The following is a 57,671-nucleotide window of genomic DNA, read 5'->3' on the forward strand; positions in this document are numbered from 1 at the left end:
TGCAATGCCGGTCGCAACGGAAATCGAACGCCGCAACAAGGCGCTGTTTGCCTGCCTGATGATCACCGGAGCGCGAGACGGAGCGCTGGCCTCACTGCGCCTCAAGCATGTGGATCTTGTCGAAGGCGCGATCTTTCAGGATGCGCGGGAGGTCAGAACCAAGGGGTCAAAGACCTTCACCACCTATTTTTTGCCGGTCGATCCCGTTTATCTCCCTCATTTCGAGGCATGGGTGCGCGAATTGCGCGAAGTAAGGCTGATGGGGCACGACGACCCGCTTTTTCCTCCACCGCTTATGGGCGTCGGCGACGAAGGCTTTGAGGTGGTTGGCCTGAAAAGGGAATGTTACGCGGGAGCCGGGGCGCTGCGTGAGGTCATCAAGTCGGCCTTCGCGAACGCCCATATGCAGGCTTTCGGCCCCCACAGCTTCCGCAAGACTTTGGTGCGCTGGGCGAGTGGGCACTACGCGACCGTAGAAGCGTTCAAGGCGTTTTCGCTGAATATCGGCCACGACAGCGTTGTCACCACCGTCAGCGCCTATTGCCACGTCACGCAGGAACGGCAGGCGGAGCTGATCCGGGCCGGAACAACCTGAGTTGCAGCCTTGACGCGGCAGCGCCATAGTGTGGCGAAAATCAGTATTCCGGGCAGTCATGTACGAAAACGCATTCAACAAGATCGAAAAAGACCTCCGTGCCGAAGAGGGTGTCTCCAATGAACTCGACTACGTGTAGCAAACTTCTTGGGTGCTGTTTCTGAAATACCTGCACGATCTGGAAATCGAGCGTCAGGATCGCGCGGAACTTGAGGGACGGGAGCATTCCCCGATCATCACCGGGAAATACCGCTGGAATGCTTGGGCGGCTCCGAAGAAGAACGGCGCGTTCGACCATGACGCGGCGCTTACCGGCACCGATCTGACGGATTTCGTGGACAAGGAGCTGTTTCCCTACCTCGCCTCCTTTCGGCAGTCCGCAGAGAACCCGCAAACCATCGAATACAAGATCGGTGAGGTCTTTACAGAACTCCGCAACAAGTTCCGGTCCGGCTACATCCTGCGCGACGTGCTGGAGCAGGTCGATAGCCTCGCCTTCAACACGCAGGAACAGCGGCACGAGCTGTCCGAACTATACGAGACTCGCATCCGCCGCATGGGCAACGCAGGGCGCAACGGGGGCGAATACTATACGCCCCGCCCGCTGATCCGCGCGATGATCCAAGTCACCGACCCCAAGATCGGCGAGACGATTTATGACGGTGCCTGTGGCTCTGCGGGCTTTCTGTGCGAGGCCTTCGAATACCTGACCATCAATCCTGACGGCACCCGCAAGGACATTGGCGGCGGCTGGAACACGCTTCAGACCCGCACCTTCTACGGGCAAGAGAAGAAGGGACTCGCTTATATCATCGGGATCATGAACATGGTCCTGCACGGGATTGAGGCCCCGAATCTTGTCCACTCCAACACACTCAATGAAAACGTGATGGATATTCAGGAAAAGGACCGCCACGACATCATCCTCGCCAATCCCCCCTTCGGCGGCGGCGAACGGCGCGAGGTGCAGCAGAACTTCCCGATCCGCACGGGCGAGACCGCCTATCTGTTCCTGCAGCACTTCATCCGCAAGCTGCGGGCCGGGGGCCGCGCGGCAGTCGTGATTAAGAACACCTTCCTCAGCAACACCGACAACGCCAGCGTTGCCCTGCGCAAGGAACTGCTGGAGGCGGCGGAACTGCACACCATCCTCGATTGCCCGCAGGGCACGTTTCAGGGGGCAGGCGTCAAGACTGTCGTGCTGTTCTTTGAAAAGGGCGCGCCGACGCGCGACATCTGGTTTTATCAGCTCGATCCGGGGCGCAGCATGGGCAAGACCAACCCGCTGAACGACGCCGATCTGGCGGAGTTTGTGGAGCTTCAACGCACCCGCCCGAACGGGCGGAAAAGCTGGATCGTAAACCGTGCCGATCTGGATGAAGACACGTTTGATCTGTCGGTCAAGAACCCCAACGCCCCCGAGGCCGAGGCGCTGCGCAGCCCCGAAACGATCATCGCCGACATGCTGGCGCGGGATGTCGAGACGGCAAACATTCTGGAGAATATCCGGGGGATGCTGTGAAGGCGGGTTGGAAAGCAGGGCAGATTGGCGATGTCTGTACAGTGATTGCAGGACAATCACCAAAGGGATCGGCATACAACGACGATGGCGTCGGACTGCCTTTCTATCAAGGAAAGAAAGAGTTTCGCGACCGTCATATCGGTCCGCCGACTACATGGACTTCAGTGGTAACCAAAGAAGGTGAATCCGGCGACATTCTGATGTCTGTCCGTGCTCCCGTTGGGCCGATCAACGAGGCTACGCAGCGAATTTGTATCGGTCGAGGCCTAGCAGCGATCCGGGCTAAAGATGGACTGGATCGCGATTTCCTTTGGTATGCCCTCTTGTGGTTGCAGCCGACGATCAAAGGAAGCGCTGGGGCGGTTTTTGACTCCATAAACAAGGCTGGCATCGAGAGCCTTCCCATCCCTCTCCCGCCGCTCGAAGAACAACAGCGGATTGTTGCGGTTCTGGACGAGGCCTTCGAGGGTCTGGCCCGCGCCCGCGCCCACGCCGAAGCCAACCTCCAAAACGCACGAGAGTTGTTTGATAACTTCGCCACGGGAATATTTTCCCAGACCCTTGAAGAACATGGGCAAACAACTTTGAAGGATGTTTGCGAATTTATTACAGATGGAACGCACCAGACTCCAACGTACTTTGATTCTGGATTTCTATTTTTGTCGGCGAAAAACATCAAGGATGGCCAATTAGATTGGAAGGATGTGAAGTACATTGACGAGGTGCAACACATCGCAATGCAAAAGCGCCTTGCTCCTCGATTGGGTGATCTCCTCATTAGAAAGAACGGGGCTGGGTATGGAGCGGCCGCTCTTGTGGATCGTGACGTAATTTTTGACGTTTACGTCAGCTTAGCAGTCCTAAGGCCCAAGAATTTTATATTGCCTGAGTACATGCTCCAGTTTGCGAACTCCTCATTCGCTCAATCACAGTTTAAGGATCGAATCAAAGGCCAAGGCGTTCCGAACCTTCACCTTCAAGAGATAAGACAAGTGAAGCTACCTGTTCCTAATGACATAAGGGTTCAAAAAGATATTGCGGATAAAATCCAGACGGCATTTGAAGCTATTCGGGTTGTTGAATCGACTTATCAAAAGAAGCTCCAAGACCTCGATGACCTCCGCCGATCTCTTTTGCAGAAAGCCTTCGCGGGCGAATTAACATGATGTAACGAGTAGACCTGATGAGCATTCACATTGAGACCGAAGCCGATACCCGCGCCGAGCGCATAGACCCCGTCCTTGCGGCTGCGGGCTGGGGGCAGAACGGCTCCAAGGTACGGCGTGAGGTCATCTGTCCGGGGCGTATTCAGTCGGGCGGCAAGCGTGGCAAGGGATTGTCCGCTGACTACGTCCTGATCCACAAAGGCCACAAGCTCGCCGTTCTGGAAGCCAAGCGCGCTGGCGTGAGCCACCGTAACGGCGTTGGACAGGCCAAGGACTATGCAACGCGTCTGGGGTCTCGCTTTGCCTATGCCTCGAACGGTTTGAAGTGGTACGGGATCGACATGACCACCGGGGCCGAAGGTGACATGGCCTTGCCTTTCCCCACGCTGGATGAATTGTGGGACCGCACCTTTGCCAGCCAGAACCTATGGCGTGACCTGTTCGGGGCCGTAGACTTCGAGACAGACGGCGGAACGTGGGAGTTGCGCTACTACCAGCACAACGCGATCACGGCGGCGTTGGACGCGCTGAGCAAAGGCGACAGGCGCATCCTGCTGACGCTCGCCACCGGCACCGGCAAAACGTCAATCGCGTTTCAGATCGCGTGGAAGCTGTTTCAGGCCAAGTGGAACCTGTCTGGCGCTCCGACGCGACGCCCGCGCATCCTGTTCCTCGCCGACCGCAACATCCTTGCGGATCAGGCCTACAATGCCTTCTCTGCGTTTCCGAATAATGCCGTCACCCGCATCGACCCCGGCACAATCCGCAAGAACAAGGGCGTGCCCAAAAACGCGAGCCTGTTCTTCACCATCTTCCAGACCTTCATGACAGGCGAGGGAGAGCCGGTTTACAAGGATTACCCGCCCGACTTCTTCGATTTCATCGTGATTGACGAATGCCACCGAGGCGGGGCCAAAGACGAAAGTGAGTGGAGGCGATTACTTGAGTATTTCGAACCCGCCGCGCAGCTTGGCTTGACCGCGACACCCAAACGCAAACACAACGCCGACACTTACGCTTATTTCGGCGAGCCAGCCTACACCTACGCACTGCGCGACGGGATCGAAGACGGCTTTCTGACCCCGTTCAAGGTGCGCCAGATGGCCAGCACGATTGACGAATACATCTGGGACGGCTCCGACGAGTTGCTCGAAGGTGAGGTGGAAGAGGGGGAGCAATTCACCGAAAACGACTTCAATACCCGAGTGGTCATCGAAGAACGTGAATTGAGTCGGGTCCAAGAGTTCATGAGCCAGATCAATCAGCGGGAAAAGACGCTAGTGTTTTGCGCAACGCAGGATCATGCGGCTTTGGTGCGTGACCTGATCAATAAGGTGAAGGTGAGCAACCACCCGGATTATTGCCACCGGGTCACGGCAGAGGATGGCGCAATCGGCGAGGCGTGGTTGCGGACATTTCAGGACAACGAAAAGACCATTCCCACGATCCTGACCACGTCTCAAAAGCTTTCCACCGGGGTCGATGCGCGCAACATTCGCAACATTGTTTTGATGCGCCCGGTAAAATCGATGATTGAGTTCAAGCAGATCATCGGGCGAGGAACGCGGACCTATGAGGGGAAGGATTACTTCACCATCTGGGACTTCGTGAAAGCGCATTTGAACTTTCAAGATCCTGAGTGGGATGGTGAGCCTGACGATCCAGAACCGCCAACCCCGCGCCCGCCATCCGGGCCAAGCGATATCGATGATCCATCGCCGAAGCCTGAAGACACGCCGGAAGATGTCGAGCGGCCCGCGAAAGTTAGGATCAGTCTTTCAGATGGGTCGGTGCGCGACATTCGATATCTGGCGACCACGACATATTGGAGCGCAGACGGTCGGCCCATGACGGCGCAGCAGTTTCTTGAGCAACTCTTCGGCGACCTGACCGGCCTGATCAAGGACGAGGACGAATTGCGCAAGAAGTGGAGCAATCCGACGACGCGCATTGCCTTGGTGGAGCAGCTTTCGGATCGGGGTTACGACGCTGAGAAGTTGCAAGAGATCAGGCGGATGGTCAGCGCGGAGAATAGCGACCTCTTCGATGTTTTGGCTTACATTCTGTATCAAGCGAAACAGAAGACCCGTGAAGAGCGTGTAGAAGCGGCCAAGCCTGACGTTGCTGGCCAAGAGAACCGCGATCTGAGGGAGCTACTCGCAAGCGTTCTGTCAGCCTACGAAGAACGGGGTTTCGAGGATCTCCAGATGGATAAGCTTGGAGAGTACCTGACGGCGCGGTTCGGCGGGGTATCTGAAGCCAAGAGCAAAGTCGGTGACTTGGGGGTCATCCGCGCAGCGTTCCTGAGGGTCCAAGAAGCGCTCTATCGCCACTAGACGAGCGAATTTGGGGGTAGATTTGGGGGTAAGCAAAAATTCGCTTTCAAAATATTCATATTTTAACAAAAGGTTGACGTCTTGATGTGTGTCCTATCACCGCACCACTTTTCCCTTTTTGAATGAAACGGTTGCATCCGGTCGTCTCTGGGCGTCGGGCGCATTTATTCTGTGTTTTGGCCGCCAGAATGCAGACGCGCGATTGGGCCCGTCATCTGTTCTGTGGGCGTCCGGCTGGCGGCTTGTGGGTGCGCGCCTGTCAGCATCCATGCAACCCCATAGAGCGGGTCAGGAATCAAACCAAACCAGCGTCCTGGCCCGACGGATTGAACATTTTTTCTGGGTGAACGTAGGGCTGCCTTCCGGGGCGAAAATGGTCGAAAACCTGCCCATCGCTGTGAAAAAATCCAGCGATTTGAGGTCGAAATTCCACATTTGCCGATGAGTCGGCAAATTCCGTGCAGGTTGACATCGACCAGCCTGCCCCTTGTGGTAGCGATAACGGAAAGAAAATATTACCAATTTCGAATACACGCCCTAAAGTGTCTCCAGGGCAACCCGAGGTTTGAACCACGGGAATCCCTGAAGTCACGGGAGGACTGACATGACAAACAAGATCACGACGCGGCGCGCCGCGCTGCGTACTTTGGCAGGTGCCGGGGCGGCGACCCTTGCGGCTCCGCACATCGCCGGAGCGGCGAGCCACACCAAGACCTGGAAGATCCAGACCAGCTGGCCCGGCGGCGCCGGTTTGCAGATTTTCAAGGACTGGTGCGCGACGATTGAGGAAAAGACCGGCGGCGAACTGGCGTTTCAGCCGTTTGGTGCCAATGACGTCGTGGGCGACTTTCAGTTGTTCGACGCGGTCAAGAACGGCGTTCTGGACGCGGTGAACCCCTTCACCATCTATGCACAAGGCATCATTCCCGCGGCAACGTTCCTGACCTCTATCCCGCTGGGCCTGCGCAATCCGCATGAATTCGACGTCTTCTACTACGGTCTCGGCGGCATCGACATCGCGCGTGAGCTGTACGCGGCCCAAGGCATGCATTTCGTCGGCCCGGTCCACCATGGCCCGAACATCATCCACTCCAAGGTGCCGATCCGCTCGATCGACGATTTCGCGGGCCGCAAGATGCGCCTGCCCGGCGGTATGGTCGCGGAAATCTTTACCCAGATTGGCGCTGAAACCACGGTTCTGCCCGGCTCGGAAATCTTCCCCGCTTTGGAAAAGGGCACCATCGACGTGGCCGACTATGTGGGTCCGGCGGTGAACTACGCGCTCGGGTTCAGCCAGGTGACAGACTACATCGTCATGGGCCCTCCGGGTTTCATGTCGCTGTACCAGCCGGTCGACATCATGGACATCACCGTGGGCAAGGCCGCGTGGGACGCGCTGTCGCCGCAGATGAAGCAGTTCGTCGAGATGGAAACCCACGTTTATTCCGACATGCACCACGCCGCGATTCAGGCCGCCGACCAAGAGGCCTGGGGCAAGTTCGAGGCCGACGGCACCGAGGTCACGCGCCTGACGCAGGACGATGTGGAACTGATGACAGAGGTCGCCGTTCCGATCTGGTTCGACTACGCCAATCGCGACCCGCAGGCCGCGCGCGTGTTCAAGATCCAGCTGGATTACATGATGTCCGGCTCCTTGGGCTATGTCGATCCGGCCCTGACGCAGGGGCTAGAGCTCAAGCTCTGACCGGTTTCTCAGAACCACTTCTTTCGCCCGGCGCCATGTGCGCCGGGCGCTTTCATACGACTCCAATCTGCAAGGACCGCAAATGCCGAGTCTCAGCTTCACGCTGCCGCATTGGCTCTACTGGGTGGGTCTGATCGTCTTTCCCATCGTCGCGATGGTTCTGTCACGACGCCCCCAGAAAGCCGAGAAACGCTATACCCTGCCACTGGCCTACATGATCGCCGTCACCGGCGGGATCATCGGGCTGCACCGTTTTTACCTCAAGAACATGCTTGGGCTGGTCTATATCCCGATCTTCCTGTTTGTGCTCTACGCCAACGGACAGACACAGGATGCGCGCACGATCCTGTCGAACCATGAAAACCAGTTGCGCGTGGCGCAGCGGGTGATCGACCGGGAAGAGGGCCGGGTCACCGATGCCCGCGCCGGACTGGCCGACATGCAGGCCGCCATTGACGCCGCCGAAGAGGGCAGTTTTGCCAGACGCAGCGCCGAAAAGCGGCTGGAGCGCGCGCAGGATACCGTCTCCAAGGGCGAAGAGCGCCTGACAGAGGCGCGCGCCACGCTGATCGAGGCGCAACCGTTGCGCGATCAGGCCGCCGCCGCCCGCGCCAATTGGGACAATGCAGCAGGCTATGCGCTGTATGCCATCATCGCGCTGCTGCTGATCGACTTTGTCCTGCTGCCGGGCATGGTGCGTCGTGCCAACGATAGCCTGCCCGCGCATGAGGAACTGACGGAGGCCGAAAAGGCCCTGCGCGCCGCCGAGGCCGAAGAGGGGCCAAAGCATGACCGCGACTATGCGGAAAACTGGATCGACCGGCTGTCGCTGTTTTGCGGCGAATTCGTCGCCTACTGGGCGGTGATCGCGGTCTTTGTCTACTACTACGAAGTCATCGCGCGCTATGTCTTCGGCTCGCCGACCAACTGGGCGCATGAGGCGATGTACCTGATGTTCGGGATGCAATACCTGATCGCCGGGGCCTACGCGATGATGACCGAAAGCCACGTGCGCGTGGACATCTTCTATGCCCCGCTGAGCAAGCCGAAAAAGGCATGGGTCGATCTGCTGACGTCGATCTTTTTCTTCATCTTCGCGGGCACCTTGCTGGTCACGTCGTGGATCTTTGCCATGGACGCCGTCGCGGTGCCGTCGGGCAATTCCATCGTGTCCGACTGGGCGCGCGGGCAAATTAGTCTGGGTGAGATGTTTGCAGGTTTCGGAACCAGCCAGTGGACAGACCCGAACATTCGCTGGGGCGAGATCAGCTTTAACGAGTGGGAGGTGCCGTTGTGGCCGATGAAATGGGTCATGGTGATAGGTGGACTTTTGCTGGTGCTGCAAGGCGTCTCGAAGGTCTCAAAAGACATCCGTGAAATCGCGCGGGGGAACTGAGGCATGGGAATAGAAATCGGAATTGAGTGGCTGACGCTCATCATGTTCGGCAGCCTTCTGGCGCTGCTCATGGCGGGCCTGCCACTGGCCTTTGTCACCGGGGGGCTGGCCTGTGTGTTCCTGTTTGTGCTGGGCGATGCCCGCGCGCTGAACATCGTGCCAAGCCGCATCTTCCCGCTGATGACCAACTATCAGCTCTCGGCGATCCCGCTGTTCATCTTCATGGCGGCGATGCTCGAAAGGGCGGGGATCATCAACGACATGTTCGATGTGATCTACAAGGTCCTCGGCGGGGTGAAGGGGGGGCTGGCCTCGGCCACCATCATCGCCTCGACGATCCTTGCGGCGATGGTGGGGGTGATCGGCGCTGCGGTTGTGACCATGGGCATCATTGCCCTGCCGGCCATGCTGAAACGCCATTACGATCCCAAGATCGCGATGGGATCAATCATGGCGGGCGGCACGCTGGGCATCCTGATCCCGCCGTCGATCCTGGCCATCATTTACGCGGTCGTGGCCGAACAATCGGTGGGCGAACTGTTCATCGGCGCGGTCATTCCCGGACTGATGCTGTCGGGCATGTACATCGCCTATGTCACCCTGCGCTGCTACATCAACCCGGTTCTTGGCCCGGCTATCCCGGTCGAGGAACGCATCTCGAACGCCGAAAAGGTAAAACTTGTCGGCAAGATGGCCGCCCCGATCACGCTGGTCGTGGTGGTTCTGGGCATCATCTTTTCCGGTGTGGCCACCCCGGTTGAGGCGGCGGGCATCGGCACCTTCGGGGCCTTCATCGTGGCCGCCATTCACCGCAAGCTGGACTGGCCCACGGTGCGTGAGGCCTGTACCACCACGCTCAAGGCCAGCGCGATGGTCATCTGGATCATGTTCGGCGCGACGATCTTTGTCGGGCTTTACGTGCTGGAGGGCGGTCAGCAATTCGTGCAGGACGCGCTGGCGGCCACGGGGCTTGGCCCATGGGGTATCCTGATCCTCATGCAAATCCTGCTGGTGGTGCTGGGGATGTTTCTGGACTGGGTCGGCATCCTGCTTTTGTGCGTGCCGATTTTTGTGCCGATCATCAAGGCGCTGGGGGCTGCGGCCTTTGGGTTGAACAACCCCGAGGATCTGGTCCTGTGGTTCGGTGTTCTTTATCTGGTGAACATGCAGATGTCGTTCCTGTCGCCGCCTTTTGGCTATGCGCTGTTTTACCTGCGCGGCGTGGCCCCGGATCACATCCCGATGACCGATATCTTCAAGTCGGCGCTGCCGTTCCTGGCCTTGCAGGTGTTGGGGTTGGTCCTGTGCATGGTCTTTCCAGAGATCATCACATGGTTGCCGCAACTGGTCTATGGCTGACGCCAAACCCTCTGGGGCAGGCCCTGTCAAATTGACAGGGCCTGTCTTGTATTACCGGGGCTGGCCCCGGTTTTCTGTTGATGTGGCTGCGCAGTTGCTCCGGTCACGGCAGAGCACCGTCCTGACCCGAGCGCTTTTTGTGGCCGCCCGAGGTCATGTCGTCATCCGTTGCGGAAATTTCTTCGAAATAATCGCATACTTGTCGTGTTCAGGTGGCAGGTGGCAGGTGTCTGTTTCTGGCCTTGGGTGAGAATTGTCCGGGCGTGGTGTCGGGCCGGGGGGACGATCGTGGGGATATCTGCGGCGTGGCCCGGTATGCCCAACGCCATTGATGCGCCGGATGCACGGTGCGGCCTGCTCAATCCGCTCAGGCCGGGCCACCGGGACGACAAGGGCGGTGCGACGGGTCTCCGGTCATGCGGCCTCGGCAGTCATGCAGATTTTTCCGAACTGTCGACTGGCCAGACCCAGAGGGGGGCCAACGGCTTCGACACCCAAGTCCAATGCGGCACCGACAAAAGCCGGGGCGCGGCCAGCGAAGGCAAATCGCGTCAAGGGACGGCCCAGCGCCTGATATGCGCGGTCGGCCAGAAGGGTGGCCTGTAACGGGCCATGCACCACAAGCGCGGGATAGCTTTCCGCGTCGCGGGCATAGGACTGGTCATAGTGGATGCGGTGCGAATTGAAGGTCAGCGCGGAATAGCGGAACAGCAGAGTCTCGGTCGGCCACAGGCGGCGCACGCCCGCTGAAAGCGGCGCGGGATCTTCGGCGGGCAGCGGATCGGGCGCATCGCCGTTTGCGGCGTCGCGATAGACGATATGCTGTTCTTCGTCGATTGCGGGGCGATCATCGGCCAGGATGGTGTGGCGCACCGTGACAAAACACAGGTTTCCGCTCTTGCCCTGTTTCGGCGTGACCGCGGTGATCCGCGATTGCCGGGTCAGGGTCTGGTTCCGGCGCAGCGGCGACAGCACCGTCATTTGTCCCGACGCCCACATGCGGCGCGGAAAGGGCACCGGTGGCAGGAAACCGCCCTTGGGCGGATGTCCGTCCGAACCAAGGGCCGATGTCGCCGGACTGTCGAGCCCGACGCACCAATGGATGCCGAGGGGCAGATGCCCCGAGTTGTTGTCCGCGATCTCCAGCGTAGCGCAGAACCGGTCCACCAACTCCTCTGTCAAAATGCCTTGGGACTGCTGCGCGCGCCCCACCCAGTCGTCGAAAGTGTCCAAACCGTCCGCCATTGCCATGATATCGTTTGTCCGACACATCTGGCCGGGATCGCTGTATTGCGAGCCGACCATGCAGGAAGGCCGGGTGTTATGCCAATCGACGGCACCTTTGGCAGATGGAGCTGCGCCCTATGGGCGGTCAGTGGGCGGTTCGATCGGATGCACCATGGCCGACAGGCTGTAGCGCTGGATCATTTCGGCAATGACAGAGATGATCGTGGCCTGCACCGCCTGATCGCTGACCGTCAGAGGCCGAGACCACTTGCGCACCAGATATGCGGTGCGCTGAAGCTTGGCATCCTTGATCGGGACCAGCGCCAGAGAGCCGCGTTCCACCTGACGCAACACCGCCGCCTGCGATAACAGCGAATAGGCGCTGGCGCGTTCGACCATTTCGATGATGTGGGGCAAGGCGTCGATTTCCGAGACCACGTTGAGCCGACCACCGGCGGAGGCGACGCAGCGTTCGACGATGGTCCGGGCACCATGCGAATTATGCGGCAGGACCAAAGGCAGCTTTTGCAACTCTTCCAGCGTCACCGGGTTAAGCGCGATTCCGTTGGGGCCGATCTCACCGGGCCAGTTGTCCGGGGCGGTGATGACGAAAAGTTCTTCGGTCAGCAGGGGCTGGGACACGAAACGCGACGCGTTGGCGATGTCGTAGACACAGCCGATCTGAGCGGTTTCGTTCTCGACCTGATCAAGGATGTGGCGCGACATGCCCTCGGTGATGTGCAGGCGCACTTTCGGCAGCTCGGTCAGGACCGTCTCGGCCAGAGGGACGCTGATGATCAACCCGATGGTCGGCGGCAACGCCACCGTCAGCTCTCCAGCAGCCACGCCGCCGGTCTGCTTGACTTCGTTCGCCAGCGCCTCTGCCCGGTCGAGCAGGTCCTTGCCGCGCATCGCCAGAGTGCGACCCGCCTCGGTCATTTCAACGCCGCGCGGACTGCGGACCGCCAGACGGGTGTCCAGATGGCGTTCCAGCTTTAGCACCGCCTCTGAAAGTGATGGTTGGGTCAGTCCCAGAGCGTCTGCCGCCGCCGACATGGATTTGTATTCGGCCACAGCCAGAAAATAGCTGATGTGGCGTAGGTTGAAGGCTGGAGTCATCGACCGATCCCCTTGCGACAGGTTTCGACCCGGCGTGCACAGGAGAGTCCCATGTCGGGTCAAGGCTCACTTTATGACAGGGCACATTGCAAGGCAATAAAATTATGCATTATGCACAAATCTGGCATTTCGGGAACCAGACCCGATGTCATCCCCACAAGAAACCCCAGCGCGCCACATCTGGAAATCCAGTCAGGGAACTGCAACGCCGCGACCCGCAAGGACCGCAGACACAGACCGGGACCGACCGGTTCGACAGGCGATCCCGAGTGAGGGTTGTGCTACTATTGCGGCAATGACACGGACGCGGGCAATGCGTCGGCTATGCACCGTGTGATCAGTCCCGGCCGGTTGCAGATTCTGCCTGATCCTCAGCCCAGACGCCCTGTCTTTCGAGATACTTGACCAGAATCTCGCCACCTTCGGTCAGGTGTTCGGTCATCAACTGGCGGGCTTTTTCCGCGTCACGTTCCAGGATCGCATGATAAATCAGCGCGTGATAATCGACGGCCCCGTGAACCTGCTCTTCGACCAGACCGTAGAACTGGTTTGGCAACTGCTTGGTCATCTTGCCCAGCAGAACCGCGAGACGGGTAGAGCCGGACCCCAGATTGATGGTCCGGTGGAACTGGTGGGCGAGCCGGGTGTGCAGCGCCTCGTCACCCTTCTCGGTGGCGTCCCTGTGGTCGCGCAGCAACTGCCCAAGTGCCTCACGCTGCGACTCGTCAAGGCTCAGCGCGGCGCGCGCGGCCAACTCTCCGGCGAGAACACCCTGCGTCCAGAAGATATCGCGGACATCCTGCTTGCTGAACCCGACCACCATGAAACCACGCCGCGGCACAAGTTTCACAAAGCCCTCGTTCTGCAAAAGCAGCAGCCCCTCGCGCACCGGGGTCGAGCTGGTCTGCATGGCCTTGGCGATGGCCTCGATGCGCAGGAACTGCTCTTTCCGAACCTTGCCGGAGATGATCAGTTCCCGAACGTAGCTTGCAACGTCCTGCGAAAGCTGGCGGCGCGGCGCAACATGATTATCGGGCAGGTTCACACGACAGATCCAACATTATCCATGATGTCGAGACTCTTGCAGCCGGGCGTGAAAATCAAGGACCACTTTGGGCCGCTGACTTGCGCTGTTGGCCCGACAAGGCGCCGATGTCAAAACAGGCTGCAATCTCGTCGTCAGACAGGCCCCAGTCCGCCAGCACCTCCGCTGTATGGTCACCGGCCTCCGCCGGAGGGCGCACCAGGGCACCGGGGGTGCGGGAAAACCGCGGGGCCGGGCTGGGATGGCGGACCCCGCCAAGCGGTTGGGTCACATTGCGAAAGCGGTTGTGCGGATGTTCCGCCGCCTCTGTCAGGTCAAGAATCGGGCTGACGCAGGCGTCGCAGCCGTCAAAGACTTTTTCCCATTCGGTCCGTGTCTTGTCGAGGAAGCGCCGCGCAAGCACCGCGCGCAGACGTGGCCACATCTCGGGGTTGTCGCGATCCGGCAGGGTGGCCCGGTCGAGGCCAAGTTTCTCTATCAGGACGCGGTAAAAGCGGCTCTCGATAGCGCCGACGGCAACATGCCGTCCGTCGGCGGTCTGATAGGTCGTGTAATAGGGCGCGCCGCCGTCCAGCACGTTTGTCCCGCGGTCCGGGTTCAACTGCCCGGCGGCCTGAAAGCCGTGAAACACCGTCAGCAGGCTGGAAACTCCGTCGATCATTGCGGCATCCACGACCTGTCCCCGGCCCGAGCGTCCTGCCTCGAAAACCGCCGCCATGACCCCGAAGGCGAGAAACAGCGCGCCCCCGCCATAGTCACCCACCAGATTCAGCGGCGGCACCGGCGCGCCCCCGGCGGAGCCGATCATGTGCAAGGCACCGGTCAGGGCAATGTAATTTATGTCATGGCCCGCCGTCATCGCCAGCGGCCCCTCCTGTCCCCAGCCGGTCGCCTTGCCGTAGACCAGTGCGGGCCGCGCGGCGAGACATTGGTCGGGGCCGATGCCCAGACGTTCGGACACGCCGGGGCGGAACCCTTCGAGAACCACGTCAGCCTGTGCCGCCAGCGTCAAGAAGACCCGTTTACCCGCGCTGGATTTCAGATCTATGGCCACCGAGCGTTTGTTCCGGCCGCGCAACTCGAAACGGGCGGGCTTGTCGATGCCCATCTCCGCTTGTGTTGTGCGGTCGATGCGGATCACATCGGCCCCAAGGTCGGCCAGAAGCATGCCGCAGAACGGCACCGGCCCCATCGCCGCGACCTCGATCACCTTCAACCCTTCAAGCGGTCCCATTTTCGACTCCTCTTGTGCCCCGGTCCCGGCGGTCATCCGCTAGGCCGCAACGATGCTTTGATCGACAAGCTTGCCGATCTCGGCCTGGCTCAACCCCAGTTCTGTCGCCAAAACCTCTTCGGTGTCCTGACCCAGCCGCGCGGCCGGGAGGGCGGCGGCGCGCGGCATGCCCTCGAAGCGGGCCAAGGCACCGGGCACCGGATAGGTGTGGCCCGACGGCTGGCGCAGGGTCTGGAAAAGGTCGTTGTTCGAGACAAGCCTTGGATCTTCTGTAACCGCCGCCTGAAGGCTCTGGTAGGGTTCCCAGCAGACGACCGCCGCATCCAGTCGCCTGCCGATCTCGGCAAGGTCGAACCGCGCGACGGCGGCGGCGACGATGGGACAGATCCGGTCACGATTGGCAAAACGAAGTCCCTCGTCCCGGTTGAAACTTACGCCGAGGTCGGTTTCAAGCGCGGCGATCTCATCGGTGATTTCCAAGGCCGCGATCAGACCCGTCCACTGCCTGCGGGTGATTGCGACGATCATAATGCGGTGATTGTCGGCGGTCAGGAAGTCGCGCCCGAAGGCACCGTATAGCGCATTGCCCGTCCTGCTGCGATCGCCGTCCGTCATCACCTCGGCGATCTGGCCAAGATGGCCCAACGAACCGATGGCGATGTCGCTGAGCGCCAGCCGAATCTCACGCCCGGCACCCGTCATGCGGCGCTGACGCTCGGCCGCCAGCAGCGCGAAGGCCCCGTAGGCCCCGGCCAGCAGGTCCCATGCGGGCAGGGCGTTGTTCACGGGCCGGTCGCCGTTGTCGTCGGGATCGCCGGTCATGTGTGGCACGCCGACGGCGGCGTTGACGGTGTAGTCAACCCCGTTGCGCCCGTCGGGCCAGCCCATCACGCGAAGGGTGATCAGGTCAGCGCGCCGCCGCACCAGCCGGTCGTGGCTGAGAAACCCGTCCTTTGGGTAGTTGGTGACGAAAAGCCCGCGATTGTCGCCTGCCGCCGTTATGATCGCGGTGGCCAGTTCGCGGCCCTCGGGCCGGGACAGGTCCAGCGCGACGGACAGCTTGCCCTTGTTCAGGCCCTCCCAATACAGGCTGTCTCCGGCCTTGGTGACCGGCCAGCGCCGATAGTCCGGCCCGCCCCCGATCATGTCAAAGCGGATGACCCTCGCGCCGAACTGGTTGAGATGCAGCCCGCAGGACGGTCCCGCGATGAAAGATGCGCCTTCGACCACGGTAAGATCGGACAGCAGGTCGTACATTCAGATCGTTCCTTTGTTCGACATTCCAAGGGCGCGTGCCGGTCAAGGGCGCGCGCCGGTGTCCCGGCCTCGGCGTATTGGGACGGACGGTGCGGTACACGGATCACCATATCCCGAATTATGCATTATGCAAAAATGTTGCTCAGATACCGGCTATAGGAAAAGCCATCCAGGATTTGCCCCGTGCAACGGGGCCATGCGGCAATCGTTTCCAGCAACCACCGATACCCCCGGCAGGGGTGCCCGATATCGGGCCGCCGACGGGGCTGCGGGACGTGGCCTGCGTTGGCCCCGACCTCTAGGCTCGGACCACGCTTTCCACCACACCGGGACACCGACAGCCGCCATGATCGATCCAGCCGGATTTCGCCCCCGCCTCTACACCTCATCCGACAGCGCATACCCCGGTTGTGTGACCTACTGCACGCGGGTGGACCGCTGGGAGTGTGACTTCAACGACCATTAGAATGCCCGCAACTACGCGCGCAGCTTCCGGATCGCCGCAGAGGTCTGCGCCAGCCTCTCGGGTCTGGCAAATCCGGCCGACAACACGCGAACGCGTCACATCCGTTACCACCGCGAATTGCGCGATGGAGACCCGGTCGAAGTCCGCTCGGCGCTGTTGGGGGACGGACCTTTTGCCGGAAGTCTTGTGCACTGGATGTGCAGCGACGGCAGGCTGTCCGCGACGGCCCTTGATCTGTGCAGCGTTCCGCCCGGTCGCCTGCCGGTCATCGCCGCCGATCTTGCCGGCCCGGCCCGCCCCCGTGGGCTGAGCCTGCGGCAGACGGACCTTGCACAGACCGTCACGCCGGCGGACTTTCAGGTGCCCCTCGGCGTTGCCGGGCTGTCTGACTTTGATCATGACCGGCGGTTCCTTGACGAAAGCATCCTGCGGTTGGTGGCGGTGGTATCCAGCCAATACCTGAACTCTGTCGGCTTCACGCCGGCCTTCACTGCACGCACCGGGCTGAACCGCATGTCGGTCGAAAAATGCTATTCGCTCAATACCTGCTGCTGCCCCGGTGACTTTCTTTGGGCCGATACAAAGGTCACCGGCCTTGCCCGCAAGAGCCTTGTGCTGTGCCACGACATCTATTCCGGATCCGTCAGGATCGCCCGTGTGGAGCATGTTTTGGTGGTGGTGGACCTGAAGACACGTCGCATCGTGACGATACCGCGCGACCAACTGGCCTTTGCGGACGGACCGCCGGACGCGGTGTCGTAGCGCGGCGCGCGCTGCTGAACGGTGCGAGACACCCAGCGTATCAGTGTCACAGACCTTTCGGGCAACCCCCAGCCGAGGGGACCGGGCGGCTCATTGGTCGGCGCTCGGGTCAAGGGAAACCTGATCCCCCCCTTTGCCTGTCCCGATGGCCCCGCGCGACTGGCTGTCCAAGCCGTCGTCGATGGTGGAAAATCGCCGTCACATGATCACCGCCGGCGGGGCCGGAGCATCAACCAAGGAGACTGACATGCCTGCAAACTACCAGGAGCGCGTGAGCGGCAAGTATTACGAGGAACTGGAAGTCGGCGCGATCTACAAGGCCTCGATCACCCGCACCGTCACCGAAATGGACAACACCCTGTTCTCGTCGCTGACCCACAACATGGCATGGCTGCATCTGGATGCGGAATATTCCAAGGACCAGATGTTCGGGCAACGTCTGATGAATTCCAACTTCACGCTTTCGCTGGCCGCCAGCGTGCAGGTCATCGATCTGACCCTTGGCACCACCGTCGCCAACATGGGCTACGATCAGGTCAAGTTCCCGAACCCGGTCTTTGCAGGTGACACCCTTTATGTCGAAAGCGAAGTCATGTCCAAACGCGAGTCGAAGTCACGCCAGAATGTCGGTCTGGTCGAATTCGAGACCCGCGGCTACAACCAGCGCGACGAGCTGGTGGTGATCTTTCGCCGGACATCAATGATGATCAAGAAATCCTCCCTCGAAACGGTCGGGTAACATCGCAGCCGCGAATAGCGGTACTGTCGGTGCCCCTGCTGCCGTTTTCAGCGCGCGGGGGCCTGACCCCTGACCGGGGGCGATCCCGCGTCATTCCGACCCCGCTCCGGCCTTGCCATCGCAGCGGCCGTGCCTCACCTTCGGCGCGTCTATTCGGACGGCAAGGCACTTCAACCCGCCACCTGACGCTCCGGCTCTGCCCATCCATTCCGCCGTTCGGCGGAGCGATGGGACGGGTGATTTGTGTTCCAAGGCTGGCGCGGGAGGACCGGGGGGTAAGGTCCCTTCTATAAGGGCATTGGCTGGGCCGATGGCGTGGAGGAGGCCAGCAGCGCGTCCAGTGTGTCGCGCTACGGATGAGATAACAAGTTGAAATAAATAACAATCTGACGCCCGTTCAACAGTCGGCCCGATAGAAGGCGGCCTGTCAGGGATGAACTGGTCAGCCGCGATGCCAGATTATGCATAATATATAAAACATTGACACTGGGGATGTTGGAACCAAGGATGCGGGTGCCGGGCCATACGCCGGGTCGGAGGACATTCCCTTGAGCGTCGCAGTCAGGCGGTCGTTCAGGCCATAAGGAGGAGGAACTTCATGACTACCATCTCCAAACGCATCGCGGCGGCCATGGCCGCGTTCCTGACGACGGCGTCGTTTGCCCAGGCTCAGGAGGTGACGCTTCGGATCGCCCATCCCTACGCCGACAACCACTACCTGTCCGAGCACGGCATAAAGATCTGGGCCGAAGACGTCATGCGTCGCACCGATGGGGCCGTGGCCTTCGAGTATTTCCCCGCCGGGCAGTTGGGCAAGGCCCAGGTCTCGTTGCTGGAAACCGGGCTGGCCGACATCTCGTTTCTGGTGCCCTCGCAGGAAGTGGACAAGATGCCGCTTTCGTCGGTTCTGGAACTGCCCGGCTACATCCAAAGTGCCTGCGCCGGTGCCGATCGTTTCAACGCCATTGCCCGTCCCGGCGGCGAACTGGACCGGCAGGAACTGGCGCCGCTAGGTGTCCGTCTGCTCTACACCAACATGCTGCCGCCCTATGTCATCATGACCAAGGCGAACCCGGTGCGCAGCCCTGAGGACATGGTGGGCCTGAAGCTGCGGGCCAACGGGGTGGCCATCGGCGAGACGATGCGCGGCCTTGAGGCGGTGCCGCTGCCGATCTCCTCGGCTGAGATATTCGAGTCGATCAGCCGTGGCACCATCGACGGCGCCTTCTTCCCTTGGGCGGCGATCACGCCGTATTCGCTGGAAGAAGAGATCAGGTACATCACTCAGGGTGTGTCCCTCGGCGGGGCCGCCTCGCTGGTCTCGATCAGCGAGGAAAGCTGGCAGGGCCTGTCGCCCGAGATCCAGACCGCCATGCTCAAGGCTTCGGAGGTGGCGCAGGAGAACCTGTGTACTTGGCTTGACGACAACGTGGCGGCCACGCGCGCCAAGATGACGGGCGACTTCGGTATCGAGCTGATCGACCTGTCCCCCGAAGATGCGGCGGCATGGTACGAAAAGGTTGCCGGCGTCGCGGACAACTGGGTGGCGCGCATGGGCACCCTCGGCCTTGACGGGGCCGCCGTGATCGCGGCCTTTGACGCCGCTGGCGGAACCTGATCCGCACCATCCAATAATATCCAACGCCGGGAAGGAGGCCCATGGAACGGATCGTTTTCCGACTGGAGCAGGCCTGCATGGTCGCAGCCGTGTTCTGCATGATCACCGTGATGTTTGTCGTCGCCTATGACGCCATCGCGCGGTACGCGCTGAATGCCCCACTTCCGTGGGCCTTCGAGGTACTCAACTACTACGTTCTCGTGGCCCTGGCCTATTTCGCCGTGTCGCCGACCTTTCAGCGCGGCGATCACATCGGAGTCGATCTGTTCTACAATCTGATGGGCCCGCGCGCGCGGGCCGCCTGCGACCTTGTCACCGCAGTGCTCAGCGCGATGTTCTTTGCCTGGATCGGTTATGCCACCTTCGCGGCGATGATGAAGTCCTTCGATCGCGGCGCGGTCTATCTTGGCTACTTCGCCTATCCGGCGTGGCTGTCGTATTTCCCGGTCGTCTTGGGCTCGGCACTGTTGGTCGTGCGGCTGTTGACGCACATGGTGGCGCTGCTCCGTCACGGCGAAGATCCCAATGTCGGCATTCACGAAGGAGACGGGTCATGATGGCCGCGACTGTTGTCCTTTTGTTGGTCCTCTTGCTGGCAATCCGCACGCCGGTCGGGTTCGCCATGGGCATTTCCGGGGTCGTCGGGCTTTACTGGTTCGGTGGTGAGAGAGTTGTCATGGGCATCCTTTCAACAATGCCACGGGACTCGGCGGCGGTTTATGAGTTTCTCACCATCCCGATGTTCCTGCTGATGGCGGAATTTGTGCTGCGCTCGGGTGTGGCCGACGACCTGTTCCGCGCCGCGTCGGCCTGGTTCGGGCGTCTGCGCGGCGGTCTTGGCATCGCCACGGCGGTGGCCGGTGCCGGTTTCGGGGCGATCTGCGGTTCTTCGACCGCTTCAGCCGCGACGCTGTCCTCAACGTCGCTGAAGGCCATGCTGACCTACGGCTATGAGCCGCGTATGGCGGCTGGCGCGGTGGCCATATCCGGCACCCTTTCGATGTTGATCCCGCCAAGCATCGCCATGGTTGTCTACGGCCTGCTGGCCGATGTGGGCGTCGCCAAGCTGCTGATTGCCGGAGTCATTCCCGGCCTGATGGTGACGTTGACCATCGCGCTGACCATTTACCTTCTGGCGTGGCAAGACCCGCAGCGTGCTCCGTTGGCGGACAAACACAGCCTGAGCGAGAAAGTCGCCCTGCTGAAAAACGTCGGGCCGATGCTGGTGCTGCTGTTTGCGGTGACCGGCGTTATCTACACCGGTCTGGCGACCCCGACAGAGGCATCGGCCATGGGCGCGCTATGCTCGGCTGTGATCTACTTTCTGCGCGCGCGCCGCAGTCTCGGCGAGACCTACGACCTGATCGCACGGGCGGTCCGTTCCTCCTGCATGATCGCCATGATCCTGCTGGGCGCGCACATTTTCTCGACCTTTTTTGCGCTGACCCAGACCACCAATGCCATGGTGCAATGGGTGACTGCGCTGGACCTTGCCCCTTGGGTGTTTATCGCGGTTCTGGTGCTGATCTACATCATCCTCGGTTGTTTCCTCGACCAGATGGCGATCATGGTTCTTACCGTGCCTGTTGTTGTGCCGCTGGTAGAGACCATGGGCTTCGACCTTATCTGGTTCGGCGTGATCATGATTGTCACCGCCGAGTTGGGCATGGTCACGCCACCTTTGGGGCTGAATGCCTTTGTGGTGTCGAAATACTCAAATGTTTCGCTGGCGGACGTGTTCCTTGGAACCTTGCCGCATGTGCTTGCGCATATCGTGCTGATCGTACTGCTGGCGGCGTTTCCGATCATCACGCTTTGGTTGCCGAACCAGATGTAAACGCACCGGAAAAGTATGGGGGCCGACAAGCGGCCTCTCAGGAAAGTGGACCAGCACCACGGGCGGGACAGCGGGCTGTTTACCGCCGTTGCCAGAACGCTGATCCAAGATCAGGTGCGGGCGCTCTTGCCGATGCCGATCTCGACAAGGTCCGGCAGGTCTCCGGTGCTTTTGGTTACTGCGCCTGTGCGCTGGCCATTGGCGTGGCGCGGTCAGGGGTGGTCTTCGGACATGCGGCCCATGTCCGAAGACCACGGGCGCGATTTCCGCAAGATGGCCAACCTGCGCAAGGCCCCTGCACTTGGCCGTCCGGGCACGCCGGACAGGGCCGCAAGCGCGGCCTGTTTCCGCGTCTCGGACGGTGCGCACCTCATCACCGGAACGGTTCTGCCCCGCAACGGCGGTCATTCCGGCGGCAAGACCTGATGCAGTGCGCGGGGCGGTACCGTGAAGGGGTTGCCTATACCCGAGCAACGCTCTTCCGAGGCCACCGGGCGTTCTCTGCCTGCGCCCGCTGTGGCATGATAAGTTGTGCATAATACACGAAACCGGGGCGTCCCCAGCATGGCGCGTCCCCACCGGGCCGGACCCTCTAACCCGACGGAACGCCACCCGCCAAAATCAGAATCCGGGCATCAGCCCGACCGAACAGCCGGAGAAGACAACATGCCCTTGGACCAATCGGAACTTGACCTTATCCGCGGCTCGATCAGCAAGATCGCGCAGCAGTTCAACCTCGATTACTGGCGCAAGGCCGATGCCAACAAAGACTATCCGTGGGACTTCAAGAATGCCTTGGCCGAAGGCGGTTGGCTGGGCATGTTCATGCCAGAACAATACGGCGGCATGGGGCTGGGCCTGCAAGAGGTCGGAATCGTGCTGGACGAGCTTGGCCGCAAATGTGGTTTCAACGGAAACTCGGTGTTCCAGTATTTCGTTTTTCCGCCGGGTCCGGTGATCCACCACGGCCATCAGGAGATGAAAAAAGAGTTCCTGCCCAAGCTGGCTACGGGCGAAGAGATGATGTGCTTCGGCGTGACCGAGCCCGACAACGGCGTCGACACCTCACGGCTCAAGACCTTTGCCAAGAAAGACGGCAAGCGGTATCTGGTGAACGGGCGCAAGGTCTGGATCTCGAACGCGATGAACGCCGACCGAATCCTGCTGCTGACCCGAACCGCGCCGCGCGATCCCGAACGGCCCTTCGACGGCGTGACCCTGTTCCTGACCCGCTTGAAAGGCAAGAAAGGGGTCGAGATCAATCGCATCGACAAGATCATGCGCAATACCGTGGACAGCGACGAGATTGTCTTCGACAACTTCGAAGTCTTCGAGGACGAGATTGTCGGCGAAGAGGGCAAAGGCTTCCGCTGTCTGATCGCAGGTCTGAACCCAGAACGCATCGCGGTGGCCTATACCGCCATCGGCCTTGGTCGCGGCGCACTGGAACTGACCACACAATACGCCAAGGACCGCGTCGTCTTTGACCGTCCGATCGGCAAGAATCAGGCCGTCGCTCATCCCCTTGCCGAGGCCTGGATGCGGCTGGAAGCGGCAGAGCTGATGACGCAAAAGGCGGCGCGCATGTTCGACGAGGGCAAGTCCTGTGGTCCCGAGGCGAATGCGGCCAAGTTTCTCGCCACGGACGCAGGTTTTATGGCGGCGGACTTCGGCATGCAGTTCCACGGCGGATATTCGATGTCGAAGGAATACCACATCTCGCGTTTCTGGATGGAAACCCGCCACCTGAAGATTGCACCGATCAGCCAGCAGATGGTCTGCAACTTCATTGCCGACAAGGTGCTGGGGCTGCCAAAGTCGTATTGAAACCGGCAGGGGGCCTTGGCCCCCAATCCTGAAAACCCGGAAAAGGCCGGTGCCCTCTGCCAGAGGACACCGGTCTTTGCGTGTGATCAGCCCGGCGGGCGAACCGAGTCGCAATGCGGGGCTGCGAAAGGGCACGGACCGCCTAAGGACGGGCCTGCGCCAGACTGCGCCTGTCAGACGGTGCCGTTCTCCCGCAGACCGGCTATTGCGGCCGCGTCGTAACCGTAGTCGCGCAGCACCGCGTCGGTATGTTCGCCCAGCAGCGGCGGACGCGACAACGGCACCGTGCCATGCGACAACGAGGCCGGGGCGGGGACAATCGGAACCGGCTGCGAGTCCGGGAAATCGACGTTCTTCATGAAGGTTTGGCGCAGATCCAAAGACCCGCCCACCACCTCTTTCGGCGACAGCACCGGACCGCATCCGATGCTCGCCTTGCCCAGTACCTCGATACACTCATCGCGGGTCTTGTCGGCACACCACGCCTGCATGATCGCGCTCAGGTCTTCACCGTTGTCGCCACGCAGCTGGTCGGTGGCAAAGCGTGGATCCTCGATCAGATCCTCGCGACCGATGGTCTTGCACCAGCGGCGAAAAACCTTTTGGCCAATCACCTGCATGATGAACCAGCCGTCTCGGGCGCGGAAAAGGTCCGAGGGTCCGGACATCGGGCTGCGGTTTCCGCTTGGTTCGCGGTGCGTGAAACCGGTCGCCTCTTCCATGAGGATCTGGTTCGTGAGATTCAGCGATGTACCCACCAGCGAAGCCTGGACATGGGCGCCCCGACCGGTGCGTATCTTGCCGATGATCGCGCCAAGGATGCCGTAGGTCAGGGACAACGAAGTCGCGAAATCTATGGGCGCGGTGGCGGCACGATAGGGCCGATCCGGCTCACCGGTCAGGTAGATCGCGCCGCTGACCGCCTGACCCACCCCGTCAAAGCCGATCCGCTCGGCCATCGGACCCGCGCTGCCATAGGCAGAGGCGGAGGCAAGTATGATGTCTTCTTTGATGGCCTTCAGGGTCTCGTAATCCAGTCCGAAATGCTTCAGGCCGCCCGGCGAATAGTTGGCAATGACCACGTCGGCCTTGGCGATCAGGTTGCGCATCACCTCGCGTCCCTCCGGAGAGGTCATGTTCAACGTCAGACAGCGTTTGCCACCGTTACATTGGAGATACTGGGCACCTTCGCCATGCGCCGTCACCGGCATCAGGTATCGGTCATCTTCGCCCTTTGGGCGTTCCACCCGCACGACATCCGCGCCCAGGTCCGCCAGCAGATGTGCGCTGTACGGGCCGGCGATCCAGCGCCCGAAATCAAGAACCCGGACGCCATCCAGAATGCCAGTCATGTTATGCTCCTCCTGCCAGAGTCTGGACCCAAGACTAGGAGGGCGGCTGCCCGGCCGCCATTCCACGTTTCCGCAGGAAGGTTTTTCCGATGCCGACCAACGGTAATGTTGATGGGCCAGCGCCAGCGCAGGCCGTGATCGGCAATCCGGCCGGACCGCCGCGAGATGCATGCATTCCGCCGATGCCAACCTTCAGCATTGGTTTGGCTTGCCTATGTCAGGTGCCAAATTTCACACCAAGCGGGTCTGTTTCCCGATGGCGCAATGATGCTCCTGAAATTTCTGAATATATTCAGTGGCTTGATTTGGGGCAAAGCCGTTTCCGATATCTCGTAAAGGCAGGCCCAGCCGGTTTGCCCGTAGAGCCCGGAGGCAACGAAATCTACAATGGCACCACAGAGGATTTCGACACGGACGGGGAAACATGCAGACGTCAAAACCGCTAACGGGTATCCGGGTGCTTGAACTCGGGGCCTATATTTCCGGACCCTACGCGGGTGCCTTGCTGGCCTCGCTAGGTGCCGATGTGGTCAAGGTCGAGGCGCCGGGCGGCGATGCATTCCGCCGTGGCGTGGGTGTCGAAAGCCATTATTTCGTCCAGTACAACGCGGGGAAACGTTCGATCGCGGTCAATCTCAAGGACCCGCGTGGCGTGGCCCTGATCAAGTCGATGCTGCCGCAGTTCGACGTCTTCATCGAAAACAGCCGTCCCGGCAAAACAGCGCAGCTTGGGCTGGGTCCGGAGGTTTGTCTCGAAATCAATCCGCGGCTGATCTATTCCTCGGCCAGCGGCTTCGGCGACGGCGGAACATGGCGCGACCGGGCGGCCTACGATTCCATCGGTCAGAGCATGGGGGGCTTCTACTCGGTGATGAGCGAGGCCGGGATGCCGCAACTTTCGGGCACCTGCGTGGGTGATCTGATCACCGCGATCACCGCCACGATGGGTATCCTTGCCGGTCTGGTGGGGCGCGGCCTTGACCCGGAGGGGCAGGGCACCCTGACCCAGACCTCGTTGTTTGAGGCGATGTCCGCGCTGACCATCGACGCGATGACCCAGTACACCGAAACTGGCGCGACGCCGACCCGCCAATCGCGCCATCCACAGGCGCAAAACTTTTGTCTGATGACCGCCTCCGGCGATGCCATCACCCTGCACCTGTCTTCTTCGCAGAAGTTCTGGCGGTCGCTGACCCGCGCGATGGGCCGACCGGACCTAGCCGACGATCCGCGCTTCACCGGTTATTATGAGCGCATGACAAACTACTTCGCGTTGCGGCCCATTGTCGAAGCGGAATTCCTCAAGAAAAGCCGGGCCGAGTGGGAAACGGTGTTGATCGCCGAGGATGTTCCGTTTGCGCCGGTGCTGACCATGCAGGAATTGGCCACACATCCGCAGACCGAATGGCTGCAATTGCTGGAACCCAAGCGCGGCGAGTGTCAATTGGTGCGCCCGCCGCTGCGGTTTCAGGGCGAGCGCCCCGACCGGACCTTCGATGCGCCGGAAGTGGGCCAGCACAGCCGCGAACTGGCGGCGGAGTTTTGTTCGCCCGAAGATCTGAAAACCCTGATTGCGGACGGCGTGATCGTCCAGCACGAAAAACTGGAAAGCGTGAAATGAGTTACCTTGACGAAATGTTCGGCATCGCCGGAAAATGCGTGTTGGTCACCGGCGGCGGGCGCGGCATCGGTGAATCCATCGCCGAGGGTTTTGTAAGGGCCGGGGCCAAGGTCTACATCTGCTCACGCAAGCCCGAGACCTGCGAGGAGACGGCAAAGCGGCTGGGGGCCTTCGGTACCTGCATCGCGCTGCCGGTCAAGGGCGACATCGCCAGCGACGAGGGCCGGGCCGCCATCGTTGCCGCAATGAAAGAGCGCGAGGAAAAGCTCGACATTCTGATCAACAACGCCGGGGCGATCTGGGCAGCGCCGCTGGCGGACTATCCTGAAAGCGGCTGGGACAAGGTTTTCGACCTGAATGTGAAGGGCCTGTTCTTCCTGATCCGCGATCTGGTGCCGATGCTCGAAGCCGCTGGCAGCCACGGTGCTCCGTCGCGGGTGATCAACATCGGCTCCATCGACGGCTTTCATATTCCCAAGCATGAGACCTATGCCTATTCGTCCTCCAAGGCGGCCTCGCACCAGTTGTCGATCCACCTCGCCGATCAGTTGGCTCCGCGGCACATCACCGTGAACGTGATCGCGCCGGGCATGTTCCCCTCGAAGATGATGCAGGGCACGCTCGACAAGGTCGGAGAAGAGAAAGTGCTGGAAAAAGTGCCGCTGCGCCGCCTGACCGGGCCCGACGACATGGCAGGGACCGCGATTTATCTCGCCTCCCGCGCGGCATCCTACGTGACCGGCGCCGTGGTGCCGGTGGACGGGGGCACGGCCACGACCCTCTGACAAGGGGGCGTTCGGACCGGTCGGGGCGTCTTGGTGCATCCTCCCCACCAAAGACGCCCCGGCCGGTTTTTTTTGGCCCGGACCATCGAACAAGCGGAACAGCCTTTGGCCTGCTCAGCATGCGCCTATGCAGTTTGGCGCGACCGACCGGGGACCCGCCGATATTGTCGAGACAGGCCTTGAGGAACGAGACATCTCAAGACGTCTAAAGAACCGATCAGTCCTGCATCCGCAGGCGCGGTTGTTAGAGAGATCTAAGGGAGGACACGACATGTTCAAGACAATGACAGCGTTGCCGCTGATGGCGGCGCTTGCCGTTTCGGTGGCATCGGGCGCCACCGCCGAGACCTATCGCTTTTCGATGTGGTCGAGCGACAACGAGGGTACGGTGATTGCCAACCGCCAGTTCGCCGAGGATCTCGCCGAAGCCACGGACGGCGAGATCACCTTCGACTTTTTCTCCGGCGGGTCGATCATGCCGCCGAAGGCGCATTTGCAAGGCGTTGCCGATGGTGTCGCCCATGCCGGGCAGGTCACCAGCGGCTACACGCCCAACGAGGTGCCGCTGACCAATTCGCTGAGCGGTTTCGGCTTCATCGAACCCAACCCGACGGCGATCGGTGCCGCGTTTGCGGACTGGGTGATGAATGACCCGGCCGCGCTGAAGGAATGGACCGACAAGAATCTTGTGCCTCTGGGCGGCTTCTCGACCTCGACCTATCCGCTGATCTGCAACACCTCGGAGCCGATCACGGAGGTCGACCAGTTGAAGGGCCTGAAGGTGCGCGCCTACGGACAGATTGGCACGCTGGTGCAGGATCTCGGTGGTGTTCCGGTCAGCATCCCGTCGTCCGAGGCGTACCAAGCGTTGCAAACCGGCGCTCTCGACTGTGCCGCGCTGCCGGTGAGCTTTCTGACCATCGACAACAAGCTGGTCGAGATTTCCAAGTTCACAACCATGACCGAGTGGTCGCCGGCCTATACCTCGCCGCAGCTGACCCTGAACAAGGATTTCTGGCAGGGCCTCACCGACGAGCAGCGCGCCACCATCCTCGAACTGTCGGCGCGCACCCACGCACGTGCGCAGATCTATTACAACGAGGCCGCCGAACGCTCGATCAGAGAAGCGCAGGAACTGGGTCATCAGGTGGTCGAGCCGGGCGAGTCCCTCAAGAAGGGATTGCAGGACTGGATCGACGCCGGCGTCGGCAACATGGCCGGTGTCGCGACCAACACCTACGGGGTGCAGGACCCCGAGGCGCTGTTCGCAAGCTTCATGCCCTACGTCGAGAAATGGGGCGCACTGGTACGAGGCATGGAAAACCCCAATGACGAGGACGCGCTGACCAAGCTGTTCCTCGACAACATGTACAACAACATCGACCCCGCCACCTTTGCCATGGATTGAACGGGCCGAAACTGACAACGAAAACGGGCGCGAAACCTCGCGCCCGTTTTCCTTTGTGCCTTGCAGCGATGACAGTGGCGGACCGAATGGTCAGGCTTGTTCCGCCGGGATGCGCACCACCAGGCCATCCATCGCTGCTGTCACCTTTAGCTGACAACTCAGCCGTGAGAGCGCCGCGTCGACCTCCGGGGCGAAATCCAGCATGTCCTCTTCCATATCCTCCATTTCCGGCACCGCAGAGATCCAGTCAGGGTCGACATAGATGTGGCAGGTCGAACAGGCGCAGGCGCCGCCGCATTCCGCGACGATGCCGGGCACACCGGCATCCCGTGCGCCTTCCATGACGGTGTGGCCGGATTTGACGTCGATGCTGTGACGCGCGCCGTCCGGGTCGATGTAGTGAATTTGGGGCATTTCGGGTTTTCCTTCGTAGTGTTGTCGGGCCTCGGTCAGGCGTTTTTTAAGATCACCGGGACGCTGTCCCACGTGTCGTGCAGGCTACCCTCGGGGCGCTGCGGCGGGTTGTCGGGATCAAGCTCCGCACCCAGTTCGTACATCGCCTTGAGGACCCGCACCGCGGTGCCGTGGGTGCCGTGCTTTTCGTCGCCCTTGTTCATGATCCCGGTCACCAGATTGCGGCCGATGCAACTGTGCGAACCCAGACCGAAAGTCATACCCCAGGGCTGCATGCCCTGCGGCGTCTCGCGGTCCGGATCAAAGTAGCGGCCATCGTCGCCAAAGACTTCTTCCGAGACATTGGCCACCGGGGCGTGCAGGGCGACCATCTCGCCGGCGGCGATCTGGCGGCCGGTTGACAGCGTCACATCGCGCACCGCGGCGCGAAACCGCGCCGGAGTGGTTTGGTGCAAGCGGAAAGCCTCGGCAGAGGCGCGGTGCAGCCACTCCACATCCGTCTTCTTGCCGTGATCCTCGGGGTGCTCCTTGATCCACTCGTCGATGTGGACGAAGACATGCGGCAGCGAGTGGCTGGTGGTTTTGATCGAGGCGGTCAGGAACAGGGCGCAGTGACGCCAGATATAGGCAATCTTCCCGGCATCGTCGGGGCGCGACAGGTCATCGGCAAGGCACATGGACATCAGCACGTCACGCGGCAGGGCATCCTTGCCGATCTTGCCTGCGGCATGGTCGGCGGCAAGGGCGATGCGCCGGTCGAGTGAGGGCTTCAGGAACTCGGCGATCAGCATCGCCATCGCGTCACGGCCGGATTGAATGGACTGTTCGGGAGAGTCGGCGTTGGAATAGCTTGCGGTGGTGGCGGCGCTCAGCGCGAGGACAAGATTGCAGAAGCGGTCGGTCTTCTCCTTGCCGTCGACGCCGTCGATGCCGGTGACGCGGGCCGATATGCGGGTCAGGGCGGCGTGGATCAAAGGCACCACATCGGCGCGGATGAGGCCGTCCTCGCCGCGCCGGGTCTGCATCTCGGCGATCACGTCCCGGATCACCGGCTCGACAAGGTGCAACTCGTAGTAGGCCAGCGACTGCCGTGACATCAACGGCGCAAAGAGCTGCTTGAGTTCTGTGTGGCGCTGACCTTCGGTCATGATCAACGTGTCTTCGAGAAAAATGCTGCGCTCGGGCGCGCCGGCCATCGCAAAGTCACGCGACTTCATGATCTCTTCGATCTCGGCATAGGTATCAATGCGCTGAAGGCGCGTGACGAACTCCGGCACGGCCGGATCCTGAACGGGTTGCATGCTTGCTCCTCCCATGGGGCACAGTCTGGAAAAGCCGACAGAGCAAGCGTCGCGGAGCGTCGCAGATGCCGGATGCAGAGACATTAGCAAGCCGGGGGGAGGCTTGTCATGAAAGCGTGCGTGTCCATAGGCAGGCCCTTGAGCGGCCCATGGCTACTTTCGGTCGGGCTGGGTGGCTTGGATACCGTAGCGTTCGACCATTTCACCCAGAATCGTAAAGATGGTGGCCTCGACGATGGCGCTGGCCCGCGACACCGGCCGCGACCGCTTTCGCACCATGTAGGCGGTGCGCTGGATCGTTGGTTCGACGATGCGCACGAGGCCGATCTTTCCCTTGTCGACCTGCTGGATCACGGCACCATGGGACAGGATGCTGTAGGCGCTGGCGCGACCGACCATCTCGACAATATGCGGCAGCGAATCGATGGCCGCGACAACGTTGAGGTTGAAACCGCCGGCGCGCGCGAACTTTTCTTGCAGTTTCCGCGCGCCGTGGGTCGGGCTGGTCAGCACCAGCGGCAGTTCCTGCAACTGCGACGCCTTGATCGGGTTCTTGGCAACCATGTCGGGGCCGAATTCATCGTCCCAGTTGTCCGGGGCGGTCACCAGAAAAAGCTCTTCGGTCAGGAGAGGCTCAAAGGAATAGGGGCTGCTGTCCGAAATTTCATACACGCAGCCGAAATCGATGCGGTCGTTGGCCAGCCAGTCCAGAATGTCGCCGGACATCGCCTCGGCGACATGCAGGCGCACGTCCTTGTGCTCGCTGTGGATGGTTTCCAGCAGCGGCACGCTGAGCAGGATGCTCAGCGACGGCGGGAACCCCACGGCCACCGGGCCGCGCGGTTCCTCGCTGAGGGCGCGCAGCTCTGTCACAAGGTCGTCGACCGCCTTCATGATTTCGGTGCCGCGCTCTACCAGTTTGGTGCCGGCCTCGGTCAACTGGATGCCGCGGGTGCCGCGAATGGCAAGCTGCACCTCAAGTTGTCGCTCCAGCTTGGCGATGTTTTCCGAAAGCGAGGGCTGCGCCATATTGAGCGCATTCGCCGCCGCCGAAATCGACCCGTATTCGGCCAGTGTCAGGAAATAGCCCAGTTGCCGGAACCGCAGGGTCCCCTTTTTGAATTCTTGCACCGCGCGTGTCCCCTCTCCCGTGGTCGGGAGAGCTTGGCTATAGGTTGTGGCTATGTCAAGCGCGCGGAGCGACCGCAACAAGGGGTCAGGTCGGCGTGCGCCCGGCGGTCTCGCGCATGTCTGCGGCGGCGGCCTGCACGGCGCGGATGATCTTGTCATAGCCGGTGCAGCGGCACAGATTTCCGGCCAGCCAAAAGCGTATTTCCGCTTCGGTCGGGTCGATTTTGCGCTCCAGCAGGTTGGCCGCCGCAATGATGAATCCCGGCGTGCAAAAGCCGCATTGCAGGGCCGCTTCTTTCAGGAAGTGTCTTTGCAGCGGGTGCAGGGTTGCGCCGCTGGCCAGGCCTTCGATGGTGGTGATCCGCCGCCCCTCGGCCTCGGCCGCAAGCATGGTGCAGGAGCAGACGACCCGGCCATCGACCTCTACCGAACAGGCGCCGCAATCCCCGGAGCCGCACCCCTCTTTGGTGCCAGTCAGCCCAAGTTCGTCCCGGAGCGCCGTCAGCAGCGTCTGGTCAGGCCGGGCGAGAAACTCTGCCTCATTGCCGTTGACGGTGGTCGAAATATGGATTTTTCGGGCCATCGCGGGTCTCTCCCTATGCCTGCGCGCGTTGTAGCGCAACTTTGACGGCGCGCTTGAAGATGGTTCCGGCGATGCGCTTGCGATAGGCCGCCGAACCGCGTTTGTCGTCGATCGGGCGGCAGGCGGTGCGCACTGCTTCGGCGGCAGTGTCGAGCGTCTTGTCTTCGATCCGGTTGCCCACCAACGCCTGTGCCGCCGCCTCGATCAGCAGCACCGTCGGTGCCACCGCTCCGACGGCGACCCGCGCCGCGCAACAGGTGCCGCAGTCGTCGAGTGTGAGGTTGACCCCGACCCCGACCACCGCGATGTCCATCTCGCTGCGCGGGGTGAAGCGCACGTAGGCCTCTCCCGAGCGCGGCGGCTTGCGGGGAAAGTTGATCGCGGTGATGAACTCTCCGCTGGCCAGCGCGGTGCGTCCGGGGCCCAGCGGCACGGCCTCCACCGGAAGCTCGCGGAGGCCATCGGGTCCGGCCACGGTCACCGTCGCGCCGGCGGCCACCATGGCGGGCACGCTGTCGCCTGCGGGCGAGGCGTTGCAAAGGTTGCCGACCGGCGTCGCACGGCTCTGAATCTGCATGGAGCCGATCAGGTCGGTGGCCTCGACAAAACCGGGCCACAGCGCCTTCAGCCGGGCGTCCTCGTTCAGCCGGGCGCCACAGACGGCGGCGCCAATGCGCACCGCGCCGTTCCGGTACTCAATGTCGTTCAGCGCCGCGATCCGCTTTATGTCGACCACCAGATCCGGCTGTCGCAGACCCGCGGTCATCTGCACAACCAGATCGGTGCCACCGGCCAGTACATGCGCGGTGCCCACGGCGGCTGACAGCAGGGTCACGGCCTCATCGACCGTGGTGGGGGAGGCGAATTGCATATGGTCCTCTTGTCGTTTCTGGGACCGAACTATTCCGCGGCCTGCAACAAGGCATAGACCGGGTCCTGCGCGTCCCGCCGTCCGAGCAGACCGACGATCTTGCGCAGGTGCTGGGTGCTGGGCTGGGTCCGGGTCGAATCGTAGACCACCTTTCGCTGTGCGATCTTCCAGCCGTCGCCGCGATTTTCGAAGCGGTCGATGTAACGCCCGAAGACCTCATGATCCTGTGCCTTTTTGCCGTCAGCACTGATGGTCTCACTGCGCTGGATCGCCCAGAAATAGGTTTCCACGGCCGCAAGGCTGTCGGTCCTGAACTCCACGAGGCAATTCAGAAGATAGTGCATCGCGAAAGGCAGGTCGGCGTGTCGCGCGCTGACCCAAGCGATGAATTCGTCGCCGTTGCCGTGGAACGCGCCGTGGTGGTCCGTCGCATCATCGTGGAAGCAGCCGCGCGCCAGCGTCCAGTCACGGCGGTCGATGCCGCGCGCGTAACGCTTCAGGCAATCCTCGATCTCGGCCTTGGCGATCAGCCTCAACACGTCTTCCATTCTTTGTCTCCTGTCGCGTCTTGCCTTCAGCCTATCGGAGGGCTGCGTGGCGTATACTCCGGGCCTGCCTAGGCCACGGATAGGATTGTCCTATGAGCGTACCCGGCGGACGGGGTCAGCCGCAGAGCGTCTGGCCGCCGTCGACCACAAGGCACTGTCCGGTGATGAAGCTTGATTCGCCGCTGGCGAGGAAAACCGCCGCATGGGCGATGTCCCAGCCGGTACCCATGCGTCCCATCGGGATGCGCGAGGCTTTCTCTTTCCACGCGTCGCCAATGGCGTCCGGAGCGATACCGCGATTCCTCATGGCGCTTTCGCGGGCCATCGGTGTGTCCATCAGTCCGGGCAGAATGGCGTTCACCCGCACCTGTTTTGGCGCAAATTCCGCAGCGGTGACGCGGGTCATGTGGTTGAGCGCGCCCTTCGTCGTGTAATAGCCGACATAGGACGTGTTGAGGTAGCGCAGCGACGAGATCGACGAGATGTTGACGATCGACCCGCCCCCCTGTTGCTCCATGTGGGGAATGGCGTGTTTCATCGCCAAATAGCAGCTTTTCAGGTTGATATCGAAGATCCGGTCCCAATTCTCTTCGCTCAGCGTCACGACATTGCCCATGAAGACCACGCCAACGTTGTTGAGCAGAATGTCGATGGAGCCAAATCGTTCCAGACAGGTTTCCACCGCGCCTTTCAGCGCGTCGGAACTGGTGGCGTCGCCGTCGACAGCCACCGCTTGCCCGCCTTCGTCGCGGATGAACGCGGCGGTTTCTTCGGCGGCTTTGCCGTTGAGGTCGAAACAGACCACCGAGGCACCCTCGCGGGCGTATTGCACCGCGCAGGCCTTGCCGTTGCCCCAGCCTTCTCCGACGCTGCCCGCCCCGATCACCAGGGCCGACTTGTCTTTCAATCTCATCTGAACCTCCCGAAACACGACAACCGTGGCGGCAAGGGTGACGAAAAATTGCCCGCGCTGCACCCCCGATCGCCAGCCATCGGCTTCGCCTTGGTCCCCGGCAGGCCCCGGCTGGCGGGGACTTTCGCTGAATCGCGAACGCGCCTACCCCATTGCGAAGACCAATGGAGACAGCAGCATGAAACCGACACGCTCGATGTTATTCGTTCCCGGCCACCGCAAGGGATGGGCCGAAAAGGCCGTGGCGGCCGGGGCTGACGCGGTGATCCTCGATCTTGAGGACTCGGTGCCGATGGATATGAAGGCCGAGACCCGCCACATGGTCGCCGAAACCATCGCCGATCTGGCCAAGAACCATCCTGACGTCGGCGTCTATGTGCGGCTCAACGCGCTGGAGACCGGTATGACCGGCGACGACCTGGAGGTTGTGGCGGTGCCGGGCTGCGACGGCTACCTGCCGCCCAAGACCTATGGGGCCCGCGACATCGTGCAGCTGGAAGCGCTGGTCGACCATTACGAGCGCCGCAACGGTGTCACAGCCGGTTCGCTGGAGTTTGTGCTTTCTCTGGAAACCGCGCAGGCCTATGCCGAATGTGAGGCGATGCTGGCGGCCAGCCCGCGCTGCGCCACGCTGTTTGCCGGCACCGCCCGCGACGCCGACGTGTCGCGGTCCATCGGCTTTGAATTCACGCCTGACGGCGAAGAGACGCTGTTTCTGCGCAGCAAGGCCGTCTTGGCGGTGCGCGCGGCGGGCAAGGATTTCCCCATCGTGGGCCTTTGGCAGGATCTCAAGGATGATGACGGCGCTTGGAATTTCGCCCGCTACAACAAGCGGCTGGGCTTTCGCGGCATGGTCTCTATCCACCCCAAACACGTGGCAATCGCCAACGAAGTCTTTTCGCCGTCGCAGGGCCAGGTCGATTTCTACCGGGGCATGATCGACGCATTTGAGGCCGGTCTGGAGAAGGGGCTGGCGGCGGTCACCTACGAGGGCATGCACATCGACTACGCCCATGTGAAGACCGCGAAAGAGGTGATCGCGCTCAGCGAGACACTGGCGCAGCGGGGGCGGCAATGAAAGGCAGGGCGATCTTCGGCGCGCCCGAGGCGGCCGCTTGGCGGCCCTCGGCGCGGGAACTGGACAGAAGCCGGCTGGCGGCAGCGATGCGGCGCTGGGGTCACAACAGCCTTGCGGGGCTGCACCGCCACTCCATCGACGAGGCAGAGGATTTTTGGCGCAAGGCGGTCGCAGATCTGGGCATTGAGTTCTCGCAACCCTGGACGGCGTTCAAGGATGACAGCGCCGGTCATGCGTTGCCGCGTTGGTTTGTGGACGGCAGGCTGAACGCGGCCTCGAATTGCGTGACCCGACACGCGCAAAGTGCCGACGCGAAAGACCGCGCCGCTGTGATCTACGAGGGCGACAGCGGCGCCCGGCGCGAGATGAGCTACGGCGAACTGGGTTCGGAGGTCGAGCGCATCGCCGCGGGTCTCAAGGGGCTCGGGGTCGGCAAGGGCGACCGGGTGGCGCTGTTCGCGCCGGTGATCCCCGAGGTCGCCGTTGTCTTCATGGCCTGCGCCAAGATCGGCGCGGTTTTCGTGCCTGCTTTTTCGGGGTACGGGCCGGAGCCGCTTGCGGCGCGCCTCAATGCCGCCGAGGTGGCGGTGATCGTCACTGTCGACGGCACCACCCGCAAGGGCAACCGGGTGCCGATGAAAGACGTTGTGGACGCGGCGACGGCACTGTCGCCCAGTGTCCGGCACGTGGTGACAATCCGCCATGACGGCAGCGAGACCGCGCATCAGACCCGCGACATCGACTGGGCCGAGCTGGGCAAGGGACTGGGTCCGGTGCCGACCGAGGCATGCGATGCCAATGACCCGGTGATGATTGTCTATACCTCGGGCACCACCGGCGCACCCAAGGGAATCGTGCACAGCCACGCCGGATTTCTGGCTAAGGCCGGGCTCGACTTTGGCTATTGTTTCGATGTGCAGGCCGACGACAGGATCGGCTGGATCGCCGACATGGGTTGGTTCCTTGGGCCTTTGATGCTCTTTGGTTGCCTTCAGTTCGGTGCCACCATCGTCTTTGTCGAAGGGCTGCCGAACCACCCCGACGAGAACCGCATGTGGGAGATCGTCGCGCGCAACCGGGTGACGGTGCTGGGTATGGCACCAACGGCGGCGCGGGGGCTGCGGGCGGCGATGGACGGCGCGGCACCTGACTACGACCTGTCCTCGTTGCGCGCCTTCGCGGCCACCGGAGAGGCCTGGGACGTTCCGACCTGGACCTGGATGTTCGAGACCGTGGGACAGAGCAGATTGCCGATCCTGAACTACTGCGGCGGCACCGAAACGGGCGGCGGGCTGATCACCAACTACACGATCACGCCGATGTCCCCGGCCAGTTTTGCCGGGCCGATCCTGGGTCATGACATGGATATCGTGGATGCAGACGGCAACCCGACCGATGGTATCGGCGAGATCATCGTGCGCAACACCTGGCCGGGCATGACCCATGCTTTCTGGCGCGACACCAAGCGTTATCTTGGAACCTATTGGGACCGCTGGCCGGGGATCTGGCTGCACGGCGATCTTGCCAGCATCGACAGCGACGGCTTTTGGCACATCCACGGCCGCTCTGACGACACCATCAAAGTGGCTGGCCGCCGGATCGGTCCGGCGGAGATCGAGAGCGCACTGGTGACTGACCCGCAAATCTCCGAGGCGGCCGTGATCGGTGTGCCGGACCCCGACAAGGGGTCGCGTATCGTGGCCTTTGTGACCACCAAGGGCGATGCCGCGGGCTTTGACCGGTCGCAATCCGCCGCCTCTGTCAGCCGCTTGGTGGGCAAGGCCATGGTGCCGTCCGAGATCCTGCGGGTCGAGGCTTTGCCCAAGACCAAGAACGGCAAGATCCTGCGCCGCGCCATCCGCGCCCGCTATCTCGGGGAACCGGCGGGCGACATGTCTTCGCTCGACGCGGCGACACCGCTGGAGGCGATCCCGGTCCGGGCCTGACCTTAACCATTGAAAGGATGCCGCCGTGCCGACCACGCGACCCAGCCCAAGCAGGGCCACCGTCAGACCGGTGTGGCCGGGCGTATCCCCCGACCGGGGCACCGCAATGGTGGCACGACGGGCCGGGGAGGTCATGGCGATCCGTCGGCGGACAGTACTGAACACCAACTTGGGCAAGCGGCTTGGCCTGCCGAAACCCTACTGAGGAGACACGACATGCGCGATGCAGTCATTTGTGAACCGATCCGGACCCCCGTGGGCGGTTATGGTGGCACGCTGAAGGATGTGCCGGTGGCAGAACTGGCCGCGACCATTGTGCGCGAACTGGTCAAACGCAGCGGGGTGACCAGCGAGATGATCGACGACGTCATCTTCGGGCAGGTTTATCCCAACAGCGAGGCACCGGCGATCGGGCGTATTGCGGCGCTGGACGCCGGGCTCGACATTTCGGTGCCGGGCACCCAGCTTGACCGCCGCTGCGGCTCTGGCTTGCAGGCGGTGATCAACGCCTCGATGGCGGTGCAGACCGGTGCCGCCGACCTGATCATCGCGGGCGGCGCAGAGTCGATGAGCCAGGCTGAATACTACACCATGGGCATGCGCTGGGGCATGCGCGGGCGCGACTCCGAACTGATGTGCCGGATCGGTCGTGGCCGGGTGACCTCGGGTGGCAAGAACTACCCGGTGCCGGGTGGCATGCTGGAGACAGCGGAAAATCTGCGCCGCGATTTTTCGGTCAGCCGAGAAGAGCAGGACCGCTTTGCGGTCAATTCGCACGCCAAGGCGGTGGCGGCGCAGACATCCGGCAAGTTCGCCGAAGAAATCGTGCCGGTGACCTTCAGGACCCGCAAGGGTGAGCAGGTCTTCGACACCGACGAGCATCCACGCCCGGATGCCACCATGGAAAGCCTTGGCGCTCTGCGTCCGATCATGGGCAAGGCCGACCCTGAGGCGACGGTGACCGCGGGCAATGCCAGCGGTCAGAACGACGCCGCCGCAGCCTGCATCGTGACCACACGGGAAAAGGCCGAGGCGCTGGGGCTGAAGCCGTTGGGCCGGCTGGTCAGTTGGGGCGTGGCCGGTGTCGGGCCCGAGCGTATGGGCATCGGCCCGGTGCCGGCGGTGGCCAAGGCCTTCGCACGCTCCGGTCTGAGCATGGCCGACATGGATCTCGTGGAACTGAATGAGGCCTTCGCCGCGCAGGTGCTGGCCTGCACCAAGTCCTGGAAATTCGCCGAGGGCGACCATGACCGGCTGAACGTCAATGGCTCCGGCATCTCGCTGGGCCACCCGGTGGGCGCCACCGGGGTGCGCATCCTTGCCACCATGCTGCGGGAACTGGACCGACGCAAAGGCCGCTATGGTCTGGAAACCATGTGCATCGGCGGTGGCCAAGGCCTTGCAGCAATCTTCGAGAGGGTAGAATGACCATCAACCTGAACGGCCGCACCCGGCTTTACCCGCTGCTCGGCGACCCGATCGTCTATGCCCGCTCGCCGGACTGGCTGAGCAACCACATGGCCAAGCGCGGGATGAACTGCATCTCGCTGCCGATGGAGGTGCCGGAGGGCAAGCTGGACGTCGTGATGCAGGGGCTTGCCGCCACCACCAACGTCGACGGCGTCAGCTTTACCATGCCGCACAAGACCGCTGGCTTTGCCTATTGCGCCACGGTCACGGAAACCTCGCGGCTGCTTGGCGTGGTCAGCGCGGCTCGGCGCAACAAGGACGGCAGCTGGCACGGGCACACCACGGATGGTGACGCCTTCGTGAAGGCGCAGATCGACAAGGGGGCCACGGTCAAGGGCGCGCGGGTGTTGGTTCTGGGTGCCGGCGGGGCCGGTAGCGCCATCGTGATCTCGATGCTTGATCAGGGCGCGGGCGAGGTGGTCGTGCATGACGCCGACGAAAGCCGCGCGGCCGGGCTGGTGGAGATGCTCAAGGCCAAGGCCGGCGACCGGGTCAGGGTCGGGTCGAACGATCCCACCGGTTTCGACCTAGTCAGCAACGCCACGCCCATGGGCATGGATGCGGGCGATCCACTGCCGCTGGACCCTGCCAAGCTGACGGCCGGGATGTTCGTAGGTGACGTGATCGCGGGCCACGGCGAGACCGCACTGATCAAGGCCGCGCGCGCGGCCGGTTGCCGCACGGCGGACGGTGACGACATGGTCGTGGCTGTGCTCGACGTGATGTGCGATCTGCTGGAAGACGCCTGGACCTGACGGGTCGGTCCGACCTGAGATAACAACTGCGGCGGGGCCTTACCCCGCCGCCGTTTTTTTGTGCCCGGTCCGGATCAGCGCCCGAACTTGTCGGTGTCCGGCTCGCGCTTTTCGGCAAAGGCTTTGGCCAGTTCCTTGGCCTCTTCCGAGCGGTAGTAAGGCGCCAGCATCAGGTCATGGGTGACGCGGCTGAGCCCGACCACCCCGGAATGCCGCGCGCTGAAGGACCCCTTGACCGCCGCCAGCGCATAGCTGCCGCGCAAAGCGATTTCACGGGCGAATGCCATGGCATCCTCCCAGAAGGTTTCGTCGTCGAAGACCTGATTGATCAGGCCGATCCGCTCGGCAAATTCGGCGCTCATCTTGGGGTTGCGCATCCAGATCTCCTTGGCGCGTTTCTTGCCCACCAGATCCTCAAGGAACCACGTGCCGTACCCGGCGTCGAAGGAGCCGACCATCGGTCCGACTTGACGAAAGATTGCGGATCGCTTTGCCACGGTCATGTCGCAGACCACTTGTAGCACGTTGCCGCCGCCCACCGCATAGCCGTTGACCGCCGCAATGACGGGCTTTTGCAGCCGCTCAATGGCCTCGTACATCTCCAGCGTCGGCACCACGCCGGGATAAAGAGTTGTGTCGTCGACGGCGTCATGCTCGCCGCCGATGCAAAAGAACCTGTCGCCCACGCCGGTCAGCACGATTACGCGGGTGCGGGTCTCCATCCGGATGCCTTCGATGCAGCGGCGCAGCTCACCGATCATCTGCGCGTTGAACATGTTGCCGTTTTCGGGGCGGTTCAGGCGGATGATCCCGATTGGGCCGTCTTCTTCGTAGATGATCGTGTCGTATGTCGTTGCCTCGGTCATGCCGGGTCCTCCGCTGGGCTGTTGTTCGTGCAATGGCGCCACCGTTGCCGGGCCGGTGGGCGCCGCGTCCGCAAGACTGTTCAGCCCCGCGGCACCAAAAGCGCCGCCACCTCCGAGACCGGGCGATCCGGTTTCATCTCATCGACTAGCGCGAACAGCTCTTCGGACTGGGCGCGGCCAATGGAATCCTCGGTGAGTTCGAACAGTTTTTCCTCGTGTTCGCCCGGCTTGTAGGGCTTCAACGGCGAGCCCTTGGCGCGTTCCTCAAAGCGCTGCGCGCTGGTGCCGTCCTTGAAATGCACGGTCACGTCGGCGACGAAATAGGGGTATTTGTCCAGGTCCGGCGCGACCTGCAATTTCATCCGTTTGGTCATGGCGATGGCCTCGGACCCCTCGGAAAGGTCGAGTTTGCCATCCATGAAATCCTTGTGGGCGCGGTAGCCGTTGCCCAGTCCCATCACCGAAAGCGCCATCTGCGCGGGCAGGGAGTATTGCAACTCTTCGATGTTGCGGGGCTGGAAAATCTGCGCGTTCCGGGTGCCGACGATGCTGTCGGCCATGGTCTGCACCTTGGTGTCGACATAATCGATTTCAGTCGCACGGTCGCGGAAATGCTCCATCGCCTCGATGAAGGGAAAGGTGCCGGCGCAGCAGCAATAAGGCTTGAACGACAGGCCGGGCATGAAGTTCGGAGCCCCGGCGGCAAAGGCTTCGCGGGCCTCGTCGCCCACCTCTTTCTGGGCGAACAGCCTGAACAGGCCACGGTTGCCGGTCAGCCATTTGCGCGGGCCGGTGATTCCGGCGCGGGCCAGTTCGGCGGCCTCGATGCCATTGCGCACGCAGATACCGGCGTGGATTCGTTTGATCGAGCCGCCGGTAGAGGCGTATTCGGTCGGCCCGCTGAGGTGGCTGAGCGCGATGGCCAGCGCGTTGAAAGTTTGCTCTTCGTCCAGTCCATACAGCTTGGCGGCGATGGCGGCGCTGCCGAAGTTGCCGAACAGCGCATGCGGTTGCCAGCCGACGTTGAGCACCGCCGGGGACGCAAAGCGGCCAATGCGCACGTAGGTTTCGTAGCCCGCCACCAGCGCCGTCATGGTGTCTTCGAACGACTTGCCCAGTTCCTCACCCAAGGCAAAGGCCGCAGGCACCACGGCACAGCCGGGATGGGCGTTGTCGAAGAAATCGTCGTATTCGAATCCATGGCCGTAGCTGGCGTTCAGATAGGCCGCGTCGACGGCTGCGGCTTTGGTGCCCTCGCCGACGATGGTGGCGCCGCCCGGTCGCGGGTTGCGGAACGTGCGGGTCTGGCGCGACCACGGCAGGGACTGTGCGCCAAGCTGAATGGCGAACTGGTCCTTGATCAGTGATTTCAAAGAGTTGCGCGTGTTCTCGTCGATGTCTCCGGCGCCGTATCCGACGACAAATCGTGCGACATCGCGCTCAAGGCTCTGGCTATCGTCGTTCATGGTTTTGGGCTCCGTGACTGGTTGGAAGGGGCTTCGTTGTTGAAAATTACTACGCAGCCCGGATGATGCACGCAAATGCCGATAGGGGCCGCCTATGCCTGCCAAAGAATGCGCCCGGCCCGCGTCGACGATCCAAAACACCACATTTGCAGACTGGCCCGGAGGAGACCCCGCCATGACCATTGTTGAAGACCTCGCCGCCTTTACCACGCGGACGGATTACAAGGATTTGCCCGCTGACGTGGCCGATGAAAGCAAGCGCCTGCTGCTTGACTCGATCGGCTGCGCGCTGGCGGCGGTGGACCATCCAAAGGGCAAGATCGGCGTGGACATCGGCCGGTCCTTCGGCGGCAGCGCACAGGAGGCGGTGGTGCTGGGCACCGGCGCGCGCTCTTCGGTGTTGGGGGCGTGCTTTGCCAATGGTGAGTTGATCAACGCGCTGGACATGGACGCCATCCTGCCGCCCGGCCATGTCGCGCCCTATGTCATTCCTGCGGCGCTGGCGCTGGCCGAAAAGCACGGCACCAGCGGTGCCGACATGGTCGTCGCCAATGCGCTGGCGCATGAGATATCCAACCGTATCGGCAAGGCGATGGATTACCTGCGCGACATCCGCAATGGCCAGATCGACCCGCCGACCGTCTACGGCTATTCCAGCACCATCTTCGGGGGAACTGCGGCCGCGCTGAAGGTCAAGGGGGCCTCGGCCGAGGTGATTGCCCACAGTCTGGGCATCGCCGGCTGCACGGTGCCGGTGAACTCTCATATGGCCTGGGTCAACCATGCGCCCAGCACCACGGTGAAATACACCGTTGGCGGCGTGATGGCGCAGGCGGCGCTGACCGCGGCCATGCTGGGTGAAGGCGGCCACCGTGGCGACTTGCAGGTGCTGGACGATCCGGAATACGGCTTTGCCAAGATGATCGGCACCAAGCGCTGGGAGCCGGCGCCGATCACCGACAAGCTGGGCGAGGTCTGGGGCTTTGTGGCGCAATCAAGCATCAAGCCCTATCCCTATTGCCGGGTCCTGCACGCCGCCTTTGACATCATGGCGCGCTTGCAGGGGGAACATGACATCAAGCCCGAAGAGATCGAAACGATCAAGGTGCAGGGCGAAGGCTTTCTCGAACGTCCGCTGTGGCAGAGCACCGAGATCGGCCATGTCATCGACGCCCAGTTCAGTCTGGCCCATGGCATCGCTCTGGCGGCGCATCGGGTGCAGCCGGGCAAACAGTGGCAGGACCCCAAGCTGGTCTACAGCGACTCGGTCATGAAGCTGATGGAGCGGGTCTCGCACGAAGAGCATCCCGCCTATATCTCGTCGATGATGAAGAACCCCGCCAGCCGTGCAACCCATGTGGAAATCTTCGCGCGCGGGCGGAAATTCAGCGGCGACCAGTTGTATCCCAAGGGCAGCCCCTCGCCCGACCCTGCAAGCCGGATGACCACCGGGGAGTTGGTGGAGAAGTTCCAGCACAACGGAGCCGAAGTGCTGTCGGCCGCAGCGCTCGACGATGCGGTGGACGCCATCATGAACTTCGAACAGCACAACAGCGTGGCACGGGTCATGGCGATCTTCGTCGAAGGCGCAAAGGTGCAGGCCGCCGCCTGAACCAATTTTTCGGGATGCACTGGATACAGCGTGCGGGGCGGGGGCCCCGCACGCTGTTTTGCGTTCGCACAGGGTTCACATGCCCGCATCGGCGGCGCGAGAATCCCGGCGGCGGTCGCCTCGGAAGAATTCAACTCCAAGCGGCGCAATTGCCATCATATTCGCGTTCCGCGAAATCCAAGGCCCGCGCCGCGGTCCGCAACCCCGGCTCCGCACCGTCGGACAGTCCCGGAAAGCGGCTGATAGACGTTTTGAAAATCGTTGTATTCCAGTGGCTTGATGTGGCGTCCGGGGTTGGCATAGGAAACTCCGATGCACCGCCTAGGCCGCAGTTTCAACTGCCTTAATTGACTTGGAACAGCCGCACCTCCTAACTCGAAGGCAACGCGTGGCGGGGTCGTCATGCCGATTTAGGGAGGAAATCATCATGTTCAAATTCACAGCGATCTCTGCCGGACTGCTCTGCGCATTGGCCGCGCCCGTCGCCGCCGAGAAGTTCAACATCACCCAGGTCTTTTCGGCCACGCACTGGCACATGACCGAGGGTATCCAGACCTTCATGGACGAAGTTTCCGCTGCCTCGAACGGCGAGATCACCTTCGAGGTTTATCACGCCGGGCAGCTTGGCAAGGAAAGCACCACGGTGGTGAACTCGGGTCTGGCGCAGATGGGCATCCTTGTGCCGGGTTACGAGGTCGAGAAGCTGCCGCTGACGTCTGTGGTCGAGTTGCCGGGCTTTCACACCTCCGCCTGCGAAGGCACCATGCAGTACTGGGAGCTGGCCAAGGAGGGCGGTGCCCTCTTTGAGGAAGAATACAAAAAGCTGGGCGTGCGTCCGCTTTACGTGATGGTTTTGACGCCCTACGAGGTGCAGACCAATTCCGCCGTGGTGGAAAGCGTCGACGACATGAAGGGGCTGAAGCTGCGGGCCAACGGCGCTCTGGCCAAGGCGGTGGACTTTCTTGGCGGCGTGCCAATGCAGGTGACATCGCCGGAATTCTACGATGCCCTTGCGCGCGGCGTGGTCGATGGCGGCATGTGGCTGTCGGGCTCGACGCGTCTGGTTGGTCTGGAAGACGTGCTGAACCACACCGTAAAGGGAACGTCGATGGGCGCGGGCAGCACCATGTTCGCGATCAGCGAAAAGGTATGGCAGGGACTCGACGAGGAGACGCAGAAAATCCTCATGGAGGCTGGTGAGAAGACCACCCGGCACATGTGCGAATATCTTGATCGCAGCGGCGCGGAAGAGGAAAAGTGGCTGGTCGAGAACGGCAAGCTGACCCTGCACGTACTGTCGCCGGAACAGGCCGCTGTCTGGAGCGAGGCCATCGCGCCGGTGGCCAGCCAATGGGCCGATGACATGAACTCCAAGGGCCGTGCCGGCACCAAGGTGCTGGACGCCTACAAGGCCGTGGCCGAAAGCATGTGAGCCTTTGGGGCGGGGCGCGCCGGGATGGCCGCCCCGCCTTGCCGACATTGTCGACAGGCCCTGCCTGTCCACGCAACTTTCGACCGTCCGCACTGAAAGGAAGGTTCCGTGACAACCCTACTCAGACGCCTGGACCAGGCCGCGATGCTTATCGCCGTCTTCGCCATCGCGATGATCATGTTCTGTGTCAGTCTTGACGCTGTCCTGCGCTACGCCTTCAACGCCCCGCTGCGTTGGTCCTTTGAGCTGGTGCGCTACTACCTGATGGTGGTGGGTATCTACTTTGCGGTCTCCGGGACGCTGGCACGCGGTGACCACGTCAGCATCACGCTGTTCCGCGACATGTTCCCGAAAAAGCTGCGCAACTGGCTGGATATCCTCTGGTGCATGGTGGCGGCGGTCGTCTTTGCCTTTCTGGTCTACGGCACCTGGCACAATGTCACCGACGCCTGGGAGAACCGCGACTTCATCCCCGGCTATTTCCTCTGGCCGTCCTGGCTGTCGCATCTGGCGATTCCGCTGGGGTGCGCGCTGCTGGTGCTGCGGCTGGTTCATCACAGCATCACGCTGGCCATCTCCGGTGACGATCCGGACTTCGAAGAACATGGGGAGCCCCACGAATGATTTCCGCAACCTGCGTGATCCTGATGGTCGCCCTACTGGTGGTGGGCGCGCCGATCAGCTTTGCCATGATCATCTCGGGGGCCGTTGGCCTGTACATGATCGGCGGCACCGACCCGATGATTGCGATCCTGTCGTCGTTTCCGCGTGAAAGCGCCATTACCTTCGAATTCGTTACCGTGCCGATGTTCCTGCTGATGGCAGAGCTGGTGCTGCGCTCCGGCGTTGCCGACGACCTGTTTCGCGCCGCCGCCGCATGGTTCGGCCGGGTGCGCGGCGGGCTGGGCATCGCCACCGCGCTGGCCGGTGCAGGATTTGGCGCGATCTGCGGATCGTCCACCGCCGCCGCCGCAACGCTGTCCTCGACCTCGCTGCCTGCGATGCTGAAATACGGCTATGAGCGGCCGATGGCTGCCGGTGTCGTGGCCATTTCCGGCACGCTGTCGATGCTGATCCCGCCCAGTGTCGCGATGATCGTCTACGGCATCCTCACCGATGTGAGCATCGCCAAGATGCTGGTGGCCGGGGTCATACCGGGAATCCTGGTCACCCTGACCATTGCGCTGACCGTTTATTTCCTTGCATGGCAGGACCCCAAGCGTGCACCGCTGAGCGCCAAGGTGCCGCTGCGCGAGAAGATCGCCCTGCTGCGGCTGATTGGTCCGATGCTGCTGCTGATGCTGGCGGTGACAGGGTCGATCTACGGTGGCGTGGCGACCCCGACAGAGGCCTCGGCGGTGGGTGCGCTGTTCGCGGCGATCCTCTATTTTACCCGTGCGAGGCGCACCTTTGCCGAAACCTTCGAGGTCTTCTCCAAGGCGGCGCGCACCTCCTGCATGATCGCACTGATTATCCTTGGGGCGCATGTCTTCTCGACCTTCTTCGCGCTGACCCAGACGACGCAAGGCATCGTGTCATGGGTCGGGGAACTGCCCCTCGCGCCGCCGCTGATCATCGTGATCCTGATCGCCATCTACATCCTGCTCGGCACCTTCCTCGACCAGATGGCGATTCTGGTGCTGACGGTGCCGATCGTGGTGCCGACGGTTGTCTCGCTGGGCTACGACCCGATCTGGTGGGGGGTTATCCTGATCGTTACCGCCGAACTGGGGATGGTGACGCCACCTCTGGGACTCAATGCCTTTGTGGTGGCGCGCTACTCCGGCACCCCGACCGGAGAGGTCTTCCGCGGCATCATCCCGCATTTTGTCGCCCATCTGATCGCCATCGCGATTCTGGTGATTTTCCCGGCGCTGTCGCTGTTCCTGCCGAACCAGATGTAGCGTCGGCGTCGTGACCCGGCGGGGCGCGGCTGCGCCCTGCCGCCTGCCCGCAATCTTGCCATAGGTATTGGTACTGCCTTGGATAGGTAGCCGCGGGCTGGTGCCTGCGCCCCGATCTGCGACGCTGTCCCCGAATAAGAAACGAGCCAAGAGCCAAGACGCGGCCGGGAGGAAAACGTGAAGAAAAACCTGCTCGAGTGGTTGTCGGAGGCATTGCTGACGCTGACCGCGATCCCCATGCTTGCGATGATGGTCCATGTTACACTGGACGTCATCCTGAAATACACGATCAGCACCCCGATACAGGGCACGCTGGAGATCACCGCCTATTACTACATGGTCTCGGTGGTGGTGCTGCCACTGGCCTTCGTCGAGCTGACGCGACAGTCGATCGCGGTCGAGCTGTTTTACCAGATGATGAGCAGCGGGCTTCAGGTGGCGGTCATCGGCTTTGTGCTGCTGCTCAGCGCCGTCACCTATGCCGGACTTGCCGTGATCTCGATCCCCGACGCCCTGCGCGCCTTCGAGATGAAGGAGATCGTGATGGGCACAGTCAACATCTACATCTGGCCGATGCGGTTTGTCCTGCCGGCGGGGCTGATCCTCGCCGCGGCCATCACGATGATGCTGTTCTTTCGCCTGCTGTTCAGCAGCCACTGGCGGCACGCGCTGACCGTCATTAATGAACACGACCCCGACGCGGAAGGACACTGACCATGTCGATGCTTGAAATCGGTTTTGCCTCCACCGGGCTTGTGCTGTTCCTGATCGCGCTTCGGGCGCCCATCGGCATTGTGCTGCTGGTGGCGTCCTTCCTCGGTATCTGGGCGGCACTGGGGTTCAATGTGGCCTGGGGCATCGCCCGCGCCATCCCGTTCGACTTTATCGCCAACTGGGCCTTCAGCGCGGTGCCGATGTTCCTCCTGATGGGCTTTATCGCGTCCAACGGCGGGCTGACCGACGGGTTGTTCAAGGCCCTCAGAATTCTCTTGAGATGGCTGCCGGGCGGACTGGCCTGTTCCGGTGTCGGTGCCTGTGCGCTGTTCTCGGCGGCGTCGGGTTCATCGGTGGCCACGGCGGCGGCAATGTCGAAGATTGCCGTGCCCGAGATGCTGAAACAGGGGTACGACAAGGCGCTGGCCACCGGGGCCATCGCCTCGGCCGGCACACTGGGGTCGCTGATCCCGCCGTCGATCCTGATGATTGTCTACGCGATCTTTGCCAATGTCTCGGTCGGAAAGCTGTTCATGGCGGGGTTCCTTCCCGGCCTTTTGTCAGCCGCAATGTACATGGCCATGATCGTGATCCGGGTAAAGATGAACCCGAACCTTGCCCCGCGTGAGGACATCCGTCCGGAACCCGGCGAAACCGCTCAGGCGCTGAAAGAGGTCTGGCCGCTGCCGACGCTGATCCTCGGTGTTCTGGGGGGCATCTTTCTTGGCATCATGACCCCGACCGAGGCCGGGGCCGTGGGTGCCTCACTGGCGATGGTGCTGGCCGCGATGCGCCGCCGCCTGAACTGGACTGTGGTCAGACTGGCCGTGCGCGATGCCGCCATCGGCACCTCGACGGTCTTTATCATCGCCGTCGGCGCCACCATGTTTACCTCCTTCATGGGGCTGACCGGCGTGCCTCGGGCGATTTCCAGCGCCATGCTGGCGGTCGGCGACGATCCTGTGACGCTGATCCTGATGATCGCGGTGATCTACATCGTGCTCGGCATGTTCATCGAGTCGATCGGCATCATGCTGCTGACGCTGCCGATCATCTACCCGCTGCTACAGGCCGCGAATGTCGACATGATCTGGTTCGGCATCATCGTGATCAAGCTGCTTGAGATCGGCATGATCACTCCGCCGGTGGGGCTGAACTGCTACGTCATCAGCTCTGCTTTGCGTGGCATTGTGCCTTTGTCGACGATCTTCCGTGGCGCGATGTGGTTCATCATGACTGATCTTGTGACGCTCAGCCTGCTGATCGCCTTCCCGGTGATCTCGCTCTGGTTGCCGTCTATCATGAACTGAGGACTGACCAATGGATACAGGAATTGCGGGCAAACGGGCGCTGGTCACTGGCGGAAGTTCCGGCCTCGGGCTGGCGGCCTGCGAGGCGCTGGCGGCGGAGGGGGCCGAGATCGCCATCTTCGCCCGTGAAAAGGGGCGGATAGACACCGCAGCCGAGCAGTTGCGGGCGCGTCACGGCGGGCGGGTCGACGGCTTTGCAGGCGACATCACCGTGCAGAAGGACGTCCGCGCCTTGGCCGAGTGGATGGCAGGGACCGGCGGCGTCGACATTCTGGTGCTGAACACGCCGCGCCCGCCCAGCCCGATGCGCCCCTTCCTCGAAGAGACCGAGGACGACCGCTGGCAGCGCGCTTGTGCCGACCAGCTTGAAAGCGCGCTTTTTGTCTTGCGGTTCCTGACGCCGCTGATGCTGGACAAGGGGTGGGGACGGATCATCGGCGTCACCTCGGCCAGCATCAAGCAGCCAATGCCGCGTCACGCGCTGTCCTCGATCTTTCGCGCCGGTGTGCAGGTGGCGCTAAAGCATCTGGTCGAAGAGGTGGCGCCGCATGGCGTGACCGTCAATTGCATCGGACCCGCAACCGTGCTGACGCCCACCTTCGGGCAGTTCCACAATCTGGAGCGGCGCGTAGCGGGCACGGCGCTAAAGCGCGCCGGCACGCTTGAGGAATTTGGCGGAACCGTCGCCTTTCTGGCCTCGCAGCAGGCGGGCTACATCACCGGAGAGACGCTCCAGCTTGACGGTGGAATGACAAAGGGATTGTGACGCAATGGGCGAATTTGCAGGCAAACAGGCGCTGGTGGTCGGCGGCGGCAGCGGCATCGGGGCCGAATGCATCCGGCTGCTGGCCGGGCAGGGTGCCGCAATCGTGGTTGCCGACCGCGACCAAGACGCGGCGGAGCGGGTCGCCGCAGAACATGGCGGCCGGGCCGAGGCTTACGACATTTCCGATCCGGCGGCGGCAAGCGATCTGGTCGCGCGACTGGAAATGGATAGCTGCCTGCCCGACGTCCTCATCAACTGTGCCGGTATCCGCGAGATCGCGCATCCCTTGGACCTGACGCCGGAACAGTGGCAGCAGGTGCTGGCGGTCAACCTGTCGGGGGCCTTCTACATCGCGCAGGCGGTGGCGCGGAAATGGCGCGATGATGCCCGGCCGGGCGCCATCGTCATCGCGGCATCGACGTCGGGTCTGCTGGCCTCGGAGAACCGGGCCGCCTATGTCGCCTCCAAGCACGGGGTCGTCGGGCTGACCAAGCAGCTTGCGCTGGACCTTGGGCCGCTGGGCATAAGGGTCAACGCGGTCGCGCCCGGTGTTGTGCGGACACCGATGACCGAAAGCTATTTCGATGATCCCGAGACCGTGGAGCGGCTGAACCGGGTGTACCCGCTGGGCCGTGTCGCCTTGCCGGTGGATGTGGCCGAAGTCATGGTCTTTCTGGCCTCGGATCGCGCGCGCCACGTGACGGGCACCGTGGTGCCCGTCGATGCCGGTTATACCGCCGGGCGGCGCAAGTGACCGCGCGTCAGATCTCAAGCCGGTAGATGCGCGCGGCTGTGCCGGAATACAGCGCCGCCTTTTCCTCTGCCGAGGCACCACGGGTCAGGATCTTGTAGGCGTTCCACAGCGGCACATACCCGCTGGAACGACCGTCGGGCGGGAAGTTGCTTTCCATCATGCAGCGCGCGGGGCCGAAGGCCTCTACGGCGGTCTCGAAATAGGGCCGCCAGACCTTTGCCAGTTCTTCGGAAACCACCACGTCCTCGCGCGCCTCAAAGCCGAAGCCCCAGAAAGGCATTCCCAGCCCGCCGGTCTTGCAGACCACGTTCGGGCGTTCGGCGAGAGCGCGGATATTGTCGCGCCACCGGGCAAAGATCTCTGCCTTTTCGTCCGGGGACATGTCGACGCCGACTGCGGTGCCCATGTGATTGAGGATGAACGTCAGGTTCGGAAACTGGTCCGCCAGAGCGATCAGCCGGGGCAGGGTGGGGTCCCAGACAGCGGCATCAAAGGTCAGCCCGCGTTTTTCCAGTTCTGCCAGACCGGCGGGAAAACCCGGCGTGTCGAGCACGCCACGCGGCGGTTTGAATGTCATGATGAACTTGTATGGCCGGTCGTCGGGATGTTCGACCGCGACGTGGCGCACGCCGCGATAGCGGTCGGGGGCAGCGGCCATGCAGCGGTCCAGCAGGGCGCCCACCTGCGCGCCAAGGCTCAGGTTGGCATGGCCGATGATGCCGTGGTTGACTTTGCAGGGGCCGTATTGCCCGGTCGCCGCCATGGCGGCGATGCCATTGGCGAATTCGACTTCGCCCAAGGGCCGCAGATGCTCTGGCCCGTCCGTGCGAGAGTACACCTGCGTCTCGCAGTAGATCGAGGCGACGATATTATGGCCGCCAGTGGCGTCGGCCATGTAGTCGTCCAGCATGTACCGATTGTTCGGCAGGTCAAAAAGGTGGATGTGCGAATCCACGATCGGCAGATCGGGTTCGAGGATGGTCTCTTCGCGGCCTTCGAGGCGTTTGCTTTTCATGGCCTTGTCTACTCTTTGATGAAATCTTCGTCGCTGACGGGTTCAAGCCATTCGACGGCGCTGCCGTTTTCGGCCTCGGTGATGGCGATATGGGTCATGCCGGTGGTCGGGCTGGCACCATGCCAGTGCTTTTCTTCCGGCTCGAACCAGACGACATCACCCGCTTTCACGGCGCGCACGTCGCCGTCCCAGGTGCCGACCTGGCCGCTGCCAGCGGTGATCACCAGCAGTTGCCCGACCGGGTGGGTGTGCCAGCGGGTGCGTGCGCCGGGGTCGAACGTGACCTGACCGCAGGCCAGCCGCGAGGGTGCGTCGGCCATGTAGATCGGGTCGCGCCGGACGTGACCGGTAAAGTTGCTCTCGCCGCCAATGTCAGAGGGCCGGGTGCCGTTCTCAATGATCTTCATCTCATCTCCCTTTCTATGTGGCCCGTGCTGCCGTCGGGCGGCCGGGGCGGGGTCGTTCGGTCGGGGACAAGTCAGTCGAAGACAAAGACGCCCTTGCCGCCGGCCTGTTTGTCGAAGGACGTGTAGGCCTGTGCCGCCTGATCGAGGGTCCATCGGTCGGAAAAGACCTTGTCGACCTCGACGCCGTGGTCGGCGATGAACCAGGCGCATTCCTTCATGCCGGTGATCGAGAAGGTCCAGGAGCCGACGACGGTGCGCTGCCGGGCGATCATGTCATTCCAGCCGACCACGTCGAGGTTGCCGCCCACCGCCACCAGCGCGATGCGCCCCCAAGTCGCGGTGGCCCGTACCGCCTGCTGCTTGGCCACGTTGCCACCGGCGCAATCCATGGCGCAGCTTGCGCCCTTGCCACGGGTCAGGCGGTGGATCTCTTCCACCGGGTCGTGCGTCTTGCCGTTGATCGCATGGGCGGCACCAAATGCCTTTGCGGCGGCGACGCGGCCCGGATCTATGTCGACGCCAATGACCTCGACCCCCATGGCCGCGGCAAGCTGCACCGCCGACAGACCCACCGGTCCCAGCCCGAAGACCGCCAATGTATCGCGCGCGCTGAGGTTCAGACGGAGGATGGCGCCATAGGCGGTGCCGGTGCCGCAGGCCACCGCCGCACCCGCCACGAAGGACATCTGTTCCGGCAGCTTCACCAGTGTCGAGGCCGGCACCAGCATGTAGTCGGCATGGCCACCGTGTTTGACCGCGCCGTGCGGCCGGGTGCCTTCCTCGCACATCTGGGTCCAGCCGGTCCGGCAATGGTCGCAGGTACCGCAGCCCTCGTAATGGAAGACGATCACACGGTCGCCGGGGCGGAAACGCGCCGGGTCCACCCCCGGCCCGACCGCCTCGATCACGCCGCAGGGTTCATGCCCGGCGATGATCCGGGATGACGCATCCATGCCGCCCGCGCCCAGCGTGATCAACCCCTGCTGTACGAGGAAATCCAGCGGGTTCTCGGCCCGGTAGAAATGCAGGTCGCTGCCGCACATGCCGCTGGCCTTCATACGGATCACGGCCTGACCGGGGCCGGGCTCGGGGTCATCGAAGGACGTCACTTCCAGGGTCCGGTTGCCGGTAAAGACCACTCCGCGCATCACAATCTTCCTTTGTTCTGGGTCACGTCTCCGGGCCGCGCTCATCAAGCGCCCGCAGCACGGTTTCTGGGTTAAGTGGCAGCGAGGTCATCCGCCGTCCGGTGGCGTTCGACACCGCATTGGCCACGCAACCAAGCGCCGAGACCATGCCCGCCTCGGCCACACCTTTCACGCCGAAGGGGTGGTGCGGGTTCGCAACCTCCACGATCACCGTGTCGATCATCGGCAGGTCGGAGGCCACAGGCATCCGGTAGTCGAGCCATCCGGCGTTCTGCAAGACACCGTCGGGGCCATAGACATAGCCTTCGTTCAGCGCCCAGCCGATGCCCTGCGCAACCGCCCCCTGCATCTGGCCCTCGACATAGGCGGGGTGCACCGCGCGGCCGGCATCCTGGCAGGTGACGAAGTCGAGGATCTTCACCGCGCCGGTCTCCGGGTCGACCTCGACATCGCAGAACATGGCGGACAGGCCCGGCGCGTGACCGGTCATGGTCTCGCCGTGGGAAGCCCCGAAATGCCCGCCAGAGGCCGACGCGCCCTCGGCCAGTTCTCTCAGGGTCAAAGGCTCAAATCGGCCAACGTTCGACGACGACGGATGTGCCGCGCCGTCCCGCCAATCCACCGCCTCGGCATCGACTTGCCAGATCTGCGCCGCCCGCGTCTTGAGCTGGGCGATCACCGAGGTGCAGGCCGCGACGATGGCCTTGCCGGTTGCAAAGGTCACGCGGCTGCCGCCGGTCACGTCGCCATAGGGCACCGACGCGGTGTCGTGGATCTCGGAGCGAATTTGATCGTAGGGCACACCGAAGGTATCGGCGGCCATCATTGCCATGGCCGCGCGGCTGCCGCCAATGTCGGGGCTGGAACTGGCGACGGTGACCACTCCATCTGCATTGACAAAGCAGGTCGCGCCGGAATGCCCGGCGCCGTTGTGCCAGAACCCGGCAGCGATCCCCCGTCCCCGGTTGGGGCCCAGAGGTTGGCGGTATTTGGGATGAGCCTTCAGCGCACGCAGGGTCTCGGCAAAGCCGTCGTGCGACATGGTGCGGTCGCCAAGTTGCGCATCGCCCGCGCGGATCGCGTTCTTGAGCCTCAGGTCGATCGGGTCCATGTCAATCCGGCCCGCAAGCACGTCCAACACGCTTTCGGTGGCAAAACATGACTGGGTCGAGCCCGGCGCGCGATACGCGGCCGTCATGGCCCGGTTCGAGACGACATCGTAGCCGGTGCCGCGCTGGTTGGGGATCGCGTAGTGCGCAAAGGCGCAGAGGCAGCCGTTGATAAAAGGTGCCGAAGGGAAGGCGCCGGAATTGTAGTAGAGTTCGATTTCCGCCGCGGTCAGGGTGCCGTCGCGCCGCGCACCGATCTTGACCCGGATCTTGCTGTCCGAGGCCGGTCCGGTGGCGCGGAAAACCTCATGGCGGCTCATGGTCATCTTTACCGGCAACCCGGCGCGCTGCGACAACAGCATCGCCACCGGCTCCAGATAGACTTTGGTCTTGCCGCCGAAACCGCCGCCGATCTCGGCCGGACTGGTGCGGATCGCGGATGCCGGCAGGCCGGTGAACAGCGCCGTCAGGTCACGCATCTGGAAATGGCCCTGACTCGACACCCAAAGATGCGCGGTGCCGTCGGCATGGCATTCGGCCACGCAGGCGTGCGGTTCGATGTATCCCTGATGTACCGGCACCGTGTCGAAGTTCAGCTCGACCACTTCGTCGGCCACGGCAAAGCCCGCCGCGACGTCTCCCAGGCTGTCGGACCAGCGGCGGCTGATGTTGGAGGGCCGCAGCGGCGCGGGCGCGACGTTGCGGGTAAACATTGTCTCATGGACGAGCGGCGCGTCCTCGGCGATGGCCGCGTCTATCGTGACAACAAAGGGCAATGGCTGGTAGTCGACGGCGATCAGGGCGAGGGCAGCCTTGGCAGTGGCTTCGTCCTGTGCCGCAACGGCGGCGACGGCCTGACCGTGGTAAAGCGCCTTTTCCTTGGCCATGACATTGCGGACGTCGTGGTGAGAGTTCTTCTGGAGCCGTTCAATACCGCTATAGACGTCGGGGAAATCGGGCAGGTCCGCGCCGGTCACCACCGCATGCACGCCGGGCAGGGCGCGGGCCCGTGCGGTGTCGATGCCACGGATGCGGGCGTGCGCATGGGGGCTGCGCAACACCTTGCCGCAAAGCGCGCCGGGCGGGGTGTAGTCGGCACCGTAACGCGCTGCGCCGGTGACCTTTGGCACGCCGTCCGGACGCACCGGGCGGGTTCCGACAAAGGGCCGTTTCGGAGGGGCGATCTGGTTCATCGGATGGTCTCTCCCAATGTCCGCACGGGTATGCAGCGTTCCAAGGTATGTGCCGTCTTGGCCGTCCTGCCGCAGGCTATACCCGCTGCCCCGGAAACCGAATGAAGCGCGGGCCTGTGGCGGCAATAGGCGAAGGCTTCGGCTCCGGGTCTAGACATCCGGCTGGCTTCCGAAGCGATGGTGCGAACCGGGGTCGGCCGCCGGGTCCCGCACCAGTTCATAGTGGACCTCCGGCTTGCCCGTGCCCTGATGCAACTCCCTGACCCTCTCGATCACCTGCACATAGGCAAGGGTGCTGCGCGACTGTAGCCGCAACGCCTCTGCCCAAGTGGCCACCTTGAACCGTTCGAACCACAATGTCGGGTCGAGCAGATCGCGCGACAACGTCCAGCGCATGGCGCCGTCGCGGGCCCGGTGGGCCCGTTTCTCGCGCATGGCGGTCAGGAACGCCGCCACGTCGTCTTCCCGGATGCGGTAATGAATGGTGGTGACGATCGGTCCGCTGCTGGGCACCATGTCCAGACGTGGTTCGGGTTTGATCCATCCGCCGTGCGGGTCCAGACCGTCACCGTCGATCTCGCGTACCGGACAGCAAAAGCGCAAGGCCAGAGCCGCCGCCAGCAGGGCCGCCGCCACGGTCAGCGTGATCCGCGTGCCGGACCCGCCCGCCAGAACGCCCCAGGCCATGCTGCCCAACGCGTTCCCGCCAAAGACGAACGTCAGGTAGATCGCGATGCTGCGGCTCATCACCCAACGCGGCGAGGCGGTCTGGAACCCGGCGTAGAGCGTCGATTGCACAAAGATCCATGCGACCCCGGCCACCAGCGCGGCAAGGAGCGAAAGCCAGACGAGGGAACTGACGGCCAGCACCCACATGGCGACGGCGAACAGCCCGTGCCCCAGAGCCAGAAAGGGTTCGGACGCAATGCGTGCGCGTAGCGCGCCGAAAAAGAACGCCGCCATCACCGCGCCAGCCCCGAAAGCGCCAAACAAGAAACCGTAGAGTTGCGGCCCTCCGTGCAGCAGATCACGCGAGATCAGTGGCATCAGGGCGAGGACGGCAACGGCCCCGAAATTGAACACGGCGGCGCGCAGGCTGTACGCGGTCAGATTGGGTGACAGCGCCACGTAGCGCAGCCCGGCCATGATCGCATGTCCAAAGGTTTCGGGCGGCAGGTCGTCTCTGGCGACGCGCTCTGGCCAGCGCAACGCGGTCAGAAACACGCTGACATGGCTCAGCGCATTGAGCACGAAGGCGACAAATGCGCCGACCGCGGCCACCACCAGCCCGCCAAGGGCGGGGCCGAGGCTGCGCGCAAGATTGTTGTGCAGCGCGTTCAGCGCCACGCCCTGCGGCACCTCGCTGCGCGGCAGGAACTCTGAAACCATCGAAGACCAGCCGGGGTAGTAGATCGCCCGGCCGCACCCGATCAGAAACGTGCAGGCCAGCAACAGGTTCGGCGTCAGGTTGCCGTAATAGGCGCTTGCCGCGAGATAGACCGAGATCACCAGCAGAAAGATCTGGGCCCAAAGCACCATCGCCCGCTGGCCAATTCTGTCGGAGATCGCCCCGCCGGGAACCGACAGCAGCATAAAGGGCAACGCCACGGCGGTCTGGACCAGCGCGATCTGCGCCGGTGTCCCGCCCAGCGTGGTCATCAGCCATGAGGCACCGACGATATGAAGCTGCCAGCCGAAGTTTGAAGACATGCCAGCCACCGAATAGGCTAGGAAGGCAGGCTTGCGCAGCGGGCCGAGGGTCGAGGTCGAGGTTGATGGGATCACGTCCTGGCGGCCTCTGCGGTCTCCGGGCCGGACAATCGCGATGGCATCCGGATCGACACGCCCGGTCGGCGCGGACCCAAGGTCGATCGGTTGCTTGGCACAGGCATCCCTTTCCGAGTCGTTTCGCGCATGGCGCAATTGAGCCGGGTCCGGTCGCGCGGGTCAACGCCGCCGCCCCCCTGCCTGGGGCTATCGGGGGTATAGCGTCCGCCGAAGCCGGCCGGTGTTTGCCCCCGGCGCGGTTGTGGTCGCGACGGCGCGCCGCATACTGGACGGCATCGAGCGGACCCGGAACAGGGTGCGCCCCTTATTTCTTGGAGACAGCACATGGACCTCGGCATCACGGGCAAGACCGCCATCGTCACCGGCGCCGCAAGCGGCATCGGCGCAGGGATCGCCAGCCGTTTGGCCGAAGAGGGGGCCAATGTGGTGGTGGCGGACATCAACCTGCCGGCGGCCGAGGCGCACGCCGAAACCATCCATGCCGCCGGTGGCGTTGTCTTGGCGGTCAAGGCCAATGTCACCGACGCCGACGACGTGGCGGACATGGTGGAACGGGTGGTTGCCGCCTTCGGCTCTGTCGATATCCTCGTCAACAACGCCGGGTTGGCCCGCGACGGCCGGATCACCAAGATGAGCGAGGAAGACTGGGATCTCGTGCTCGATGTGGTGCTCAAGGGGGCCTTCCTGTGCACCCGTGCGGTGCTGCCGCACATGAACCAGCTGAAATGGGGGCGGATCGTCAACATCTCGTCGCGGGCGCATCTGGGCAATCCCGGACAGGCCAACTATTCCGCCGCCAAG

Annotated in this window: 49 protein-coding genes and 1 pseudogene (1 of these 50 running past the window's edge); 30 read left to right on the plus strand and 20 right to left on the minus strand. The window is 62.7% G+C overall.

The window, feature by feature from the left end; all coding sequences use genetic code 11:
* The 7 genes and pseudogenes from ACN0S5_RS19510 to ACN0S5_RS19540 all read left to right on the plus strand — a co-directional run.
* Positions 1-595, plus strand: a pseudogene (locus ACN0S5_RS19510) (site-specific integrase); the annotation flags it as partial.
* A 151-nt stretch (positions 596-746) separates the two neighbouring features.
* Positions 747-2,117: an N-6 DNA methylase gene (locus tag ACN0S5_RS19515; protein ID WP_417210499.1), complete on the plus strand. Its 1,371-nt coding sequence runs from the start codon at positions 747-749 to the stop codon at positions 2,115-2,117.
* The gene (locus ACN0S5_RS19520) at positions 2,114-3,283 is read left to right on the plus strand and encodes a restriction endonuclease subunit S (RefSeq protein ID WP_417210500.1); all 1,170 of its coding nucleotides are present in this window, start codon (positions 2,114-2,116) and stop codon (positions 3,281-3,283) included. Before ACN0S5_RS19515 ends, ACN0S5_RS19520 begins: the two co-directional genes overlap by 4 nt.
* A 17-nt stretch (positions 3,284-3,300) precedes the next feature.
* Positions 3,301-5,619, plus strand: coding sequence for an EcoAI/FtnUII family type I restriction enzme subunit R (gene hsdR, locus ACN0S5_RS19525; protein WP_417210502.1), 2,319 nt, complete (start codon positions 3,301-3,303; stop codon positions 5,617-5,619).
* A gap of 604 nt (positions 5,620-6,223) precedes the next feature.
* Positions 6,224-7,324, plus strand: a complete 1,101-nt coding sequence (gene dctP / locus ACN0S5_RS19530) for a TRAP transporter substrate-binding protein DctP (RefSeq protein WP_417210503.1) — start codon at positions 6,224-6,226, stop codon at positions 7,322-7,324.
* A gap of 82 nt (positions 7,325-7,406) precedes the next feature.
* Positions 7,407-8,720 carry a TRAP transporter small permease subunit gene (locus ACN0S5_RS19535; RefSeq protein WP_417210505.1) on the plus strand — a complete coding sequence of 438 codons (1,314 nt, stop codon included), beginning with the start codon at positions 7,407-7,409 and terminating at the stop codon, positions 8,718-8,720.
* 3 nt (positions 8,721-8,723) lie between these two features.
* Positions 8,724-10,079 (plus strand): TRAP transporter large permease, encoded by a 1,356-nt coding sequence (locus tag ACN0S5_RS19540; protein ID WP_417210507.1) that lies wholly within the window; start codon positions 8,724-8,726, stop codon positions 10,077-10,079.
* 414 nt (positions 10,080-10,493) lie between these two features.
* On the opposite strand, the gene ACN0S5_RS19545 is transcribed toward ACN0S5_RS19540, so the two are convergent.
* The 5 genes from ACN0S5_RS19545 to ACN0S5_RS19565 all read right to left on the minus strand — a co-directional run bounded on the left by ACN0S5_RS19545 (position 10,494) and on the right by ACN0S5_RS19565 (position 15,961).
* On the minus strand, positions 10,494-11,324 hold the full coding sequence (locus tag ACN0S5_RS19545) for an FAS1-like dehydratase domain-containing protein (protein ID WP_417210508.1): 831 nt from the start codon (positions 11,322-11,324) through the stop codon (positions 10,494-10,496).
* A 117-nt stretch (positions 11,325-11,441) separates the two neighbouring features.
* A complete protein-coding gene (locus ACN0S5_RS19550; protein WP_417210510.1) occupies positions 11,442-12,425 on the minus strand; it encodes a LysR family transcriptional regulator in 984 nt (327 codons plus the stop codon).
* Positions 12,426-12,762: 337 nt separating this feature from the next.
* The gene (locus ACN0S5_RS19555; protein WP_417210511.1) at positions 12,763-13,470 is read right to left on the minus strand and encodes a GntR family transcriptional regulator; all 708 of its coding nucleotides are present in this window, start codon (positions 13,468-13,470) and stop codon (positions 12,763-12,765) included.
* 55 nt (positions 13,471-13,525) lie between these two features.
* Positions 13,526-14,704: a CaiB/BaiF CoA transferase family protein gene (locus tag ACN0S5_RS19560; protein ID WP_417210512.1), complete on the minus strand. Its 1,179-nt coding sequence runs from the start codon at positions 14,702-14,704 to the stop codon at positions 13,526-13,528.
* Positions 14,705-14,743: 39 nt separating this feature from the next.
* Positions 14,744-15,961: a CoA transferase gene (locus ACN0S5_RS19565; RefSeq protein WP_417210513.1), complete on the minus strand. Its 1,218-nt coding sequence runs from the start codon at positions 15,959-15,961 to the stop codon at positions 14,744-14,746.
* Positions 15,962-16,544: 583 nt separating this feature from the next.
* Here ACN0S5_RS19565 and ACN0S5_RS19570 point away from each other — a divergent pair.
* From ACN0S5_RS19570 to ACN0S5_RS19600, 7 genes are all read left to right on the plus strand, one after another.
* Entirely contained in the window at positions 16,545-17,189 is a 645-nt protein-coding gene (locus ACN0S5_RS19570) for a hypothetical protein (RefSeq protein ID WP_417210514.1), read from the plus strand.
* A gap of 247 nt (positions 17,190-17,436) precedes the next feature.
* Entirely contained in the window at positions 17,437-17,928 is a 492-nt protein-coding gene (locus tag ACN0S5_RS19575; protein ID WP_417210516.1) for a MaoC family dehydratase, read from the plus strand.
* Positions 17,929-18,526: 598 nt separating this feature from the next.
* Complete coding sequence (dctP, locus tag ACN0S5_RS19580; protein WP_417210517.1) at positions 18,527-19,546, plus strand: TRAP transporter substrate-binding protein DctP; 1,020 nt, start codon at positions 18,527-18,529, stop codon at positions 19,544-19,546.
* A 41-nt stretch (positions 19,547-19,587) separates the two neighbouring features.
* Positions 19,588-20,103, plus strand: a complete 516-nt coding sequence (locus ACN0S5_RS19585; protein ID WP_417210518.1) for a TRAP transporter small permease — start codon at positions 19,588-19,590, stop codon at positions 20,101-20,103.
* Positions 20,100-21,383, plus strand: coding sequence for a TRAP transporter large permease (locus ACN0S5_RS19590; protein WP_417210520.1), 1,284 nt, complete (start codon positions 20,100-20,102; stop codon positions 21,381-21,383). Before ACN0S5_RS19585 ends, ACN0S5_RS19590 begins: the two co-directional genes overlap by 4 nt.
* A gap of 240 nt (positions 21,384-21,623) precedes the next feature.
* Entirely contained in the window at positions 21,624-21,809 is a 186-nt protein-coding gene (locus tag ACN0S5_RS19595) for a hypothetical protein (RefSeq protein WP_417210521.1), read from the plus strand.
* A gap of 240 nt (positions 21,810-22,049) precedes the next feature.
* Positions 22,050-23,210, plus strand: coding sequence for an acyl-CoA dehydrogenase family protein (locus ACN0S5_RS19600; RefSeq protein ID WP_417210523.1), 1,161 nt, complete (start codon positions 22,050-22,052; stop codon positions 23,208-23,210).
* A gap of 173 nt (positions 23,211-23,383) precedes the next feature.
* On the opposite strand, the gene ACN0S5_RS19605 is transcribed toward ACN0S5_RS19600, so the two are convergent.
* The gene (locus tag ACN0S5_RS19605) at positions 23,384-24,562 is read right to left on the minus strand and encodes a CaiB/BaiF CoA transferase family protein (RefSeq protein WP_417210524.1); all 1,179 of its coding nucleotides are present in this window, start codon (positions 24,560-24,562) and stop codon (positions 23,384-23,386) included.
* A 424-nt stretch (positions 24,563-24,986) separates the two neighbouring features.
* On the opposite strand from ACN0S5_RS19605, the gene ACN0S5_RS19610 reads away from it, so the two are divergent.
* The 3 genes from ACN0S5_RS19610 to ACN0S5_RS19620 all read left to right on the plus strand — a co-directional run bounded on the left by ACN0S5_RS19610 (position 24,987) and on the right by ACN0S5_RS19620 (position 28,376).
* Positions 24,987-26,183: a CaiB/BaiF CoA transferase family protein gene (locus ACN0S5_RS19610; protein WP_417210526.1), complete on the plus strand. Its 1,197-nt coding sequence runs from the start codon at positions 24,987-24,989 to the stop codon at positions 26,181-26,183.
* The gene (locus tag ACN0S5_RS19615; protein ID WP_417210528.1) at positions 26,180-26,968 is read left to right on the plus strand and encodes an SDR family oxidoreductase; all 789 of its coding nucleotides are present in this window, start codon (positions 26,180-26,182) and stop codon (positions 26,966-26,968) included. The genes ACN0S5_RS19610 and ACN0S5_RS19615 overlap by 4 nt, the downstream gene beginning before the upstream one ends.
* A 271-nt stretch (positions 26,969-27,239) precedes the next feature.
* Entirely contained in the window at positions 27,240-28,376 is a 1,137-nt protein-coding gene (locus tag ACN0S5_RS19620; RefSeq protein ID WP_417210529.1) for a C4-dicarboxylate TRAP transporter substrate-binding protein, read from the plus strand.
* Between the two features lie 90 nt (positions 28,377-28,466).
* Here ACN0S5_RS19620 and ACN0S5_RS19625 read toward each other — a convergent pair whose 3' ends face one another.
* The 7 genes from ACN0S5_RS19625 to ACN0S5_RS19655 all read right to left on the minus strand — a co-directional run bounded on the left by ACN0S5_RS19625 (position 28,467) and on the right by ACN0S5_RS19655 (position 34,137).
* Positions 28,467-28,790: a 2Fe-2S iron-sulfur cluster-binding protein gene (locus ACN0S5_RS19625; RefSeq protein WP_417210530.1), complete on the minus strand. Its 324-nt coding sequence runs from the start codon at positions 28,788-28,790 to the stop codon at positions 28,467-28,469.
* Positions 28,791-28,825: 35 nt separating this feature from the next.
* Complete coding sequence (locus ACN0S5_RS19630) at positions 28,826-30,091, minus strand: cytochrome P450 (RefSeq protein ID WP_417210531.1); 1,266 nt, start codon at positions 30,089-30,091, stop codon at positions 28,826-28,828.
* Between the two features lie 153 nt (positions 30,092-30,244).
* Complete coding sequence (locus ACN0S5_RS19635) at positions 30,245-31,222, minus strand: LysR family transcriptional regulator (RefSeq protein WP_417210532.1); 978 nt, start codon at positions 31,220-31,222, stop codon at positions 30,245-30,247.
* 85 nt (positions 31,223-31,307) lie between these two features.
* Positions 31,308-31,805: a (2Fe-2S)-binding protein gene (locus tag ACN0S5_RS19640; protein ID WP_417210533.1), complete on the minus strand. Its 498-nt coding sequence runs from the start codon at positions 31,803-31,805 to the stop codon at positions 31,308-31,310.
* A gap of 13 nt (positions 31,806-31,818) precedes the next feature.
* Positions 31,819-32,676 carry an FAD binding domain-containing protein gene (locus ACN0S5_RS19645; RefSeq protein WP_417210535.1) on the minus strand — a complete coding sequence of 286 codons (858 nt, stop codon included), beginning with the start codon at positions 32,674-32,676 and terminating at the stop codon, positions 31,819-31,821.
* Between the two features lie 29 nt (positions 32,677-32,705).
* Positions 32,706-33,224 carry a nuclear transport factor 2 family protein gene (locus tag ACN0S5_RS19650; RefSeq protein ID WP_417210536.1) on the minus strand — a complete coding sequence of 173 codons (519 nt, stop codon included), beginning with the start codon at positions 33,222-33,224 and terminating at the stop codon, positions 32,706-32,708.
* 115 nt (positions 33,225-33,339) lie between these two features.
* Positions 33,340-34,137 carry an SDR family NAD(P)-dependent oxidoreductase gene (locus ACN0S5_RS19655; RefSeq protein WP_417210537.1) on the minus strand — a complete coding sequence of 266 codons (798 nt, stop codon included), beginning with the start codon at positions 34,135-34,137 and terminating at the stop codon, positions 33,340-33,342.
* A 178-nt stretch (positions 34,138-34,315) separates the two neighbouring features.
* On the opposite strand from ACN0S5_RS19655, the gene ACN0S5_RS19660 reads away from it, so the two are divergent.
* From ACN0S5_RS19660 to ACN0S5_RS19675, 4 genes are all read left to right on the plus strand, one after another.
* Complete coding sequence (locus tag ACN0S5_RS19660) at positions 34,316-35,215, plus strand: HpcH/HpaI aldolase/citrate lyase family protein (RefSeq protein WP_417210539.1); 900 nt, start codon at positions 34,316-34,318, stop codon at positions 35,213-35,215.
* The gene (locus ACN0S5_RS19665) at positions 35,212-37,161 is read left to right on the plus strand and encodes an AMP-binding protein (RefSeq protein ID WP_417210541.1); all 1,950 of its coding nucleotides are present in this window, start codon (positions 35,212-35,214) and stop codon (positions 37,159-37,161) included. Before ACN0S5_RS19660 ends, ACN0S5_RS19665 begins: the two co-directional genes overlap by 4 nt.
* A gap of 216 nt (positions 37,162-37,377) precedes the next feature.
* Entirely contained in the window at positions 37,378-38,589 is a 1,212-nt protein-coding gene (locus ACN0S5_RS19670; protein ID WP_417210542.1) for an acetyl-CoA C-acetyltransferase, read from the plus strand.
* Entirely contained in the window at positions 38,586-39,386 is an 801-nt protein-coding gene (locus ACN0S5_RS19675; RefSeq protein ID WP_417210543.1) for a shikimate dehydrogenase family protein, read from the plus strand. Before ACN0S5_RS19670 ends, ACN0S5_RS19675 begins: the two co-directional genes overlap by 4 nt.
* Before the next feature lie 74 nt (positions 39,387-39,460).
* Here the strand turns inward: ACN0S5_RS19675 and ACN0S5_RS19680 are convergent, their stop codons facing one another.
* Both ACN0S5_RS19680 and ACN0S5_RS19685 read right to left on the minus strand, forming a co-directional pair.
* Entirely contained in the window at positions 39,461-40,252 is a 792-nt protein-coding gene (locus ACN0S5_RS19680) for an enoyl-CoA hydratase-related protein (protein WP_417210544.1), read from the minus strand.
* 80 nt (positions 40,253-40,332) lie between these two features.
* Positions 40,333-41,718, minus strand: a complete 1,386-nt coding sequence (locus ACN0S5_RS19685; RefSeq protein ID WP_417210546.1) for an MmgE/PrpD family protein — start codon at positions 41,716-41,718, stop codon at positions 40,333-40,335.
* 175 nt (positions 41,719-41,893) lie between these two features.
* Between ACN0S5_RS19685 and ACN0S5_RS19690 the strand changes: the two genes are divergently transcribed.
* The 8 genes from ACN0S5_RS19690 (at position 41,894) to ACN0S5_RS19725 (ending at position 50,210) form a co-directional block, all read left to right on the plus strand.
* On the plus strand, positions 41,894-43,330 hold the full coding sequence (locus ACN0S5_RS19690; protein WP_417210549.1) for an MmgE/PrpD family protein: 1,437 nt from the start codon (positions 41,894-41,896) through the stop codon (positions 43,328-43,330).
* Positions 43,331-43,757: 427 nt separating this feature from the next.
* Entirely contained in the window at positions 43,758-44,762 is a 1,005-nt protein-coding gene (gene dctP / locus ACN0S5_RS19695; RefSeq protein ID WP_417210551.1) for a TRAP transporter substrate-binding protein DctP, read from the plus strand.
* Between the two features lie 108 nt (positions 44,763-44,870).
* Complete coding sequence (locus tag ACN0S5_RS19700; protein WP_417210552.1) at positions 44,871-45,386, plus strand: TRAP transporter small permease; 516 nt, start codon at positions 44,871-44,873, stop codon at positions 45,384-45,386.
* Positions 45,383-46,666: a TRAP transporter large permease gene (locus tag ACN0S5_RS19705; protein WP_417210554.1), complete on the plus strand. Its 1,284-nt coding sequence runs from the start codon at positions 45,383-45,385 to the stop codon at positions 46,664-46,666. The genes ACN0S5_RS19700 and ACN0S5_RS19705 overlap by 4 nt, the downstream gene beginning before the upstream one ends.
* A gap of 177 nt (positions 46,667-46,843) precedes the next feature.
* The gene (locus tag ACN0S5_RS19710) at positions 46,844-47,380 is read left to right on the plus strand and encodes a TRAP transporter small permease subunit (RefSeq protein ID WP_417210555.1); all 537 of its coding nucleotides are present in this window, start codon (positions 46,844-46,846) and stop codon (positions 47,378-47,380) included.
* Positions 47,381-47,382: 2 nt separating this feature from the next.
* Positions 47,383-48,690 carry a TRAP transporter large permease gene (locus tag ACN0S5_RS19715; protein WP_417210557.1) on the plus strand — a complete coding sequence of 436 codons (1,308 nt, stop codon included), beginning with the start codon at positions 47,383-47,385 and terminating at the stop codon, positions 48,688-48,690.
* A gap of 10 nt (positions 48,691-48,700) precedes the next feature.
* A complete protein-coding gene (locus ACN0S5_RS19720) occupies positions 48,701-49,456 on the plus strand; it encodes an SDR family oxidoreductase (RefSeq protein ID WP_417210559.1) in 756 nt (251 codons plus the stop codon).
* Between the two features lie 4 nt (positions 49,457-49,460).
* Entirely contained in the window at positions 49,461-50,210 is a 750-nt protein-coding gene (locus ACN0S5_RS19725; RefSeq protein ID WP_417210560.1) for an SDR family NAD(P)-dependent oxidoreductase, read from the plus strand.
* 7 nt (positions 50,211-50,217) lie between these two features.
* Here ACN0S5_RS19725 and ACN0S5_RS19730 read toward each other — a convergent pair whose 3' ends face one another.
* The 5 genes from ACN0S5_RS19730 to ACN0S5_RS19750 all read right to left on the minus strand — a co-directional run bounded on the left by ACN0S5_RS19730 (position 50,218) and on the right by ACN0S5_RS19750 (position 56,867).
* Complete coding sequence (locus ACN0S5_RS19730) at positions 50,218-51,225, minus strand: amidohydrolase family protein (RefSeq protein ID WP_417210561.1); 1,008 nt, start codon at positions 51,223-51,225, stop codon at positions 50,218-50,220.
* A gap of 8 nt (positions 51,226-51,233) precedes the next feature.
* Positions 51,234-51,632: a cupin domain-containing protein gene (locus tag ACN0S5_RS19735; protein WP_417210562.1), complete on the minus strand. Its 399-nt coding sequence runs from the start codon at positions 51,630-51,632 to the stop codon at positions 51,234-51,236.
* A gap of 71 nt (positions 51,633-51,703) precedes the next feature.
* A complete protein-coding gene (locus tag ACN0S5_RS19740; RefSeq protein WP_417210565.1) occupies positions 51,704-52,780 on the minus strand; it encodes a zinc-dependent alcohol dehydrogenase family protein in 1,077 nt (358 codons plus the stop codon).
* Between the two features lie 22 nt (positions 52,781-52,802).
* Complete coding sequence (locus ACN0S5_RS19745) at positions 52,803-55,082, minus strand: xanthine dehydrogenase family protein molybdopterin-binding subunit (RefSeq protein WP_417210567.1); 2,280 nt, start codon at positions 55,080-55,082, stop codon at positions 52,803-52,805.
* 150 nt (positions 55,083-55,232) lie between these two features.
* Positions 55,233-56,867 (minus strand): MFS transporter, encoded by a 1,635-nt coding sequence (locus ACN0S5_RS19750; protein ID WP_417210569.1) that lies wholly within the window; start codon positions 56,865-56,867, stop codon positions 55,233-55,235.
* 327 nt (positions 56,868-57,194) lie between these two features.
* Between ACN0S5_RS19750 and ACN0S5_RS19755 the strand changes: the two genes are divergently transcribed.
* Positions 57,195-57,671 carry the 5' portion of an SDR family NAD(P)-dependent oxidoreductase gene (locus ACN0S5_RS19755; protein ID WP_417210572.1) on the plus strand. It continues 270 nt past the right edge of the window, so only the first 477 of its 747 coding nucleotides appear in the window; it begins with the start codon at positions 57,195-57,197; the stop codon falls past the right edge of the window.

Source organism: Antarctobacter sp., from assembly GCF_048262615.1.
Lineage (GTDB): Bacteria > Pseudomonadota > Alphaproteobacteria > Rhodobacterales > Rhodobacteraceae > Antarctobacter.

What these genes read in the sequence shown, in the direction of transcription:
- ACN0S5_RS19630 (WP_417210531.1), bottom strand. Translation starts at nt 30,091, where the DNA reads ATGCAACCCGTTCAGGATCCGGCCGTGCCGGAGTTCGTCACGCGCCTT.
- ACN0S5_RS19685 (WP_417210546.1), bottom strand. Translation starts at nt 41,718, where the DNA reads ATGAACGACGATAGCCAGAGCCTTGAGCGCGATGTCGCACGATTTGTC.
- ACN0S5_RS19550 (WP_417210510.1), bottom strand. Translation starts at nt 12,425, where the DNA reads ATGACTCCAGCCTTCAACCTACGCCACATCAGCTATTTTCTGGCTGTG.
- ACN0S5_RS19535 (WP_417210505.1), top strand. Translation starts at nt 7,407, where the DNA reads ATGCCGAGTCTCAGCTTCACGCTGCCGCATTGGCTCTACTGGGTGGGT.
- ACN0S5_RS19660 (WP_417210539.1), top strand. Translation starts at nt 34,316, where the DNA reads ATGAAACCGACACGCTCGATGTTATTCGTTCCCGGCCACCGCAAGGGA.
- ACN0S5_RS19665 (WP_417210541.1), top strand. Translation starts at nt 35,212, where the DNA reads ATGAAAGGCAGGGCGATCTTCGGCGCGCCCGAGGCGGCCGCTTGGCGG.
- ACN0S5_RS19675 (WP_417210543.1), top strand. Translation starts at nt 38,586, where the DNA reads ATGACCATCAACCTGAACGGCCGCACCCGGCTTTACCCGCTGCTCGGC.
- ACN0S5_RS19625 (WP_417210530.1), bottom strand. Translation starts at nt 28,790, where the DNA reads ATGCCCCAAATTCACTACATCGACCCGGACGGCGCGCGTCACAGCATC.
- ACN0S5_RS19595 (WP_417210521.1), top strand. Translation starts at nt 21,624, where the DNA reads ATGTCCGAAGACCACGGGCGCGATTTCCGCAAGATGGCCAACCTGCGC.
- ACN0S5_RS19575 (WP_417210516.1), top strand. Translation starts at nt 17,437, where the DNA reads ATGCCTGCAAACTACCAGGAGCGCGTGAGCGGCAAGTATTACGAGGAA.
- ACN0S5_RS19560 (WP_417210512.1), bottom strand. Translation starts at nt 14,704, where the DNA reads ATGGGACCGCTTGAAGGGTTGAAGGTGATCGAGGTCGCGGCGATGGGG.
- dctP (WP_417210517.1), top strand. Translation starts at nt 18,527, where the DNA reads ATGACTACCATCTCCAAACGCATCGCGGCGGCCATGGCCGCGTTCCTG.
- ACN0S5_RS19590 (WP_417210520.1), top strand. Translation starts at nt 20,100, where the DNA reads ATGATGGCCGCGACTGTTGTCCTTTTGTTGGTCCTCTTGCTGGCAATC.
- ACN0S5_RS19610 (WP_417210526.1), top strand. Translation starts at nt 24,987, where the DNA reads ATGCAGACGTCAAAACCGCTAACGGGTATCCGGGTGCTTGAACTCGGG.
- ACN0S5_RS19740 (WP_417210565.1), bottom strand. Translation starts at nt 52,780, where the DNA reads ATGCGCGGAGTGGTCTTTACCGGCAACCGGACCCTGGAAGTGACGTCC.
- ACN0S5_RS19600 (WP_417210523.1), top strand. Translation starts at nt 22,050, where the DNA reads ATGCCCTTGGACCAATCGGAACTTGACCTTATCCGCGGCTCGATCAGC.
- ACN0S5_RS19655 (WP_417210537.1), bottom strand. Translation starts at nt 34,137, where the DNA reads ATGAGATTGAAAGACAAGTCGGCCCTGGTGATCGGGGCGGGCAGCGTC.
- ACN0S5_RS19715 (WP_417210557.1), top strand. Translation starts at nt 47,383, where the DNA reads ATGTCGATGCTTGAAATCGGTTTTGCCTCCACCGGGCTTGTGCTGTTC.
- dctP (WP_417210551.1), top strand. Translation starts at nt 43,758, where the DNA reads ATGTTCAAATTCACAGCGATCTCTGCCGGACTGCTCTGCGCATTGGCC.
- ACN0S5_RS19670 (WP_417210542.1), top strand. Translation starts at nt 37,378, where the DNA reads ATGCGCGATGCAGTCATTTGTGAACCGATCCGGACCCCCGTGGGCGGT.
- ACN0S5_RS19725 (WP_417210560.1), top strand. Translation starts at nt 49,461, where the DNA reads ATGGGCGAATTTGCAGGCAAACAGGCGCTGGTGGTCGGCGGCGGCAGC.
- ACN0S5_RS19545 (WP_417210508.1), bottom strand. Translation starts at nt 11,324, where the DNA reads ATGGCGGACGGTTTGGACACTTTCGACGACTGGGTGGGGCGCGCGCAG.
- ACN0S5_RS19650 (WP_417210536.1), bottom strand. Translation starts at nt 33,224, where the DNA reads ATGGAAGACGTGTTGAGGCTGATCGCCAAGGCCGAGATCGAGGATTGC.
- ACN0S5_RS19735 (WP_417210562.1), bottom strand. Translation starts at nt 51,632, where the DNA reads ATGAAGATCATTGAGAACGGCACCCGGCCCTCTGACATTGGCGGCGAG.
- ACN0S5_RS19540 (WP_417210507.1), top strand. Translation starts at nt 8,724, where the DNA reads ATGGGAATAGAAATCGGAATTGAGTGGCTGACGCTCATCATGTTCGGC.
- ACN0S5_RS19585 (WP_417210518.1), top strand. Translation starts at nt 19,588, where the DNA reads ATGGAACGGATCGTTTTCCGACTGGAGCAGGCCTGCATGGTCGCAGCC.
- ACN0S5_RS19745 (WP_417210567.1), bottom strand. Translation starts at nt 55,082, where the DNA reads ATGAACCAGATCGCCCCTCCGAAACGGCCCTTTGTCGGAACCCGCCCG.
- hsdR (WP_417210502.1), top strand. Translation starts at nt 3,301, where the DNA reads ATGAGCATTCACATTGAGACCGAAGCCGATACCCGCGCCGAGCGCATA.
- ACN0S5_RS19680 (WP_417210544.1), bottom strand. Translation starts at nt 40,252, where the DNA reads ATGACCGAGGCAACGACATACGACACGATCATCTACGAAGAAGACGGC.
- ACN0S5_RS19615 (WP_417210528.1), top strand. Translation starts at nt 26,180, where the DNA reads ATGAGTTACCTTGACGAAATGTTCGGCATCGCCGGAAAATGCGTGTTG.
- ACN0S5_RS19690 (WP_417210549.1), top strand. Translation starts at nt 41,894, where the DNA reads ATGACCATTGTTGAAGACCTCGCCGCCTTTACCACGCGGACGGATTAC.
- dctP (WP_417210503.1), top strand. Translation starts at nt 6,224, where the DNA reads ATGACAAACAAGATCACGACGCGGCGCGCCGCGCTGCGTACTTTGGCA.
- ACN0S5_RS19620 (WP_417210529.1), top strand. Translation starts at nt 27,240, where the DNA reads ATGTTCAAGACAATGACAGCGTTGCCGCTGATGGCGGCGCTTGCCGTT.
- ACN0S5_RS19640 (WP_417210533.1), bottom strand. Translation starts at nt 31,805, where the DNA reads ATGGCCCGAAAAATCCATATTTCGACCACCGTCAACGGCAATGAGGCA.
- ACN0S5_RS19730 (WP_417210561.1), bottom strand. Translation starts at nt 51,225, where the DNA reads ATGAAAAGCAAACGCCTCGAAGGCCGCGAAGAGACCATCCTCGAACCC.
- ACN0S5_RS19705 (WP_417210554.1), top strand. Translation starts at nt 45,383, where the DNA reads ATGATTTCCGCAACCTGCGTGATCCTGATGGTCGCCCTACTGGTGGTG.
- ACN0S5_RS19605 (WP_417210524.1), bottom strand. Translation starts at nt 24,562, where the DNA reads ATGACTGGCATTCTGGATGGCGTCCGGGTTCTTGATTTCGGGCGCTGG.
- ACN0S5_RS19565 (WP_417210513.1), bottom strand. Translation starts at nt 15,961, where the DNA reads ATGTACGACCTGCTGTCCGATCTTACCGTGGTCGAAGGCGCATCTTTC.
- ACN0S5_RS19645 (WP_417210535.1), bottom strand. Translation starts at nt 32,676, where the DNA reads ATGCAATTCGCCTCCCCCACCACGGTCGATGAGGCCGTGACCCTGCTG.
- ACN0S5_RS19720 (WP_417210559.1), top strand. Translation starts at nt 48,701, where the DNA reads ATGGATACAGGAATTGCGGGCAAACGGGCGCTGGTCACTGGCGGAAGT.